Here is a 57,671-nt window from a genome sequence, read left to right on the forward strand (position 1 = left end):
CGGTTCGGAATACCCTAAGGATCCTTTGAGCCATATTCCCTGATGTCCAGGCCCACCAGCACCCGTTGCCGTTCCGACAGGTCCCCCACCACCCGGCGGATGGGGGGCGGCAGTTTGCGGATCACCACCGGGGTGGCAAGGATGCGCTCGTCCTCCGCCAGTTGCGGGCGTTCCATGATGTCCACCACCTGGATCTCCACCCGTTCACCCTGTTGCCCCAGTTCCAGGGCCAGGGCTTCCAGGTTCTCGATGGCGCGTTTCGCCGCCGGGGTCATGCCGGCGATGTAGAGCCTGAGCTGGTAATGGCCGGTGGTCATCGGCGGCTCCTGGTGATGGCGGAGCGTGCCCGCTGGATGTTGGCCAGGCGACGCTCGATCTCGGTAATCTCCCGTTCGATGTTCACCGCCCGGGCATCCCGCTCCGCCTGCGCCAGCCGCTCCGAGGCGGCATTAATCTCATCCAGCTCCCGGCGCCTTTGCCTGGCCCGGGACAATTCCGCATGCAACTGCTCGACGGCCTGTTCATCCTCGGACTGGCGTGCCTCGCGGGCCGTGCCGTAGGCAATGCCGCTTTCACCAACGTAAGGGTCTTCAATCACTAATCCCTTGTCGCTGAAACGGAATTCCTTCACCTGGCTGGAGATGGGCAGACCCCGGGCCTTGACCGCGGTGACCAGACGGTTCATCTCGCCGTTGCTTTCGTGGCGGCGCAGCTTGATCCAGACGTCGATCATGGATGACACATCCAGATGACTCACGCCCAGGCTGTCATCGGCGAGTAACTCCGTCGCCACGGCGGTGATGCCCGCCTCCTTGATGAGGTGGATCAGGCGCAGCAGCATGTCCTTGGTGCTGTCCCCGGTGCGCCGGTTGGCCAGACTGCTGATGGGGTCCAGCACCACCAGGGCGGGCTGGTGCCGACGGATGGAACGCATGATGCGCATCAGGTGTTCTTCCAGGCCCATCTCCACGGCGCGGATCGGTTGCAGGATCAGGCGCCGGTCGGCCTCATGACCTTCGGTGTGTCGGCGCAGATCGGCGCCGATGCTCTGCTGGTTGCGTACCAGCTCATCCACGCTTTCTTCGAAGCTGATATAGAGCACCTTCTCGCCCCGCTCGCAGGCACTATGGGTCATGGCTGTGGCCATGCTGGTCTTGCCGGTGCCGGCCTGCCCCGAGAACAGCAGGGTGGAACCTCGGTAGGGGCCCTGGCCGCCCAGCATGGCGTCCAGACCCGGGATGCCGGTGGAGATGCGTTCATTGGAGACCTTGGCGGAGAGTACGGAGCCGGTGACCGGGATCATGAATATGCCGTCGCTGTCCAGCAGGAACGGCGTCTCACTGGTGCCGTGGGCGCCGCCGCGGCGCTTGACGACGCGCAGCAGCCGGGTCATGACCCGGTGATCCAGATCCTGCTTGAGGGCGATCACGCAGTCCGCCACGTAGTCCTCCAGGCCATAACGCGTGCTGAACTCTTCCTGTTCGCCGATGGTGATCAGAGTCGTGGTCCGGCGTTCCCGGAGCCAGTCGAACACCCGGGCCAGCTCGCTGCGCAGGGAGATCTCGGTGGAAAATGCGCCTTCCAGCACATCCAGGGCATCCACCACCAGGCGCCGAGCCCCGGTCTTTTGCAGGGCGTGATCCATGCGCGCCATGATGGCGGTGAGTTCCACGTACTCTCCGGCAACTTCACTGCGATCGGGGCGCATGTCCAGAATCCGCAAGCGCCCTTCCTCAATGAAACGGTCGGCGGCAAAGCCGAATCCGGCTGCGTGGCGGATCAGGGCCTCGGGGGACTCGTCGAAGGTGACCAGCACGCCGTTTTCCCCCTGCTGGATGCCGTGGCAAAGAAACGTAAGGGAAATAACGGTCTTGCCCGTCCCCGGTCCGCCACGAAGCAGGGAAGGACGGTCCCTTGGCAGACCGCCCTGCAGAAGGAAGTCCAGTCCCTGAATGCCGGTAGCGGCGGTATCGGGTGGTGGCGTGGTCACGGGTGAGGATCTCCGGAGCTTGAGTTTCAGAAAAAGTTTCTCGCCGTCGCTTGACTGGATTCCTGCCTGCGCGGGAATGACCCGTCCGGCACCGTCACTCCCGCGTAGGTGGGAGTCCAGGGTTTTCGGCCTGCGACCGGATCCCCGCTCTCGCGGGAATGACTTACTCAGAAACATCACTTGAGTAGGGTCTTTATAGCCTGGGATACTGACCCCATGGGCTTCATGATTCAAGAGCCGCTATCCTCAAATGCATGAGCGAAAAGCGCGAAGTGGTCTTCCAGGCCCGAGGTGTCACCAAGACCTACCTGATGGGCGAGGTCCGTATCCACGCCCTGCGGGGCGTGGACCTGGAACTTCATGCCGGCGAGCTGGTGGTGATGCTGGGGGCTTCCGGTTCGGGCAAGTCCACCCTGCTCAACATCCTGGGCGGCCTGGATCATGCCGACGGCGGTGAGGTGCGCTACCGGGATCAGGACCTGGTCCATGCCGGTGACCGGGCACTGACCGCCTACCGTCGGCATCATGTGGGGTTCGTGTTCCAGTTCTACAACCTCATCTCCAGCCTCACCGCGCGGGAAAACGTGGCCATCGTCACCGAGATCGCCCGCGATCCCATGTCCCCCGAAGAGGCCCTGGCCCTGGTCGGGTTGGAGGACCGCATGGACCACTTCCCCGCCCAGCTCTCCGGCGGTGAACAGCAGCGGGTGGCGATTGCCCGCGCCGTGGCCAAGCGCCCGGACGTGCTGCTCTGCGACGAGCCCACCGGGGCGCTGGATTCCCGTACCGGCACCCGGGTCCTGCAGGTGATACAGGACATCAACCAGGAACTGGGCACCACCACGGCGGTGATCACCCATAATGCGGTGATCGGGGAGATGGCGGACCGGGTGGTCCGGCTGGCGGATGGCCGTGTGCAGTCCGTCGAAGAGAATGCCTCGCGCAAATCCCCCGATCAGCTGGTGTGGTGATGAAGGCCCTCCACCGCAAGCTGCTGCGTGATCTGGCCCGGCTCAAGGGGCAGGTGGCCGCCATTGCCGTGGTGATCGCCGCCGGCGTCATGGTGCTGATCCTTTCGGTCACCACCCTGGATGCCCTCACCCTCTCCAAGGATCGTTTCTACGACAACCATCACTTTGCCGATATCTTTGCCGATCTCAAGCGGGGGCCGGAAGGGTTGGCACCGCGCCTGGAGGCCATCCCCGGCGTCAACCGGGTGCAGACCCGGATCAAGGCGCCGGTGCGGCTGGAGGTGCCGGGGTTCCATGAACCGGTGCGGGGCATGATCCTGTCGGTGCCCGACGGCCGTCAGCCCGAGCTCAACCGGCTTTATCTGCGTCGGGGCGGCCTGCCCGAGGCCGGTCGGGCGGATCAGGTGGTCATCAGCGAGCCCTTTGCCCAAGCCCATGACCTGCATCCCGGCGACCGACTCACCGCCATCATCAACGGCCGCCTGGAACGGCTCACCATCAGCGGGGTGGTCCTGTCGCCGGAGTTCATCTATCAGGTGGGACCGACGGATCTGTTGCCTGACTACCAGCGCTACGGGGTCCTGTGGATGAACCGCCGGGGGCTGGCCCAGGCCATGGATCTGGACGGCGCCTTCAACAGTGTGCTGATCTCCCTCCAGGCCGGTGCGGTCGAGGCAGCGGTGATCGAGGCCCTGGACTTGCGGCTGGCGGCCTATGGGGGCATCGGCGCGGTGGGGCGGGAAGATCAGGTCTCCCACCGCTTCCTGTCCGATGAGCTGGATCAGTTGCGGGTGATGGCGGTGATCCTGCCCACCATCTTCCTGGGGGTGGCCGCCTTTCTGCTCAACATACTCATGGGGCGCATCATCCGCACCCAGCGTCAGCAGGTGGCCATCCTCAAGGCCTTCGGCTATCACGACGGGGACATTGCTCTGCATTTCGGTCTGCTCACCGGGCTGATCGTGCTGGTGGGCGCCATGTCGGGCATCCTGCTGGGGGCCTGGTCGGCACAGGCCATGGCCGGGGTCTATGCCGAGTATTACCGGTTTCCGGAGATGAGTTTCCGGTTGCAGCCACGGATCATCCTGCTGGCCCTGGCGGTGGCCGCCGGGGCGGCCCTGTTGGGGACCTGGCGGGCGGTGAGGCAGGCCGTCACTCTGCCCCCCGCCCAGGCCATGCGGCCGCCGGCCCCGGAACGGTTCCGGTCCTCCCGGCTGGAGCGGTCGGCCCTGGGGCGCCGGTTGTCCCAGCCCAGCCGCATCATCGTGCGCAACCTATCCCGCCACCGTTTCAAGGCCTTCATGTCCATGCTGGGGATCGGACTGTCCGGCGGGTTGCTGCTGCTGGGCAGCTACCAGTTCAATGCGGTGGACCATCTGCTGGACATCCAGTACCGGCTGGTGATGAAGATGGATCTGCACCTGAGCTTCACCGATCCCGCCCCGGAGCGGGCTCTGGCCGAACTGCGAACCCTGCCGGGGGTGCAGTACGCGGAAGGCTATCGCACCGTCCCGGTGCGCCTGGTCCACGGGCGTCGGGACTATCGAACCGCCATCCAGGGCATGGAGGCACAGCCCCGGTTGCGTGGGTTGCTGGATGCCGATCACCGGCCCATCTCCCTGCCGCCGGAGGGCCTGTTGCTCACCGGCTATCTGGCGGCATATCTGGGGGTGCGACCCGGTGAACATGTCACGGTGGAAGTGCTGGAGGGGCATCGCCGCACCCTCCAGGTGCCCTTGGCCGGTATCGTGGACGAGCCCATCGGCGTCAGTGCCTACATGGAGCGGCGGGTCCTGAACCGCTTGATGAGGGAGGGTCCGGCCCTTTCCGGGGCCTGGCTCATGGTGGCGGACCATGAGCAGGCCCGGCTGTTTGAGCGCCTGTGGGAGATGCCCCGGGTGGCAGGGATCGGCATGATCGATGATGCGGAACGTCAGTTCCGGGACTATATCGAGGACACGGTGCTGATCATGATGGGTATCCTGTTGCTGATGGCCGGTTCCATCACCTTTGCCGTGGTCTACAACAATGCCCGCATTGCCTTTGCCGAGCGGGAGCGGGAACTGGCCACCCTGCGGGTGCTGGGGCTGAGTCGCGGCGAGGTCAACTGGGTCCTGATCGGCGAGATGGCCCTGCTGACCCTGCTGGCCATCCCCCTGGGATGGGTCGTGGGGACGGTCTTTGCCTGGCTGCTGAACCAGGCCCTGAGCATGGACCTGTTCCGCATACCGTTTGTCATCACCCCGGCCACCTACGCCTTTTCCGCTGCCGGGGTGCTGCTGGCGGCGGCGCTGTCGGTGCTGTTGATCGCACGCCGGCTGGCGCGGCTGGATATGGTGACTGCGCTCAAGAGCAACGAATGATGCCGTCGACCCGACAACCGACAACCCGGTCCGAACCATGCCGCTGTTCAAGAAGATCCTGATCGCCCTCATGGGTCTGGCCATCCTGGTGCTGCTGGGGTTGGCCCTGCGGCCCGCGCCCATCCCGGTCAGTGCCACCGAGGTGATCCGGGGACCCTTCGCGGAATATGTGGAGGACGAGGGCCGTACCCGCCTGCGTCATGCCTACACCGTCACCGCCCCCATCGACGGCTACCTGCGCCGGGTGACCCTGGAGCCGGGGGACTCGGTGGACATCGACGATGTCCTGTTCCTGCTGGAGCCGGCCCCGGCCCCGGGACTGGACCTGCGCAGCCGGGAACAGGCTCGGGAGGCCGTCCGAGCCGCGGCTGCCCGGCAGGAGGCCGCTCGGGCCGAGTTGGAGGTCCGCCAGGCTGAAAGCCGTCTGGCGCGACAGGAGCATGAACGCAGCGAACGCTTGTTCCGGCAATCCCAGATCGCCGCCGAGGAACGGGATCGTCGCCTGGCCGTGCGGGATGCGGCCCAGGCGGCGGAGCGGGCGGCCAGGCACGGGGTGGATGTGGCGGGATTCGATCTGGCCGCCGCTCGCCTGGTGCTGGATGTGGCCGATGGTCGCCGCACCGGGGAGGAGATCCCGGCCGTGGCCGTCCGCGCCCCGGTCGCGGGGCTGGTGACCCAGCGGCACCGGTACGACGAAGGCCCGATTCAGGCCGGGGAGGCGGTGTTGGCGCTGGGCAACCTGGATGACCTGGAGGTCAAGGTGGACCTGCTGTCCATGGAGGCGGTGCGCCTGCGTCCCGGCATGCGGGTCATCCTGGAACGCTGGGGTGGCGGCGACGCTTTGGAAGGCAGGGTGCGGCGGGTGGAGCCGGCGGGGTTTGAAAAGGTGTCCGCTCTGGGGGTGGAGGAGCAGCGGGTGTACGTCTGGTCCACCCTGGCGTCACCGCGGGAACAGTGGCGCCACCTGGGGGACGGCTACCGGGTGGAAGCCCGTTTCGTGCTCTGGGAAGGGGAGGATGTGCTCCAGATTCCCACCAGCGCCCTGTTCCGGCACGACGATGCCTGGGCCGTGTTCATGATCCGGGACGGGCGTGCCCGCCTGCAGCGGGTGGAGATCGGCCGTCGCAGTGGATTGTGGACCCAACTCCTGGAGGGTCTGAATCCCGGGGAGCCCATCATCACCCACCCGGGAGACCGGGTGCAGGAAAACAGTCGTGTCCGGGCCGAATTCCATCAGAACCCGTTCAGATGATCGTCCCCGTTCCCATGCAGGCTGTACTGTCCCTGGCGGGGGATTCTCCTGATGCTGTCACTGCAGTCTCGCAGGGCCTTGGCCATCTGGGCACCGTTCTGGTAACGCAGGTCGGGATTTTTCTGCAGTGCTTTTTTCACCATCACCTGGATCACCGGCCCCAGTTCCGGACGCAATGAGAGGATGTCGCGGGGCGGTGACTGGGCGATCCGGGATACCAGCTCGGTCAGAGTGTCGGCCTTGAAGGGCAGTTCTCCCGTCAGTAGCTGGTACAGGCAGACCCCCAGGGAAAACAGGTCGGCGCGGGCGTCCACCGTCTGGCCCGTGACCAGCTCCGGCGACATGAAGGCGGGGGTGCCCTGGCGCGGGCCGCTGTCGGTACGCTCGTGCCCGATGATGCCGGCGATGCCGAAGTCGGTGATCTTCACCGTCCGCCGCTCCCGGTCGTAGATGATGTTGGCCGGCTTGACATCCCGGTGCAGGACGCCCTGTTCATGGGCATAGGCCAGTCCCTCGGCCACCTGGGCGCACGCCTCCAGTACCTCGGGGATGGGCAGCAGGGTGTCCGGACGGGTAAAGACCTCCAGCGGCTCGCCTTCCAGGTAATCCATGGCGATGAAGGCCAGGTCGTGCTCCTCGCCCACATCGTAGACCGTCACGATATGACGGTGGTCAAGACGCCCGGAGGCCTCTGCCTCGCGGAAGAATCGCTGTTTTGCCTCCTCCCGGACCTCCGGTTCGAAGGTCCGGTCCAGGGCCAGGGTCTTGATCGCCACCCGGCGATTGATATGGGGATCCACCCCCAGGTAGACGATACCCATGGCGCCTTTGCCCAGCTGTCTTTCCACCCGGTAACGGCCGATCATGGGCTGGTCGGTGCCGTCATCGGACAGCAGCAGCTCCTTGCCGCCGCCGAGGTGTTTCATGTCCCCCAGACGGGGCTGTCTGGAGCCGGCGAAGGGCTTGAGACGGGCCAGTCGTTGCTCGGTATCCTGGAATGCGGGATTCCGATCCTGCAGATACTGAAAGACCTCCACCGCACGGCCGTACTGACGTCTGCGTTCAAAGTCGCGGCCCAGTCGGTACAGTTCGCCGAACAGCGGCTCCAGGGGGGGATGACAGCGTTGCAGGGCCGCAAACGACGGCTCCAGGTGTCCCTGTTCCCGTAACTGTGTCCCCAGTTGCAGTCGGGCCTCGGCGGCATCAAGCCGGTCCCGCGCCAGGCGTCGCGTGAGTCGGGCCTGGATCACCAGTAGCCCGTGCCCCAGGCCGATGAGCAGGGCAGGGAGGACGAGCGGCAGCCACCAGCCCGTTGCCGGCAGCGCGGTCAGCGTCAACAGCAGCAGGCCAAGGACCAGGGCGCCGCTGCCGAGGACGGTGCGACGCGAGTCCGGCCCGCGGCTTGCCGGCCAGAGCAGGTAGAGGGCCGCCGCCACCAGCAGCCATCGCTCCAGGGCGTGAAATCCGCTGCCGACACGAACACGGTGACCTTCATGGACGGCCCCCGCGGCCCAGGCGGTCCATACGGCGGGGGGCAGGCTCAGGCCCCCATGGGTGATGAAGGGGGTCTGATGCGGTTGATTCAGGCCGATGACCACGGCCCGGTCCTGGATCGCACTCGCCGGTATCCGTTCCATCAACAGGTCGTCCAGTGTCCAGGTGTCCAGCGCCCGTCCCCGGGGGTCTTGTCGCGGCGGGAAGGTATGAAGCGACAGATCCGGGCCAAGGCTCAGAAAATCATTGCCCATTCGAACACCCCGGCCGGGCGTCACCACCAGGTCACCGGGCGCATGTCCCGCCAGGACGGCCGCCAGCCCCAGGGCCATGCCCGGCAGGTGACCGCCGCGCACCGGCAGCAGAGCCGGGTCCGGTGGTTGCGGACGATCCGCGGAGGGTGTCACGGCCACGGTGGCGGCCTCGAACAGGTGCGGGACCGGCACCCGCAGGTGACTGTCCGTCCCGGGCAGGACGGCCGGGCGCGCCAGCAGGCGCAGGACCGGCCATTGCGGCCAGGCCGGGGAGGTGCTGTCCAGCCGTCCTTCCGGCAGAGAGGCCGGACCGCTGCCCCGATGCAGGGGGGCGGCCACAAGGGCATTGCCATGCCCGGCTAGAGCCCGGGCCAGCATCCTGTCGGTATCCTGATCAGGGCGGGGCGCAAGGATGGGCGTTTCAGGATAGTCCAGATCCAGATGCAGGCCGATGCCGGCCGCCCCCATGGCATGGAGCCTGTCCACGGCCTGGGCCAGCGTGGCCCGGGAGAAGGGGACGTGTCGGCGGATATCCTCGTCTCGGATCTCGATCAGGACCATGCGTGGGAGCCGGTCCGGGCGGGGCAGCAACTGGGTGGCCGTCTGATAGGCGGTCTGTTCCAGGGAGCGCAGGGGCACGGTATAACTGCCCAGCAGCAAGATCAGCAGCAGGGCGACGGTCAGTATCAGCGCCCATTTATCGGGGCGTGCCGGTGAGTGGGACAAGAGGCCGCGGACTCCGCGCAGGGGTTCCCCGTCAGTTATAGACTGCCGAGGCCGGCAAGTCATCCTGTGCCGGCAGCGGGTCCGGCGGTGCCTGAACGAACCCGGTCGACCCGGGTCAGACCTGAGAGCATCCAATCCTCAATCCGTACCACCCCCATTTACAGGAGACATCATGAGCCTGCTGATCAAGGGCCAGCTGCGCAGCGACTGGCTGGCCGAGGAAACCGAGGACGGTGAATTCATTCGCAAGGATTCCTTGTTTCGTCACTGGATCACCCCGGACGGCGCACCCGGACCCACCGGTGAGGGCGGCTTCCCCGCGGAGCCCGGCCGTTATCACCTCTACGTCTGCCTGGCCTGTCCCTGGGCCCACCGCACCCTGATCTTCCGCGCCCTGAAGGGGTTGGAAGAGGTTATCGGCGTCTCGGTGGTGAACCCGTTCATGCTGGAACAGGGCTGGAGCTTTCATCCCTGGCCGGGTGCGACGGAGGATCACGTCAACGGCTTTGAATACCTGCATCAGGCCTACACCCTGGCGGACCCGGAGTACACCGGCATCGTCACCGTGCCCACCCTCTGGGACCGACATCGCCGGACCATCGTCAACAACGAGTCCTCCGAGATCATCCGCATGTTCAACAGCGCCTTCGAGGCGTACACCGATCAGCACGCAGATTTCTATCCCGAGGCCCTGCGGGGGCAGGTCGATGCCGTCAACCAAAGGATCTATGACACGTTGAACAATGGCGTGTACCGGGCCGGGTTCGCCACCGAACAGGCCGCCTATGAACGGGCCTTCGACCGCCTGTTCGAGACCCTCGACTGGCTGGAGGAGCGACTGTCCCGGCAACGGTACCTGGTGGGTGACCGGATCACCGAGGCGGACTGGCGCCTGTTCACCACCCTGGTACGCTTTGATGCCGTGTACTACAGCCATTTCAAGTGCAATCGGCAGCGCCTGGTGGACTACCCGAACCTGTGGGCGTACACCCGGGAGCTGTATCAGGTGCAGGGGGTGGCGGCAACCGTGAACATGGATCACATCAAGACCCATTACTACGGCAGTCATGAGCATCTGAATCCCGGTGGTATCATTCCCCGCGGCCCGGTGCTGGATTTCATGGCGCCCCACGACCGTGACCGTGTTGACCCCCTCACCCCAACCCCTCTCCCCAAGGGATAGGGGTATTGATTGCCCCCTTCCGCCCTTGGCGGAAGGATTCGATTTTGCCGAGGACTGAACGTGACTGGAAAGAAACTGATCGCCCCGGGCATCCTGACCCTGGCCATCCTCGCGGGGGCGGCCTATGTGATGCTGGCGGATCACTCTGCGCCGCCACCGTCCGCCCGGGGGGCCCAGGGGCCGGTCCCGGTGGTGGTGGCCCCCGTTGCCCAGCGTTATTTCGAGACCAGCCTGGAATCCCTCGGCACCGCCGGCGCCAACGAATCGGTGGAAATCACCGCCCGCATCACCTCGCCAGTGGAGAGCATCGAGTTCCGCGATGGCCAGCAGGTGACCCGGGGCCAGGTGCTGGTGCGCCTGGCGGCCGCCGAGGAGATGGCCGAGGCCCGCGAGCGGCAGGTCGGCGTGGAGGAACAGCGTCGGGAGCTGGAGCGCATCCGCGGCCTGGTGGCCGACCGCAACCTGCCCCGGCAGCGCCTGGATGAGCAGCAGTCCCGCCTGAGCGAGGCCCAGGCCCGGCTGGAAGCGGCCCAGGTGCGGGTGGCCGATCGGGTGATCCGTGCCCCCTTTGATGGCGTCGTGGGTTTTCGTCGCGTCAGCCTCGGCGCCCTGGTCACGCCGGGTACTGTCATCACCACCCTGGACGACATCAGCATCATCAAGCTGGATTTCAGCGTGCCGGAAACCTTTCTCCCCGGTGTCGCCGCCGGTCAGCGCATCGAGGCCCGCAGCGCCGCCTACCGGGATCGCACCTTCCAGGGCGAGGTCACCAGCGTGGATACCCGTGTCGATCCCGGCACCCGCGCCGCCATGGTGCGGGCCGCTATCCCCAATCCCGAGGGCGCCTTGCGCCCCGGCATGCTGATGACGCTCACCCTGGTCAAGGATGAAACCGAGTCCCTGTCCGTGCCCGAATCGGCCCTCATGCAGGTGCGGGATCAGCACTATGTCTTCGTGGTCACCGACGAGAACCAGGTGCGTCGACAGGACGTGCAGGCCGGTCGCCGGGTCCCCGGCTACGTGGAAATCCTGTCAGGTCTGGAAGCGGGCACCCGGGTGGTCCAGGAAGGCACGGTCCGCATCCGTCCCGGCAGCGCCGTGGAAGTGGTGCGGGAATACCAACCCGACGGTGAACGCTCATGATCCTTTCCGACGTTGCCAATCGCCGGCCGGTCCTGGCCGTGGTGATCAGCCTGCTGTTGGTCACCTTCGGGGTGCTGTCCTTTGATCGTCTGCCGCTGCGGGAATACCCGGACATCAACCCGCCGGTGGTGACGGTGCAGACCGATTATCGGGGCGCCAACGCCGCCATCGTCGAGACCAAGATCACCCAGCTTATCGAGGACCGGGTCAGCGGTATCGAGGGGATCAAGTGGATTTCCTCGGAGAGCATCGACGGCCAGTCCCGCCTCACCATCGAATTCCAGATCAACCGGGACATCGACGCCGCCGCCAACGACGTGCGCGAGGCGGTGGCCCGGGTATTGCGGCAGCTGCCGGACGAGGCGGACCCGCCCCAGGTGTTCAAGGCGGATACCAATGCCGACCCCATCATGTGGCTCAACCTGGCCAGCGAGCACATGGACGGCCTGCAGCTCACCGACTATGCCGAGCGGTATCTGGTGGACCGCCTGTCCACCGTGGACGGGGTGGCCCTGATCCGGATCGGCGGCGCCAAGCGCTATGCCATGCGCATCTGGCTGGACCGGGAGGCCCTGGCCGCCCGGGCGCTGACCGTGGATGACGTGGAGTCGGCCCTGCGCCGGGAGAACGTGGAACTCCCCGCCGGACGGGTGGAGTCGGTTGAGCGTGAATTCAATGTGCGCCTGGCCCGAGGCTATCAGAGCGCCGATGACTTTGCCCGTCTGGTGATCCGGCGCGGCGATGACGGCCATCTGGTGCGCCTGGGGGAGGTGGCCCGGGTGGCCGTGGGGCCGGAAAACGACCGCACCGAACTACGCGGCAACGGCGAGGACATGGTGGGCCTGGGGATCATCCAGCAATCCACCGCCAACACCCTGGCGGTGTCCCAGGCGGTGCGGGCGGAGGTGGACCTCATCAACCCCACCCTGCCCGAGGGCACCCGCATCGCCATGAGCTATGACACCTCGGTGTTCATCGACGGCGCCATCAAGGAGGTATTCACCACCCTGTTCATCGCCATGATGGTGGTGATCCTGGTGATCTATCTGTTCCTGGGCAGCATGCGGGCCATGCTGGTGCCGGCGGTGACGGTACCCGTCTCCCTCACGGCCGCCTTCATTGCCCTCTATGCCCTGGGCTTTTCCGTCAATCTGCTCACCCTGCTGGCGCTGGTGCTGGCCATCGGCCTGGTGGTGGACGATGCCATCGTGGTGCTGGAGAATATTCACCGCCGCATCGAGGCCGGGGAACCGCCCCAGTTGGCAGCCTACCGGGGGGCGCGGCAGGTGGGCTTTGCGGTGGTGGCCACCACCTTGGTGCTCATCTCCGTGTTCGTGCCCCTGGCCTTTCTGGAAGGCAATATCGGACGCCTGTTCACCGAGTTCGCCCTGGCCATGGCGGCGGCGGTGGCCTTTTCCAGCATCGTGGCCCTGACCCTGTCGCCGGTGATGTGTGCCCGCCTGATCCGCAAGGACACCGGCAAGACCGGCCTGAATCACGTCATGGCGCTGACCTTTGATCGCCTGTCGGGGTTCTACGGCAAGGCCCTGCGGGGTTCTCTCAAGGTGCCCGTGGTGACCGGCGTGGTCATGGTGGTTATGCTGGTGGCCATCATCGCCCTGGTCGAACGCATCCCCGATGAGTATGCCCCGCCGGAAGACCGGGGGGCCTTCTTCGTCCTGGTGGATGGCCCGGAAGGGGCGGGTTACGAACACATGCAGTCCCAGATGCGGCAGGTGGAGGCGCGCCTCATGCCCCTGATCGAATCCGGCGAGGCCATCCGGGTGCTGGCCCGGACCCCGCGGGGCTTCGGTGGCGCAGAGGCGGTGAATAACGGCTTCGGCATCGTGGTATTGGCCCACTGGAATGACCGTGAACGCTCCGCCTGGGAGATCATGAACGCCCTGTCGGCGGAGCTGGCCGAGATCCCGGATGTGCGGGCCATCAGCGTCATGCGCCAGGGGTTGGGCGGGCGTCGGGTGGGCCAGCCGGTCCAGTTTGTCATCGGTGGTCCCAGCTATGATGAACTGGTGGAGTGGCGGGACCTGATCATCGAGCGGGCTTCGGAAAACCCCAACCTGAGAAACCTGGATTCCGATTTCAAGGAGACCCGACCCCAGCTCATGGTGACCATCGACAAGGACCGGGCGGCGGATCTGGGGGTGTCGTTCGAGAGCATCGGCCGGACCCTGGAAACGGTCCTGGGTTCTCGGCGGGTGACCACCTACATCGATCGGGGCGAGGAGTATGACGTGATCCTGGAAGGGGTTCCGGATCAGCGCCGGACCCCCGACGACATCCGCAACATCTACGTGCGTTCCGCCACCACGGGGGCCTTGATCCCCCTGTCCAACGTGGTGAGTTTCGTCGAACAGGCGGATGCGGCCACTCTGAGCCGCTACAACCGCATGCGTGCCATCACCATCACTGCGGGTCTGGCCCCTGGATATACCCTGGGGGAGGCCCTGGAGTACCTGGAGCGCATCGCCGGGGAGGAGCTGCCGGCGGAGGCACGCATCGACTACAAGGGTGAGTCCCTGGAGTTCAAGGAGGCGGGTGGTGCCATCCTGTTCATCTTCGTGCTGGCCCTGGTGGTGGTGTTTTTGGTGCTGGCGGCCCAGTTCGAGAGCTTCGTCCAGCCGGCGGTGATCCTCACCACCGTACCGCTGGCGGTGGTGGGGGCGTTGGTGGGACTGCTGCTGACCGGCCAGACTCTCAACATCTACAGCCAGATCGGGATCGTCATGCTCATCGGCCTGGCGGCCAAGAACGGCATCCTGATCGTGGAGTTCACTAACCAGTTGCGGGACACGGGGCGGGAGTTCGGGGAGGCCCTGGTGGAGGCGGCGCAGATCCGGCTGCGGCCCGTGCTGATGACGGCCTTCACCACGGTGATGGGCACCCTGCCGCTGATCCTGGCCAGCGGTCCGGGGGCGGAGAGCCGGTTTGTGATCGGTACGGTGGTATTTTCCGGGGTATTGTTCGCCACCTTGTTCACCCTGTTCGTGGTGCCGGTGGCCTATCAGACCCTGGCCCGCAACACCACCTCGCCGGGCGAGACCGGGCGGCGCATCGACGAGCTGGACCGGCAACATGGGGAAGCCGGGGTGTAGGTGCCGAGGGATGAGGGGCGGGCGCCGGGGCGCGATGGGCGTTACTCGTCTTGCTCGCTGCTCCCATGAAACCGCAACGCCGCCGAGTTGATGCAGTAGCGCAGCCCGGTCGGCGGCGGGCCGTCCTCGAACACATGCCCCAGATGGGCATCGCAGCGGGCACAGCGCACCTCCACCCGGCTCATGAACAGTCCGCGATCCACATGCCGCGCCAGGGCCGACTCGCTCACCGGCTGCCAGTAGCTGGGCCAGCCGCTGCCCGAGTCGTACTTGTGCTCACTGCTGAACAGCGGGGCATCACAGCAGATGCAGTGATACACCCCCGGGGCCTTGTGGTCATGGAAACAGCCGGTGAAGGCCCGTTCCGTGCCCGCCTCCCGGGTGACGTGATACTGCTCCGGCGTCAGTTCGGCTCGCCACCGGCCCTCGGACTTGCTCACCTTCTCGTTCATGCTGGAGGAACCTCGTTGTTTTTGCCCCTCGCCGGGGATCGGTTATGATCATATCGCCACGCTTCCCTCCCTCCGTAGCAGAGAGGGCGGCTCCCCCCCCCTCTCCCCGTGGGGGAGAAGAGGCGGAAGGGAAGGCGCAGTAAGTGTTCATCACACTACATTGGGACAATGCCGGATGGGAAACGATTCCCTGCAGAGGTGTCTGCCATGACATGCCAAGATTGCCAGGTCATCGAGCGCTGCACCCCGGGACCGGGACGGCTTTATCTGGCGCCGTTTCTTTCCCATACCCTCAAGGCGCTCCATAGTCACTTGCAGACTCGGGGCTATCCGGTCCACAACGGCACCCCGGGGGTACTGGAAGTCCGTCTGGACGACGGCGATCTGCAGCCGCTGGCCCATCTGCTTCGGGACCTCATGAGCGAGGCCGAGATCCGGGACTGTCAGGCCGCCCTGCTGCCCCGGGATCAGTCCTTCGGCATCGTCCATCTGCCGCGAACCCAAACCCTGCATACCCTCCTGGCACGGACCTGCAGCGACTGGCTGATAGACCTCATTGAGGCGGAAAGCCTGGTGTTCCATTTTCAACCGATCGTCCACACCCTGCGTCCGGATCAGGTCTTTGCCTATGAGTCCCTCATGCGCGGGCAACTCCCCGGAAAGAACTCGTTGATCTATCCGGACCGGCTACTGGAGCAGGCCCGGGCCGCCCGCCTCATGTTCCAGCTCGACCGCGTTGCCCGCATCAACGCCATCCGTCAGGCGACGGGGCACGACATCCGCTGCAACATCTTCATCAACTTCAACCCCACCACCATCTACGACCCGGCCTACTGTCTCCAGACCACCCTGCAGGAAGTCCGGCGACTGGGTGCCGATCCGGATCGTTTCGTGTTCGAAGTGGTGGAGACCGAGGCCGTGTCCGATACCGCTCACCTGCGCCGGATCGTGGATTTCTATCGCGGTGCCGGCTTTCGCGTGGCCCTGGATGATCTCGGGGCCGGTTATGCCTCACTCAACCTGCTGGCGGAACTGCGGCCGGATTTCGTCAAGTTCGATCGTGCTATGGTGAAAGGGATCGACCAGGACCCCTTTCGTCAGAAAGTGCTGGCCAAGCTGATCGAGATGGCCGGCGAGTTGGGCATCGCCACCATCGCCGAAGGCGTGGAAACCCGCGCTGAATGGGACTGGCTGCGTGGGCAGCAGGTGAACTACGTGCAGGGCTACCTGTTTGCCCGTCCGGCGACACCGCCGCCGGCCCCCGAGGTACCCAAAGACTGACCCGAGGTATTCAAAGACCGATATGACGAGGGAGACCCCCGCTTGACCGACCCCATCAGCTCCGCCTACCGCCTTCTGGAGGCCTCCCAGGTACATTATCAGGGCCGGGTGGTCGGAACCATCGCCAGTCTCGATGCCCAGGCGCCGGCCGACAACTACGCCGACTGCTTTGTCCGGGACTTCGTCCCTTCCGGCCTGGTCTTCCTGCTGGACGGGCACCACGGGATCGTTCGCGATTTCCTGGCCCTGGTGCTCAAGCTGCGGGACCAGCAGGAAGAGGTGGAGGGTCATCGGGCGGTGGCCAAGGTGATGCCCGCCAGTTTTCGGGTGCTGTGCAACGAGGCCGGTGTAGAGGAGATCCATACCGATTTCGGCGACCGGGCCATCGGCCGGGTGGCGCCGGTGGATTCCATGATGTGGTGGCTGATCCTGCTGGTGGCCTACGAACGGGTCAGCGGTGATACCGCCTTCACCCGTTCCCCCGAGTGCCGCCGGGGCGTGCGCATGATCCTCAATATCTGCCTGCAGGACCGTTTCGAGATCTTCCCGACCTTGCTGGTGCCCGACGGCTCATTCATGATCGACCGGCGCATGGGGGTCTACGGTCACCCCCTGGAGATCCAATCCCTGTTCTTCGGCGCCCTGCGGGCGGCCCTGGAACTGCTGGACCCGGACGACCCGGAAAATCAGGCCATCCATCTGCAGTCACGCAAGCGCCTGGACCAGCTCACCGAGTACGTGCGCCACTATTACTGGCTGGACGAGGACCGGCTCAACCGGATCCATCGCTACCGTACCGAGATCTTCGGCCATGATTCGGAAAATGCCCTGAACATTCACCCGGAGAGCATCCCCGACTGGGTCAGCGACTGGCTGCCCCCGCAGACCGGCTATCTGGTGGGCAACCTGGGGCCGGGACGGATGGATTTCCGCTTCTTCTCCCTGGGCAACCTGCTGGCGGTGCTGTTCGGTCTGGCGGACCCGGAGCAGGGGAAGCGCGTCATGGCCCTGTTCGACCAGCGCTGGAGTGATCTGGCGGGGATGATGCCGGTGAAGATCTGCTTCCCGGCCATGGAAGGGGACGAATGGCGGCTCATGACCGGCTCCGATCCCAAGAACATCCCCTGGTCCTATCACAACGGCGGCAACTGGCCGGCCCTGCTGTGGGCCTTCGTCGCCGCCGCCCTCCATGCCGGTCGGGAAGACCTGGCCCGCCGTGCCCATGACACCGCCGCCCCCCGTCTCTACGCCAACGGCTGGCCGGAATATTACGATGGGCGCAACGGCCGTCTCATCGGCCGGCGTTCGAACTTCAACCAGACCTGGTCGGCCGCCGCGCTGATCCTGGCACACAAGTTCATCGAGGACCCGTCCACCCTGGACGTCTTGAGCCTCAAGGGATACGAGACACCATCATGAAAAAGACACAAAGCAAGGCCCGTCAGGGCGAGGGCCTGTATATCGTTCTGATCAGTATCCACGGCCTGGTCCGTGGGGATGAACTGGAACTGGGGCGCGATGCCGATACCGGCGGCCAGATCAAGTACGTGGTGGAACTGGCCCGGGCCCTGGGCGCCCATCCGGAAGTCGGCCGTGTGGACCTGCTCACCCGCCGGGTGGTGGACAATCGGGTCGCCGACGACTACGCCCAGCCGGAAGAGGACCTGGGCAACGGGGTGCGCATCATCCGCCTGGACTGCGGCCCGCGCCGCTATCTGCGCAAGGAAAAGCTCTGGCCCTATCTGGACTGCTTTGCCGACAATGCCATCAAGCATGTGCGCCAGGTGGGCCTGATGCCGGACGTGGTGCACGGCCACTATGCCGATGCCGGGCATGTGGCCGTGCGGGTGGCCGGCCTGATGGGGGTGCCGCTGGTGCAGACCGGCCATTCCCTGGGCAGGATCAAGCGGGAACGTCTGCTGGAGAAGGGGGCCTCGTCGGATGATATCGAGCGTCGCTACCATATCAGCCGTCGCATCGAAGCCGAGGAAGAGGTTTTGGGCAATGCCTACATGGTCATCGCCAGTACCCGGCAGGAGGTGGATGAACAGTACGCCCTCTATGACCATTACCGGCCGGAACGCATGGTGGTGATCCCACCGGGCACGGACCTGAGCCGTTTTCATCCCCCCAGGGCCCGCGCCCCCCGGCCGACCATTTATCAGACCCTGCGACGCTTTCTCAAGGACCCGGACAAGCCCATGGTCATGGCCCTGTCCCGCCCCGACGAGCGCAAGAACATCCCCACCCTGGTCAAGGCCTACGCGGAGCACCCGGAGTTGCGCAAGACTGCCAACCTGGTCATTGTCGCCGGCAACCGGGACAGCATCCGCGAGATGGACCGGGGGGCTCGCGACGTCCTCACCGAAGTGATGATGCTCATCGATGACCATGACCTCTACGGCTCCGTGGCCTTTCCCAAGCACCACAGTGCCGACGATGTGCCCGATCTTTACCGTCTGGTGACCCGCACCCGGGGCGTCTTCGTCAATCCCGCCCTGACCGAACCCTTCGGCCTGACCCTGATCGAGGCCTGCGCCAGCGGCGCCCCCATCGTGGCCACGGAAGACGGGGGACCCCGGGACATCATGGCGCACTGCAACAGCGGTGAACTGGTACACCCCCTGGACAGCCGGTCCATGGCGGAGGCCATCCACGGCATCATCAGTGACCCGGCGCGCTGGAAGCGTCTCTCGGACAACGGGCTCAAGGGCGTGCGCAAGCACTATGCCTGGGAAGGCCATGCGGACAACTACATCAAGCGGCTCAAGGGGTTGCGTCGGGAGGCCAGCCGTCATCGCCGTGGTCAGCAGCGCCTCTCCGGCAAACTGTCCCAGGCGGATCGCGCCCTGATCTCCGACATCGACAACACCCTGCTGGGTGACCGGGCCGCCCTGCGGGTCATGTTGCAAAGGCTCAAGGAACAGGGCAGGGGCGTGGCCTTCGGCATCGCCACCGGCCGGCGTCTGGATTCGGCCATCCAGGTGCTCAAGGAATGGGGGGTGCCCACGCCGGATGTGATGATCACCTCCGTGGGTGCCGAGATCCATTACGGCCCGGAGATGACCGAGGACCAGGGCTGGTCCCGGCACATCGACCACCGCTGGTCACCGGAGGCCCTGCGCCGTCTGCTGCTGGACCTGCCGGGCATCACCTCGCAGCCGGCGGTGGATCAGCGGCGTCACAAGCTCAGCTTCTTCGTGGACCCGACCAAGGCCCCCGGGATGAAGGACATCGAGCGGCTGCTGCACCAGGAAGACCTGCACGCCAACATCATCTATTCCCATGACCATTTTCTGGACCTGCTGCCGGTGCGGGCTTCCAAGGGCTTTGCCGTGCGCTACTTTGCCGACAAGTGGGGCATCCCCCTGGACCACACCCTGGTGGCCGGGGACTCGGGCAACGACGAGGACATGCTGCGGGGCAGTACCCTGGGGGTGGTGGTCGGTAATCACCAGCCCGAGCTGGAACATCTCTACGGCTTCAAACGGGTCTACTTCGCCGATGCCACCCATGCGGGCGGCATCGGCGAAGCCTTTGATCACTACGACTTTTTCGGCCGGTGCGGGGTGCCCGGGGATGACGACGAAGAGTGACCGTTTTTTATGACCCTGCCGGATGATCCGACCCCCGTCGCCACCCTGAATCTCATCACCGGCTTTCTGGGCGCTGGCAAGACCACCACGGTGTTGCACCTGCTCCGTCAGCGGCCGGCCCACGAGCGCTGGGCGGTGCTGGTGAACGAATTCGGCGAGGTGGGCATTGATGGCGCCGTGATTGCGTCGGCAGGCACGGACGCGGTGCCGGTCAGGGAAGTGGCCGGCGGCTGCATCTGCTGTACCGGAGCCATGAGCCTGCGGGTGGCCCTCACACGGCTGTTGCGGGACATCCGTCCCGACCGCCTGCTGCTGGAACCCACGGGTCTTGGGCATCCCGCCGGCATCATCGACACCCTGCGGGATCCCTGGCTGGCCCGGGCGGTCACCCCGGGCAACAGCCTGTGCGTGGTTGATCCCGGCGGCTTTTCCGCGGATCGTCTCTCCCGTTCCGCCATCTACCGGGACCAGATCAGCCTGGCGGACGTGGTGATCATCAACAAGACGGACGTCTCCACCCCGGAGCAGATTCAGGCCCTGGACGATCACCTCAAGGGCCTTTATCCGCCCAAGCGGGCGATCATTCATGCCCGGCGGGGCGAGGTGGATGCGGCCATGCTGGACCTGCCGGCCGTGGGTGCCCCCGGACCGATCCTGCGTCCGCTGGACCGAGGCGCCCAGGCCCCGGCGGCGGATACCGCCCGGGGCTGGCACTTTGACCATGGGCAGTGCTTTGACCTATCGCGGGTGCAGGCCCTGTTCACGGCCTCGCCCTGGCGGGACCTGCTCCGGGCCAAGGGGGTACTGCGGACCGGCCGTGAATGGCAGCGTTTCGACTGGGCGGAAGGGCGATTCAGCACCGAACCCATGGTCTGGCGCCGTGATAGCCGGGTGGAGTGCATCGCGCCGCGGGCCGCCATGGATTGGGCGGCCATCGAAGCCGGATTCAGGGGGGCGATCGCCGTCGCTTCCCCCCGCCCCGGCACGGGGGAGATTCGGCCACCCGGCCTCCCCGGGCCGCCCATTCCTCCGGTGTCAGGGTATGCAGCGCCAGGGCATGAACGCCCCCGGACAGCTCCTCCGCCAACAGGCCATAGACCTGCCGATGCCGTGCCGGCAGGCGTAGGCCTTCGAACCGGGGCGAAGCGACGGTGATCTTGAAATGGGATTCTGAACCCGGCGGTACGTTGTGCTTGCTGCTCTCATTGAGCACGTCCAGATGAACCGGGTCCAGCCCCTCGAGCAGTTTCTGCTCGATCCGTGCCTGTGTGCTCATGGTATATCCTGGTGCAGTGGTCGGGTATGGGGCTATGATCGTTAAGGACTGTCCGTTTGGCAAGCTTGGACGCCCCCCATCCCGAAACGCTATAGTGCACCATGGAAGTCAGGCACACGCTCAACCCGGTTGTTCGCACAAGATGATGAAAGAGACCGTTCCCGCCGCCATCCATCTCAAGGATTACGCACCGCCGCGGTGGCGTATCCTCTCGGTGGACCTGTGCTTTGTGCTGGACCCGGAGGATACCCGGGTCAGATCCCGCCTGACCCTGGTGCGCAACGGTCAGGGGGAGGCCCCCCTGCAGCTCAACGGCCAGGATCTGGTGCTCCACGACATCCGTCTCGATGACCGTCCCCTGCAGTCGGGTGACTATCATCTGGAAGGCGAGACCCTGACCCTGCACGATCTGCCCGAGCACTGTGAACTCAGCCTGGAGACGGGCATCGCCCCGGCGGCCAACACGGCGCTGGAGGGCCTCTATGTGTCCGGCGGTAACTTCTGCACCCAGTGCGAGGCGGAAGGGTTCCGGCGCATCACCTGGTTCCTGGACCGACCCGACGTGATGGCCGTCTACACGGTGCGCATCGAGGCCGACAAGGCCCGCTACCCCGTGCTGCTCTCCAACGGCAACCTCACCGACAGCGGCGACCTGCCCGAGGGCCGCCACTTCGCCGTCTGGCACGACCCCTTCCCCAAGCCCAGCTATCTGTTTGCCCTGGTGGCGGGGGATCTGGTCTGCCGGCAGGACTTCTTCACCACCCGCTCCGGACGCGAGGTGGATCTGCGCATCTACGTGCAGCGTCACAACCTGGACAAGTGCGACCACGCCATGCGCTCCCTGCAGGCATCCATGGGCTGGGACGAGGACACCTTCGGCCGGGAATACGATCTGGACATCTACATGATCGTCGCGGTGGACGACTTCAACATGGGGGCCATGGAGAACAAGGGGCTCAACGTCTTCAATTCCAAGTACGTGCTGGCCCGCCCCGATACCGCCACCGATGACGACTTCGTGGCCATCGAGAGCGTCATCGCCCATGAATATTTTCACAACTGGTCCGGCAATCGGGTCACCTGCCGCGACTGGTTCCAGCTCTCCCTCAAGGAGGGGCTGACCGTCTTTCGCGACCAGGAGTTCACCGCCGACCAGAGCCTGCGTGCCGTCAAGCGCATCGGTGACGTACAACGCCTGCGCACCCTGCAGTTCCCCGAGGACGCCGGTCCCATGGCCCACCCGGTGCGCCCCCAGTCTTACATCGAGATCAATAACTTCTACACCATGACGGTGTATGAAAAGGGTGCCGAAGTGGTGCGCATGATCCAGACCCTGGTGGGCCGGGAGGGGTTCCGCCGCGGGCTGGACCTGTACTTCGACCGTCATGATGGTCAGGCGGTGACCACGGACGACTTCGTCAAGGCCATGGAAGATGCCAATGCCCGTGATCTTTCCCGGTTCCGCCGCTGGTATGACCAGGCCGGAACGCCGTTGCTGGAGGTGAACGGGGAGCATGACCCGCGGACCGCCACCTACCGGCTCACGGTGCGCCAGTCCTGCCCGCCCACCAAGAGCCAGCCGGAAAAGCTGCCCCTGCACATTCCCCTGGTCATGGCCCTGCTGGATGCCCGGGGGCAGGAGATCCCCCTGCGCCTGGAGGGGGAGGGCAGTGCCGTTGCCGGTGAGCGCACCCTGGAGCTGACCGCACCCACCCATGTCTTTGTATTCCAGGATGTGCCGGAGCCGCCGGTCCCCTCGCTGCTGCGGGGATTCTCGGCCCCGGTGAATCTGCGGTTTCCCTACACCGATGCGCAGCTGGCCTTCCTCATGGCCCATGACACGGATGACTTCAATCGCTGGGAGGCGGGCCAGCAGTTTGCCCTGAAGGTGTTGCAGGGACTGATCCAGGCCATCCAGGCGGGGCGGCCCCTTGAGCTGGATGCCCGCTTTGAGCAGGCCTTTGGCCAGGTGCTGGCCAATCGGGAACTGGATGCCGCCCTGGTGGCCGAGGCCCTGACCCTGCCGGGAGAGGGCTATCTGGCGGAGCAGATGGCGGTGGTGGACGTGGATGCGATCCATCAGGCCCGACAGTTCCTGCGCCAGGCCCTGGGCGCCACCCTGAGGGATCGGTTCCGTGCCGTCTATGAGGCCATGGCGGGTGCCGAGGGCATGGATGCGACGGCCATGGGGCGCCGTCGCCTGTGCAATCTGTGTCTGGCCTATCTATGTGCCACCGGCACGGTCGAGGCGGTGGCGCTGGCCCGGACCCATTACGATGTCGCCGACAACATGACCGATGCCATGGGTGCCCTGCGGGCCTTGCTGGACTGCCCCGGTGATGAACGGGATCAGGCCCTGGCCCATTTCGAGACCCGCTGGCGGGACGAGCCCCTGGTACTGGACAAGTGGTTCGGGCTGCAGGCGATGGATGCGGCGCCGGGGGCATTGGCGCGGGTGGAGAAATTGCTGGCCCACCCCGGCTTCAGCATCCGCAATCCCAATCGGGTGAGGGCGGTGCTGGGTACCTTTGCCATGGCCAATCCGGTACATTTCCATGCCCTGGATGGGTCCGGTTACACGCTGATCACCGACAACGTCCTGGCTCTGGATGCGCTCAACCCGCAGATCGCGGCCCGGCTGGTGAGCAGCCTGAGCCGCTGGCGGCGTTTTGATGAGGCGCGTCAGGGCTCGATGCGGCGCTGTCTGGAGCGGATCGTGGCCCATCCGGGACTGTCCCGGGACGTGTACGAGATCGCCTCGCGGAGTCTTGATTGAAGATTTTCCCTACCGTGTCGCCCCTCACCCCAACCCTCTCCCCGGCGGGGAGAGGGGGATGGGAAGGCACTGCCCAGCTTCATTGGCGCAAAGGGTAGGGGAGTATTCTCCCTTCTCCTCTTGGGGGAGAAGGGCCGGGGATGAGGGGGGAGCATGCAGAGGATGAACGGTTTTGGGTGGCCAGTACCCTATCAGGGAGATTGCAAGAATCAATTTCAATAATCATTCTCATTTAGCTATTCTCTCAATCAAGGACACATCTGATTCGGGAGACGCCGCCATGACCAAGACCGCCACCTTCGCCGTTGTTCACTTCACCGTCGCTTTTGGCGTGGTTTACGCCTTGACCGGCAGCCTCGTGATCGGGGGGCTCGCCGCCCTGATCGAACCGATGATCAACACCGTGGCCTATCACTTCCATGAAAAGGTCTGGGATCGCATCCGTGCCCGTCGCGCCGCCCGCGACCAGGCTGCCGGCATCTCCCGGGTCGCCATCTGAGGGAACCGATGGACGATCACCCCCAGGACATTCTCCGCAGTACCTTCGGCTACGATCAGTTCCGCTCCCCTCAGGATGAGGTCATCCGGACCCTGCTGCAGGGCATGGACGCCCTGGTGCTCATGCCCACCGGCGGCGGCAAGTCCCTGTGCTATCAGATCCCGGCCATGGCGATGCCCGGCACCGGGATTGTGGTTTCTCCCCTCATTGCCCTCATGCAGGACCAGGTGGTTGCTCTGCGGCAGGCCGGGGTGCGCGCCGCTTATCTCAACTCCACCCTCACACCGGATGAAACCAGGGCCGTGGAAACCCAACTGCTGGATGGGCGGCTGGACCTGCTTTACGTCGCCCCGGAGCGCCTCCTCACCGACCGCACGCTGAGCCTTCTGGACCGGGTTCGCATCAACCTATTTGCCATCGACGAGGCCCATTGCGTCTCCCAGTGGGGTCATGACTTTCGCCCCGAATACATCAAGCTCTCCCTGCTGGCCGAACGCTGGCCCCGAGTGCCGCGCATCGCCCTCACCGCCACCGCCGATGCCCGTACCCGCGAAGAAATCCGCAGCCGCTTGTGCCTGGATCAGGCCCGGGTGTTCATCAGCGGTTTTGATCGTCCCAACATTCGTTATCGCATCAACCAGTCCCCCGGCAATGCCCGGCGAGAGTTGCTGCGCTTCATCCGCGACACCCACCCGGATGAGGCCGGCATCGTCTATTGCCTGTCCCGCAAACGGGTGGAAGAAGTGGCCGACTGGCTCACCGGGCAGGGGCTTACCGCCTTGCCCTACCATGCCGGCCTGCCCGCCGGGGTCCGCGAGTCTCATCAGCGGCGTTTTCTCAATGAAGAAGGCATCATCATCGTCGCCACCATCGCCTTCGGCATGGGCATCGACAAACCCAATGTCCGTTTTGTGGCCCACCTGAACCTGCCCAAGAGTATCGAGGCCTACTATCAGGAGACCGGCCGTGCCGGGCGTGACGGTCTGGCGGCGGACGCCTGGATGAGCTACGGCCTGCAGGATGTGATCACCCTGCGACAGATGGTGGATGCCTCCGATGCCGATGAATCCCACAAGCGGGTCGAGCGCCACAAGCTGGATGCCATGCTCGGTCTGTGCGAGACCGTCACCTGCCGTCGTCAGACCCTGCTCCCCTATTTCGGCGAACCGCGCGCCGAACCCTGCGGCAACTGCGATAACTGCCTTGAACCGCCGCAAACCTGGGACGCGACGGTACCGGCCCAGATGGCCCTGTCCTGCGTCCATCGCACGGGACAGCGCTTCGGTGTGAACTATCTGGTGGACGTGCTCAGGGGCAAGGAGGATGAGCGCATCAGGGGCTTTGGCCATGAACGGCTCAGTGTCTTCGGTATCGGCCGTGATCTGGCCGTGAATGAATGGCGGGGGATCTTTCGCCAGCTGATTGCCCGCGGTCTGCTCACGGTGGACCTGGAAGGCCATGGGGGACTCCACCTGAACCCATCCTGCCGCCCCGTATTGCGGGGGGAGGCCCCCCTGATGTTGCGCAAGGAAACCCGGCCGCCCAGGGTCAGCCGGGAACCGCGTCGTTCAAGGGCGATGGAGCTGGACAGTCCCGAGGATCAGCGTCTATTCGAGGCGCTGCGCGGCTGTCGCCGCCGGCTGGCGGACGAGCAAGGGGTGCCGCCCTATATGGTGTTCAACGACGCCACCTTGCAGGCGATGGCCCAGGTGCGTCCCCATAGCCTGGCGGCCATGGCGGACATCTCGGGGGTGGGAGAGAAAAAGCTGGAGTCCTACGGGCTGGAGTTCCTGGCGGTGATCCGGGAGGCGGAAGCGTAACAGGCAGGTCGCCGGCGCCCGTTACCGGGCGTTGAACACCACGATGGTCTTGCCATGGGCCGTGATCAGCCCCTTTTCTTCCAATTCCTTGAGCACCCGACCGGCCATCTCCCGCGAGCATCCCACGATCTTGGCCAGCTCCTGTCGGGTGATGCGGATCTGCATCCCCTCGGGGTGGGTCAGGGCATCGGGTTGCTGGGCCAGCTCCATCAGGGTGCGGGCGATGCGTCCGGTGACATCCAGGAAGGCCAGGTCGATCACCTTGCGGCTGGTTTCGCGCAACCTGGCCGCCAGTTGGGTCGCCAGCAGGAACATGATCTGGGGGTCCTGCATGGCCAGATCAAGAAATTTGGGGTAGTGGATCTCGGCGGTTTCGGTAGCGGCTCGGGTCATCACTCCGGCGCTGCGGGCCTGGGCGGCAAAAATGCCCATTTCACCAAAAAACTGCCCCGGGTTGAGATAGGCCAGCACGATTTCATGGCCGTGCTCATCCTCTATGGTCACGCTGACCGAACCCTGGATGATATAGTACAGCGTTTCCGGTCGATCCCCGGCGTGAATGATGGTGGACCGGGCGGGATATTGTCGCCGATGACAATGAGATAGCAGTTTTTCCAGCGCCGGGTCAGGCATCTGCTTTTGCCTTGGCAACATGCTCATCGTCCACCTCATAGAGAAGGACCGGTGGGGTGCCGTCGTATTGTGACGGGTTGAATCGTTGGGGATCGTTGTTCTTTTTACCCCGCCACAGTTTATGGTAAAGCCCCCACCTTGTCGAATCAGAGGGTTTCAGCCCTCGTCAAAGAGGAACTCAGAAAGATGAAATCAAGGGTGAAGTGGGTGGACCACATGACTTTCGTGGCCGAGTCCGGTAGCGGTCATGCCGTGGTCATGGACGGGCCGCCGGAGTTTGGTGGACGGAATCTGGGTCCGCGCCCCATGGAGATGCTGCTGATGGGTATGGGGGGGTGTTCCGCCTTCGACGTGGTTCAAATCCTGCAGAAATCCCGTCAGGCCATCAGTGACTGCGAGGTCCTGCTGGAGGCCGAGCGTGCGGACACGGACCCCAAGGTCTTCACCCGCATCCATGCCCATTACGTCGTCACCGGTCGAAATCTTTCCGAGAAGCACGTGGCCCGGGCGGTCGAGCTTTCCGCGGAAAAATACTGCTCCGCCTCGATCATGCTGGGCAGGACCGCCGAGATCACCCATGACTTCGAGATCCGCGAGCCCGACTGATCCGTCTACCGGGAGGGAAGGGCACGGTGATAAACTGCCCCGGGGGCTGCACATCCACCAGGCAATACACGCGATGTGTCAGGAAGAATATTCCCGGGCATGCCGGTCCTGGTCTGTTGATTTGTGACGCAGCTCTCATTTATGCTCCTTTCGCGGGGCATTTTATTGATTGAGTCGGTTGCATTCCAGGCTGGTCTGGGGAGCAGGCAAGGGCCTTGGAGACCTGGGGTCGTGAAAAGGAGGAGCACGTGAACAAGCGTTGTCTGTCAGGCTTTGTGAGTCTTCTCGTTGTTTCGTTGCTGATCCTGGTGCTGAGCGGTTGCGCCACGAGGCACCCGCCACTGGAAACCGTGGAGTTTGCCGGCAGTCCCGATTACATCATCGGCCCGGGCGATAACGTCAATATCTTTATCTGGCGCCAGCCGGAGTTGTCCATGTCGGTGCCGGTCCGGCCCGACGGCAAGATCACTACCCCCCTCATCGAAGATGTTCCCGCCGCCAACAAGACCCCGACCCAACTGGCCCGGGACATGGAAGAAGTCCTGTCCGTCTATGTGCGTGACCCGGTGGTCACCGTGATCGTCACGGGATTCCGCGGACCCTTCGATCAGCAGATCCGGGTGGTGGGGCAGGCGGCCAATCCCCAGGCCATCCCCTATAACGAGAACATGACCCTGCTGGATGTCATGATCGCCGTGGGCGGGGTGACGGAATTTGCTGCCGGCAACCGTGCCTCCATCGTGCGCAACATCAACGGGGAGGCTCAGCAATTCAGGGTCCGTATCAATGACCTGATCAACAGGGGGGATATCCAGGCCAATGTGGCCGTGCTGCCCGGCGATATCCTCATCATTCCCGAGTCCTGGTTCTAAATAAATACACGATCTGTCCCGCAGGTGGGGGTAGCGCGGCGTCATCCCCGGCTTTCAGGTCGAGCCGGACTTACAGGGTGACGCCGTCCTGAGCCAATCTGCACGCTTCAGTAATACGCATGCCGGATCAGTGTTGTGCGGTATGCGAAGGCGAGGAGACCGCCATGCAGGAAATCATCTCTCAGATTCTGGGCTACTTGCGTGATATCTGGCGTTATCGCTGGGTGGTCCTGGTGGTCGCCTGGGTGGTGAGCTTGGCCGGCTGGCTCCATGTCTCCCAGATTCCGGATCAGTATCGCTCATCCGCCCAGGTGCATGTGGATACGGATTCCATGCTGCGTCCCCTGCTTCGGGGGCTGGCGGTGGACACCAACGTCTCCCAGCGGGTGGCCTTCATGACCCGCACCATGCTCACCGGCCCCAATCTGGAAGAGGTGGCCCGAGCCACGGATCTGCACCTCCAAGCCCATACCGATGCCGACATGCAGCGGATCGTCGGGCGGCTGCGCAGCGGCATCAGCATCTCTGCCGGGCGTCAGGACAACGTCTATACCATCGCCTACACCCACGGTAATCCACAGCATGCCTATGACGTGGTCCAGGCGTTGCTGAACCGTTTTGTGGAAGGGGCGTTGGGGGATTCCCGGACGGATACCGATGTGGCACGGCGTTTTCTGGATCAGCAAATCCGGGAATATGAGGAACGACTGATTGCCGCGGAGCGGCGCCTGGCGGACTTTCGTCGTGACAACGCAGGCATGATGCCCGGAGATCAGGGAGGATACTATTCTCGCCTGCAGCAAGCCCGCAATCTCCTTCAGGAAACCCAGCTGCGCCTGAGGGAAGCGGAGAACCGTCGTGACGAGATTCGCCGCCAGCTGGTAGGTGAGGAGCCCACCTTCGGCATCATGGGCGGTACCCGCACCACTCAGGCCACCGCCGCCATCGACGGTCGCATCCAGACTCTTCAGGCGCGCCTGGATGAGTTGTTGCTGACCTTCACGGAGCGACATCCGGACATTCAGAGTATCCGCCGCACCATCGAAGACCTGCAGGCCCAAAGGGAGGAGGAGATCCGCCTGGCCCGCCAGAGTGGCCCCAGCATGGAGCAACTGGACACCAACCCGGTATATCAGCAGATGCGCATGACCCTGTCCAACGCGGACGTGGAGATCGCCAGCCTGCGGGTACGCCTGCAGCAGCACCAGGGCGCAGTGGAGGAACTGCAGCGTCTGGTGGACATCATCCCCGATATCGAGGCGGAGATGACGCGGCTGGACCGGGACTACAACGTCAACCGTGAACAGTATGAGCAACTCCTGCGCCGCCGGGAGTCGGCCGCCCTGAGCCGCAGCGTTGAAGAGCGGGGCGAGCAGGTGCAGTTCCGGGTCATCGAACCGGCCCGGGTCCCGAGATCGCCCTCCGCCCCCAACCGTCCCGCCATGTTCTCCATGGCCCTGCTGGCGGGCCTGGGCCTCGGCGGTGGGCTGGCCTTTCTCATCGGCCAGCTCAGGCCGGTCTTCGACAACCGCCGCTCCCTCAACAAGGTCACGGGCTTCCCGGTGCTGGGCATGGTGAGTCTGCTCGCCAGCCCGAAGCGGCGCCTGCGCGAACGGATCGAACTCATATCCTTCGCCGGCGTAGGGGGGCTGCTGGTGGCGGCGTACTTCGCCGTGGTGGCGGCCGGCGGTATTCACCTGTCCATCGTTGAGAGGCTGCTGGGATGAGCGACAAACAGACCGATCTGAGCCTCATCGAAAAAGCAGTGCGTCGACTGGAGGCCAGGGACGACCCCAAGGACCGGCCCCACGGGGAAAACGATGTGCAAGCACGCCGACCGGCGGACCCCGGCGAGGCCATCCATAGGGATCAGGATAGTGACCGGGGCTCTGCGCGCGCGGTCACAATGCCGCCCTTTGAGCCCTTGCCGGACATTCCCCCTCCGCCGCCGGACGTGGATCTCACCTCGGACCGGTATGTGGAGCTGGATCTGGCCCACCTGCGCGAGCAGGGCTTCATCACCGCGAACTCCGAACGCAATCATGCTTCGGAAGAATTTCGCATGATCAAGCGCCCGTTGCTGGCTAATGCCTTCGGGCGCGGCGCCGAACTGGTCAAACACGGCAATCTGATCATGGTGACCAGTGCCAAATCGGGCGAAGGTAAGACCTTCACCGCCATCAACCTGGCCATGAGCATCGCCATGGAAATGGACAAGACGGTGCTGCTGGTGGATGCGGACGTGGGTCGGGCCAGAGTCCACCAGGTCCTGGGTACCCCCCAGGGGCCTGGGCTGATCGACCTGCTGCTGGACAAGGACCTGGACGTGGGTGACGTCATCATCAAGACCAACATCCCCAAGCTGCGGGTCATCCCCATGGGGCGTTACCACCCCCACTCCAATGAGCTGCTGGCCAGCGAAGAGATGCTCCGCCTCACCCGGGAGCTGGCGGACCGTTATCCGGACCGCGTGGTGATCTTCGATTCCCCACCGCTGCTCATGACCAGTGAGTCGGTGGTGGTGGCAGGCCTGGTGGGCCAGATCGTGTTCGTGGTCGAATCCAGCCGCACCTTGCAAAGCTCGGTCAAGGATGCCTTGGCCATGCTGGATAGCTCCAAGCCCATCGGGCTGGTACTGAACAAGGTCCGCCGCACCCTGGGCAACTACGGGTATGGGTATGGGTACGGCTATGGTTACCACGGCAAGTCCGATACCGCCAAGGAAACCCCGGCATGAAGATCACCCCGTTCGGCACCCTGTTAGGATCTCTGGCGCTGGTGCATGCCGGCGCCGTTCAGGCCGGGAGCTGGGACTTCACGCCCCGTGTCTCCGTGTCCCAGACCTATACGGACAACGTGAATCTGGCCGCTCGCGGGGAAGACAAGGAAAGTGATTCGGTCTCCCAACTCAATACCGGCTTTTCATTGCAGCGCGCCGGCGGACGTACCGACCTCTCCCTGGGCTACAACCTGCAGAGCCTGGCCTATTGGGATGATGACAGCCGCAATAACGTCTATCACCAGCTTGCAGGCACCAGCACCTCCACCCTGATCCGTGAAACCCTGTTTCTGGACGCCTCGGCCACCTACGGGCAGCAGCTGCTGGATGCCCGGGATGGATTTGCCGGTGACAACATCTCCACCGGTGCACGCTCCGATGTGGCCCGTTATTCACTGTCCCCCTACTGGCGCCAGGGGTTTGGCCGTTTCGCCGCGGGGGAGCTGCGCTACACCTGGGACCAGGTGGACTATCAGTCTGGAGGCATCACCGGCAATAACAGTGAGAACCAGCGGATTCAGGCCTCGCTGAACAGTGGTCCTCAGTTCACTACGGTGGCCTGGACCCTGTCCTATAGTTGGGACGAGTCCACCTATGACGACGGCACCGATGTCACTCTGGAATCCCTGGAGGCCCTGGTTCGATTGAACATCAGCCCTCAGTTCAGTGTCTATGCGGCGGGCGGTGAAGAACGTAACGAGTACAACCGGGCCGCCGGAACGGTGGATCCGGACGATAACTTCTGGCGCGCGGGATTCACCTGGTTGCCGGGACCTCGCACCAGCCTGGACGCCTTTTACGGTGAACGCTTCTTCGGTGATACCTACGGCCTGAGCTTCAGCCATCGCTTCCGCCATGCCACCTGGCAGGTGAATTACTCCGAGTCCATCACGTCCCTGAGCCGCATCGAGTTCGTGCCCATCGGCTTCATCGTGGTGGACGACGAGCTCCTGCTGATAGTTGATCCCCAGCTGGTACCCGATGCCTATATCTCCAAGCGCCTGGACGTCTCGGTGGCGGGACAGCGTTCCAAGCTTTCCTGGGGGCTTGCGGCCGCCCTGGAAGAGCGTCTCTACCAGACGGACCGGGGCGATCAGGAAATCAACAGCGTCAGCGCCAACCTGGGTTGGCGGGTCGCCCCGCGTACCCAGGCTACCCTGTCATCCCAGTGGCAGCGATCCGATTACGACCTGGACAGCCGCAAGGACGACCTGTGGAACGTGAGTCTGGGCGTCAGCCGCACCCTGGGGCCTTCCACATCGGCTACGCTGCAATACCGCTACCAGGAGCGTGACTCCAACCAGGAAGGTTTCGAGTACCAGGAGAACCGTATCACCGCCACCCTGAGCAGGACCTTCTAGGGCCCCCCATGTACGAAGCCTACTTCAACCTAGACCGCAAGCCCTTCCAGCTCAGCCCCGATCCCCAGTTCTTTTTCGGCAGTCGCATCCATAAGCGGGCCCTGGCCTATCTGCGATACGGTCTGAGCCAGGGAGAGGGGTTCATTGCCATCACCGGGGACGTGGGGACGGGCAAGACCACCCTGGTACGCATGCTGTTCAACGACATCTCCGAACGGGACTATTTCGCTGCTCAGATCGTGACCACTCAGCTCCACGCCGATGACCTGCTGCGCATGGTGGCCATGGCTTTCGGCATGCAGGTGGGCAGTGACAGCAAGGCCAACCTGCTCACCCGCATCGAGCGCTTCCTGGTGGACAAGTCCCGGGAAGGCAAGCGGGTTCTGTTGGTGATCGACGAGGCCCAGAACCTGCCGCCCCATGCCCTGGAAGAACTGCGCATGTTGTCCAACTTCCAGCTTGCCGGTCGGCCGCTGTTGCAGAGCTTTTTGCTGGGACAGAACCAGTTCCGGCGTACCCTGCAGATGGCCGAACTGGAACAGTTTCGCCAGCGCTTCATCGCCGCCTGCCATCTCACGCCGCTGTCACAGGAAGAGACCGAGGAATACATCCGTTACCGGCTGGAACATGCAGGCTGGAAGAACGACCCGGCCTTCGAGGCGGAGGCCTTTGCCGAGGTCTACCGGCAGACCCAGGGCATCCCCCGACGCATCAACAGTCTGGCGGATCGGCTGTTGCTGTATGCCTTTCTGGAGGAGCGCCACGAGATCAGTGCCGAGGTGGTGCAGACGGTGGCCAGGGAGCTGGGCGAAGAGATCAGCGCCATCTCGGAAGAGGTGGGCGTCGGGCCGGTGGAAGACAGCATGAACCGGGGCATCTATGACGGCCAGGGTCTGCCTGCCCACTATTCCTGGGGCAACATCGAGTTACGGGTATCCGCCCTGGAAAGCCGGATCCAGTCCCTGGAGAAGTCCTTTTACCGGGAGATCTCTTTGTTGCGGCGGGCAGTGAAGCATTTGATGAAGGAGTGATCTTCTTGCAGACAATCAGGGGAGGCAGTACCTCATGAACACAGCCGGACGCGCCCCCACCCACGGCATCCGCAACGCGATGACCGTGGACGTGGAAGACTACTTCCACGTCTCCGCCTTTGAAAACCACATCTGCCGTGGTACCTGGGACGAGCTCCCCTGCCGGGTGGACCGCAACGTGGACCGCATCCTCCAGCTCTTTGCGGACCACGACACCAAGGCCACCTTCTTCTACTTGGGCTGGGTGGCAAAACGCTATCCCGAACTGGTCCGGCGCACCCAGGCCGAAGGCCACGAGATCGCCAGCCATGGCTGGTCCCACATCCGAGCCACGGAACAGACCCCCGAGGCCTTCCGCCAGGACGTGAGCCGTACCCGGGCCTTGCTGGAAGACACCGTGGGCGCCCCGGTGCTGGGCTATCGGGCCGCCAGCTACTCGATCGGCCGCGACAACCTATGGACCCTGGACACCCTGCAGGAGACCGGTTACCGCTACAGCTCCAGCATCTATCCCGTTCACCACGACCTCTACGGGATGCCCGAGGCCCCCCGTTTCTCCTTCCGGCCGGGGCAGGGGGATCTGGTGGAGGTCCCCGTTACCACTGTGGAGATCCTGGGCAAGAAGCTCCCCTGCGGCGGCGGCGGTTATTTCCGCCTGCTGCCCTATGAAATCTCCCGCTGGGCCATCCAGCAGGTCAACCAGCGGGACCGGCAGGCTGCCGTGTTCTATTTTCATCCCTGGGAGATCGACCCCGAGCAACCCCGTCAGACCGGGCTCGGGCTCAAGACCCGGGTGCGTCATTACCTCAACCTGTCCCGCACCGAAGGCCGGCTCAAGCGGTTGCTGTCGGATTTTCAGTGGGGACGCATGGACCGGATTTTTCTTGAGCAGGCAGTGAATCCCGCATGAATGCAGTCATGGAGACCAAGGGCAGTGACGCCCGGACGGCACTGAACATCCGTCAACTCGAGGATGTTGACGAGGCCCGCTGGGATGCCTATGTCATGGCATGCCCGGAGGCCACTTTCTTCCACCGCAGCGGCTGGCGCCGGGTACTCCGGGAGGCCTTCGGGCACCCCAGCCATTTTCTGTATGCGGAACAGGACGGCCGGATTCGAGGCATCCTGCCCCTGGGGCATGTGAAGACCCTGCTGTTCGGCAATGCCCTCATCTCCATGCCCTTTTGCGTCTACGGCGGCGTGGCCGCCGACGACGAGGCCACGGCCGATACCCTGATCGAGGCGGCCCGGATGCTGGCGGAGGAACTGCAGGTGGATTATCTGGAGTTGCGCCATCTCCAGCGCCGCTGTCCCCAGTGGCCCTGCAAGGACGATCTCTACGTCACCTTCCGTAAACCCATCGAGCCGGAGGAAGAAGCCAACCTGCTGGCGATCCCGCGCAAGCAGCGGGCCATGGTGCGTAAAGGCATCAAGCACGGGCTCGTGTCCGGGTTCGAGGATGACGTATCCACGTTCTTTACCATCTACGCCGACAGCGTGCGTCGCCTGGGCACCCCCGTGTTCTCCCGCCGCTATTTCCAGTGCCTGCTGGACACCTTCGGTCAGGATGCCCGGATCCTCACCGTCACCCATCAGGACCAGCCGGTGAGCAGCGTGCTCAGCTTCTGCTTCCGCGACGAGGTGCTGCCCTATTACGGTGGCGGCATGCCCGCGGCCCGGGAACTGGCCGGATTCGATTTTCTCTATTGGGAAGTCATGCGCCACGCCTGCGCCACCGGTTATCGGTGCTTCGACTACGGTCGCAGCAAGCGGGGCACCGGCTCCTTCAGCTTCAAGAAGAACTGGGGCTTCCAGCCCCGGCCGCTCTACTACGAGTACCATCTGGTGAAGGCGGACGCCATCCCCGAGATCAACCCCCTGAATCCCAAGTACCGCCTCTTCATCGAGGCCTGGAAACGCCTGCCCACACCGGTGGCCAACCTCATCGGTCCCCGTCTCTCCCGAGGCCTGGGATGAACGGCACCACACGCCCGGCGCTGCTCTATCTGGTCCACCGGATCCCGTACCCGCCCAACAAGGGGGACAAGATCCGGTCATTCAACCTACTCAAGCATCTGGCGGGCCGCTACCGCATCCACTTGGGTGCTTTCGTGGACGATCCCCACGACTGGCGCTACCAAGAAGACGTCACCCGCCTGTGCGAGAGCACTTGCCTGCTGCCGTTGCGGCCGCCGCTGGCCAAGCTCGCGAGCCTGCGGGGGTTCATGGACGGACGCCCCCTGTCGGAGCCTTACTACGACAGCCGGCCCATGCGGCAATGGGTGCGCCGGATCCTGGATCAGGGCGTGGGACGGGTCCTGGTCTTCTCGTCCGCCATGGCCCAGTACCTGCGGCCGGAGGACCATGCCGGTCGCCGGGTGGTGGTGGATTTCGTCGATGTGGACTCCGATAAGTGGCGCCAGTACGCCGCTTCCCACCGTTTTCCCATGAACCGGATCTACGCCCGGGAATCTCGGTATCTACTGGACTTCGAGCGGCGCGTTGCGTCCCTGGCGGATGCAGGTGCCTTCGTCAGTGAGCAGGAAGCCGCCCTGTTCAGGACACTGGCCCCGGAATCGGCCGGTCGCATCCATGCCATCGACAACGGGGTAGATGTGGACTATTTCAGCCCGGCGCGTGAGTATCCCCGCCCGTACGGCGTGGGTGAGCAGCATCTGGTCTTCACCGGCGCCATGGACTACTGGGCCAACGTGGATGCGGTGTGCTGGTTTGCCCGGGAGGTCTTCCCCCTGGTGCGGCTGGAACATGGCGATGCCCGTTTCACCATTGTCGGCGCGAGGCCGGCCAGGGAAGTCAAGCAACTGGAGCAGATCGACGGCATCCAGGTCACGGGCGCGGTCAAGGATGTCCGTCCCTACCTGGCCCATGCGGAGGCGGCGGTGGCACCGCTGCGGATTGCCCGCGGGATCCAGAACAAGGTGCTGGAGGCCATGGCCATGGGCAAGCCCGTGCTGGTGACCCCTCAGGCCCTGGATGGACTGCGCGCCTGCCAGGGGCTGGAGTGGCCGGTGAGCGAGGACCCGGTCACCCTGGCCAGGATGGCCTGCGATGTCCTGTCCGGCGCCCTGTCCCCGGAACCGGGGCGGCTGGGGCGGGCCTGTGTCTGTGAACATTACAGCTGGGCCGAGCACATGGAGCGGTTCGTGACCTTGTTGGAGTCGCCATGACCACCAGTATCTCAACATCGGCTGAAAACACATCAGCAGCATCAGCGGCATCGGCAGCCCCCCGGACTCCGGACCTGTCATGGCCCCTGGCCCTGGGGCTCCTGGTCGCAGGCATGGGAGCCATGGTGCTCCTCTACTGGCCCAGCGTGCAGAAGTTGGTGCATATCTGGCTCAACTCGGATACCTATGCCCACGGCATGGTCATCCTGCCCATCAGCCTGTTCCTGGCCTGGCGCATGCGCCACCAACTGGCCGCGCTGACCCCGCGCCCCAGCTACCTGGGCATCCTGCTCATCGCCGCCCTGGGGCTGGGCTGGACCTTGGCTCGAGCCGCCGATGTCACCGTGGTCCAGACCTTCGTCGTGGTCGCCATGGTGCCCACCCTGGTCATCACCGTTCTGGGACTGGGCATCTCCCGGGCGCTGACGTTTCCCCTGGCCTATATCTTTTTCGCCTGGCCGGTGGGGAGCTTCCTGGTCCCCATCCTGCAGGACTACACCGCCTGGTTCACCGTGCTCATGCTGCGTCTGACGGGGCTGCCGGTCTACGCGGAAGGTTATTACATCAGCATTCCCGCCGGGGATTTCGTGGTGGCCGAGGTCTGCAGCGGCATCCGCTATCTCATCGCCTCGGTCGCCCTCGGGCTGGTCTATGCCTATCTGATCTACCGCAGCCTCTGGCGGCGGCTGGTGTTCACGGCCTTTGCCATCGTCATTCCCATCGTGGCCAATGGCCTGCGGGCCTACGGCATCATCATGATCGCTCACTGGACCGACATGGAGCACGCCGTGGGAGTGGACCACCTGATCTACGGGTGGCTGTTCTTCGGCGTGGTGATGTTCCTGCTGTTCTGGGTGGGCAGCCTGTTCCGGGAAGATGATCTCCCGCAGCCTGAGGACCAGCGCCGGGCAATGATGAAGGATGAGATGTCACCCTCCAAGGCAGCCGCCTCTCCCGTGTTCCTGCCCCTGACCCTGGCGGCCGTGGTGCTGGTCATGGCGCCCCTGGCCGAACTGGGGATCAACCAGCGCATGGCGGCCTTGGCCGGTGACCGTTATCCGGCGGCGCCCCAGGTCATGGGCTGGACCGCGCCCCGGCAGGATGAGACGCCCGCCTGGCAGCCCCGGTTTGCCGAGCCGGATTATCAATCCCAGCATGCCTACAGGTCTGAAAACGGGCATGAGCTGGCCCTGCATGTCCTGCACTATCACCATGATCAACCGGGTACGGATCTGATCACCCACGGCAACCGGATTTACGATGGTCAGACCTGGCGCCGGGTTTCCAACTCGGGGCGCACCGTGACCCTGCCCGGCGGCGAGCAACACGGGGTCCGTGAAACGATCCTGCGTGGTCCCGGAGATCGCGGGCGCATCGTCTGGCACTGGTACCAGGTGGCAGATCGTCCCACCGCCCGCCCCATTGAGGTGAAGCTCTTGGAGGCCTGGGCCCGGCTCAGTGGCCATCGGGACGGCTCGCTGTTGGTGGCTGTGACCACGGAGTTCCAGCTCACTCCCGACGAGGGGCGTGTCGTATTGCAGGAATTTCTCATCCGCATGCCCGGACTGATTGACGTGGAATACCGGCCGGAGTCAGGCTCATGACCGACGGCCCGCGGGGGGCACCGCCGCTGGTAGCCCACATCATTCATCGTCTGGACGTGGGCGGCATGGAGAACGGTCTGGTCAACCTGATCAACCACATGCCGGCGGATCGCTACCGTCATGCCATCGTGTGCATGACGGACTACACCGATTTCAGTCGCCGCATTCGCCGCGACGACGTGACGCTGCATGCCCTGCACAAGCAGGAGGGTAAGGACCTCAAGGTCCATGGCCGGCTCTGGCGGTTCCTGCGCCGACAGCGGCCGGACATTGTCCATACCCGCAACATGGCCACCCTGGAGACCCAGGCCATTGCCGCCCTGGCGGGGGTGGGGCGGCGTGTCCATGGCGAACATGGCTGGGACATCGGTGACCTGGACGGCTCCAGGGCCAAAACCCGGCACCTGCGTCGTCTGTTCCGGCCCCTGGTGGGCCAGTACATCGCCCTGTCCCGGCACCAGCTGGGTTATCTGTCGCAAGAGATCGGCGTGGCGCCGGCCCGTTTGAACCACATCTGCAACGGGGTGGATGTCACCCGTTTTTCCCCCCGGGACAAGACCCAGGCCCGATCCGTTCTGCCGGAGGGATTCGCGCCCCCGGAGGCCGTCGTCATCGGTGCGGTCATGCGGATGCAAGCGGTCAAGTCCCCGGACATTCTGGTGGCGGCCGTGCTTGCCCTGCTGAGGCGGGATGAAGGGCTGAAGCGCAGGCTGCGTCTGGTGATGATCGGAGACGGTCCTCTGCGGGAAGGGCTGCAGGCCCGTCTGCGGGAAGCCGGTGTTGCCGACCTGGCCTGGCTGCCCGGCAACCGTGATGACATTCCCGACCTGATGGCGGCGATGGACCTTTGTGTGGTGCCTTCCCTGGCGGAAGGTATCTGTAACACCATATTGGAGGCCATGGCCACCGGCCTGCCGGTGATCGGCACGGCGGTGGGGGGCAATCCCGATCTGATCGAGCCGGGGCAGACCGGGACCCTGGTCCCCGCCGGCGATCCCGAGGCCCTGGCCGACGCCCTGGGTGGCTATCTGGACGACCTGGCCCTGGCCCGACGCCACGGCAGCATCGCCAGGGAGCGGGCGCAGCAGCGCTACAGCCTGGAAGCCATGGTGCAGGGCTACCTAGACGTCTATGACAAGTTCACTATGCCCTCAAGTCAGGGGGCATGAGGGGGCACAAGCCATACTCGACTCGCGAGGGTGACCCTTGGCCGCGAACAGGGATGGTGAAGACATATTCCTGCCAGGGACGCCCTGAATCGGTCATTCCCGCGAATGCGGGAATCCAAATACCACGTCATTCCCGCGAACGCGGGAATCCAGCGTCATGGCCGGTACGGGTTCGCAGCAATACCACGTTATTCCCGCGAATGCGGGAATCCAGTCGGGGGCGGAGAACCTGGGCTCCCGCTTTCGCGGGAGTGACGAGGGGAAGGGGCGGGAATGACGAGGTGATGGGGCGGGAGTGACGAGGGGGCGGGAGTGGTGAAGGGCAGGAGGAGTGACGGAACAGGGGTATGCGCCTGACTTGTGGGAGCGGCCCTTGGCCGCGAACAGGGGCGATGGTGAAGGCAGTCTCCTGTAGGGTTTATTTCATCGTGAACAAGAGACAAAAACATGTGCGGCATCACCGGGATCTTCGACACCCAAGGCCAGGCCTCCATCAACCGGGCTCTGCTGGAACGTATGAACCAGACCCAGTTCCACCGAGGCCCCGATGAAGGCGGCGTCCACCTGGAACCCGGGGTCGGGCTGGCCCACCGCCGACTGTCCATCATCGACCTCTCCAGCGGCCAGCAGCCCCTGTTCAACGAAGACCATACCGTGGCCGTCACCTACAACGGTGAGATATACAACTTCCCGGCACTGACCCAAACCCTCAAGGCCGCCGGACACACCTTCCGCACCCATTGCGACACCGAAGTCATCGTCCACGCCTGGGAAGAATGGGGCGAAGACTGCGTGCGTCACTTTCGCGGCATGTTCGCCTTCGCCGTCTGGGACCGCAACCGCCAAAGCCTGTTCCTGGCCCGGGACCGCCTGGGCATCAAACCCGTCTACTACGCCCATCTGCCCAATGGGCAGTGCATTTTCGCCTCCGAACTCAAAGCCCTGATGGCCCACCCGGATCTGCCCCGGTCGCTGGACCCCCGGGCGGTGGACGAATATTTCGCCTATGGCTACGTGCCCGAGCCACGCACCATCTACCAGGGCGTACACAAGCTGCCCCCCGGCCACACCCTGCTGCTGCAGCGGGGTCGCACACCGGGGGAGCCGCGGGAATACTGGGATGTGCCGTTCCAGCCCCATGCCCCCATGGGTGAGGCCCAGGCGATGGAGGAACTGGTGGAACGCCTGCGCGAAGCGGTACGTATCCGCCTGGTGGCCGAGGTACCCCTGGGGGCCTTCCTGTCCGGCGGCGTGGACTCCAGCGCCGTGGTGGCCATGATGGCGGGCCTGATGGACGACCCGGTCAAGACCTGCTCCATCGGCTTCAGCGACCCCCGCTACGACGAGTCCGCCCATGCCGCCCAGGTGGCCGAGCGCTACCATACCAGCCACCGGCAGCGGCAGGTGGACCCGGACGACTTCAGCCTGTTGGACCGGCTGGCGGATCTCTACGACGAACCCTTTGCCGACAGCTCGGCCCTGCCCACTTACCGGGTCTGCGAACTGGCCCGGCAGGACGTCACCGTGGCCCTGTCGGGGGATGGCGGGGATGAGACCCTGGCCGGATACCGGCGTTACCGATTCCATCTACAGGAGGAACGGGTGCGCAACCATCTGCCCCTGGGGTTGCGGCGTCCCCTGTTCGGCACCCTGGGACGGATATATCCCAAGCTGGACCAGGCCCCGCGGATGTTCCGCGCCCGCGCCACCTTTCAGGCCCTGGCCCGAGACGCGGTGGAGGGGTATTTCAACAACATCGCCGTCATTCGTGACGAGCAGCGCCTGAAGCTTTACAGCCCCGCCTTCCGGCGGCAACTGGAGGGACACACGGCGGTGGACGTGCTGCGCCGCCACGCCGCCCGTGCCCCGGTGGAAGACCCCCTGTCCCTGGTTCAGTACCTGGACATGAAGACCTATTTGCCCGGCGACATCCTTACCAAGGTGGACCGAGCCAGCATGGCCCATGCTCTGGAGGTACGGGTGCCCATCCTGGATCATCCCCTGGTGGAATGGATCTCGGGCCTGCCGCCGTCGCTCAAGCTCCGGGGCGGGGAAGGGAAGTACCTGCTGAAGAAGGCGATGGAGCCGCACCTGCCCAGCGATATCCTGTACCGGCGCAAGCAGGGCTTTGCCGTGCCCCTGGACCAGTGGTTCCGCGGTCCCCTGAAACAGCGCCTGCAGGACACCATCCTCGGCGACCGGTTGCAGGATGCCGGCCTTTTTGAGATGAGCACCCTCCGGCATCTGGTGGATGCCCATGTGAGCGGGTGCCGGGATTACAGTGCCCCCCTGTGGTCCCTGTTCATGTTCGAGGCGTTTTTGCGGCGCAACGAGGGCTGAGCGTCACCGTCCCCTTCCGTCATTCCCGCCCTTTTCCGTCACTCCCGCCTTCCTCCGTCACTCCCGCGAACGCGGGAGTCCATGCCCCCCCCATCCTTGACTGGATTCCCGCGTTCGCGGGAATGACGGGGGCCGTGAATGGGTTCCCGCTTTCGTGGGAATGACGGGGGCCGTGAATGGATTCCCGCGTTCGCGGGAATGACGAGACTGGCCCATTGCCGTCACTCCCGCCCTTTCTTCCGTCACTCCCTCTCTTTCCTTCCGTCACTCCCGCGAAAGCGGGAGTCCAGGCTTTTTAAGCCGAGATACGATCGTCGATCAGCTCCCGCAGCATCTGCGCGCCGTTGCGGATCATCTCTTCCGTGGTCACCCAGTTCACACAGGCGTCGGTGATGGAACAGCCGTAGCGCAGCCGGGTGCGATCCGCGGTCAGCGGTTGATTGCCCGCCTCCAAGAAGCTTTCGACCATCAGCCCCACGATGGAACGGTTACCCTCCCGAATCTGGTGCAACACGTCCTTCATTACCAGAGGCTGCAGTTCCGGGTTCTTGGAGGAATTGGCGTGGGAGCAGTCCACCACGATATTCCGGGGGATTCCCGCCTTTTCCAGGGCCTGCTCAGCCAGGGCCACGGAGACGGTGTCATAGTTGGGTTGCCCGTTGCCGCCGCGCAGCACCAGATGCCCGTAACGGTTGCCCCGGGTGCGCAGAATCACCGACTGCCCGTCATTGCCGATGCCCAGGAAACTGTGGGGACTGCCGGCTGACAGTATGGCGTTGATCGCCACGCTCAGGTCCCCGTCGGTGCCGTTCTTGAAGCCCACGGGGGTGGACAGGCCCGAGGACATCTCCCGGTGGGTCTGGGATTCCGCCGTGCGTGCGCCGATGGCCGTCCAGGCGATCAGATCGCCGTAGTACTGGGGCGCAATGGGGTCCAGGGCCTCGGTGGCCGCCGGCAGGCCCAGCTCATTGATGTCCATCAGGAAGCGCCGTGCCTTGGCCATCCCCTCATCGATCCGGAAGGTGTCATCCAGGTAGGGATCGTTGATGAATCCCTTCCAGCCCACGGCGGTGCGGGGCTTTTCGAAATAGACCCGCATCACCAGCAGCATGACATCCGATACCTCGTCCGCCAGCGCCTTCAGGCGCCGCGCATAGTCCATGCCAGCCTCGGGATCGTGGATGGAGCAGGGACCCACCACCACGAACAGGCGCGGGTCCCGGTGATCCAGGATATCGCACAGGGTCTTGCGCCCGGTGAGGACGGTGCGGGCCGCGGCATCGGACAGGGGGAACTGTGTCTTGATCTCCCGGGGGGAGGGCATGTAGTCCATGGCGGCGATGTTGAGGTTTTCGGTCTGAGCTGTGGTCATGCGGATAATCCGGCGTAAAAGGGTGACAATCTTGACAGTCTAACGCGAAAATGCATTGCATTGTGCAATGCGGTTCCAAGCCTCAAACTATCAGCCCGCCCAGAATTTTCCCGAAGATTTCATGCCCCGCCCAAAATTCGAAGAACAATGGCGTCAGCGCTTCATTCAGCGCGGTACGGTCTGTCAGGATGACGCCGACATCGCCGGCTGGACGCGGTCCGGGCTGGAGGCCCGGCTGAGAAACTTTCAGCGCCTCTGGCCGGGGGATGTGCCGGGCGCCCTGTGGCTGGATGTGGGCTGCGGGGCCGGCAGTTATACTCGCTATCTGGCGGAGCAGGGCGTCAGTCCCATCGGCATGGACTACTCCCTGCCCTCGGTAGGGAAGGCCCGGGCACGCAGTCCGGCGGCGGTGACCTGGGCCGTGGGGGATGTGACTCAGCTGGCGATCCGCCCCGCCTCCCTGGACGGTGTCCTGTGCTTTGGTGTGATGCAGGCCCTGTCGCGGCCGGAGCAGGCGGTAGCAGAACTGGTGGGAAGTGTTAGAGATGGTGGCGAGGTGTGGGTCGATGCCCTCAATCGTGACTGCCTGTTCACGCGGATCAAGCAGGTCGTTGCCCGATTGCGCCGGCGCCCCTTGGGCTTGCGTTATGACACCCCTGGCGAACTGTCATCCTGGATGAGGCGCCACGGCGCCAGGGAGGTAGAGATCCACTGGATCCCGATTCTTCCCGCACGTCTGCAAGGGCTCCAGCCCTGGGTGGAGAGCGGGTCGTTTCGGGCCCTTCTGTCCCGCTTGCCCGTGTTGGGTTCTCTGCTGAGCCATGCCGTACTCATTCGGGCGCGAGTGTAACCCGGCTCCGGCTGCTTGCATTGGGGCGCTGTGGTCTGAGGTGTCACCGGATTGCCTGTCGGAACTGTTTACAGCTTATCAAACGCTCGGATTCGGTCTGTTGGTGCGGTCTGCCCCCCGTCCGTCCGGCGAAGATTTCAGTGGTTATCGGCTTCTGAAGGAAGCAGATGCTTGAGATGGGTGTAGGCTTTTTTTACAGGTGGCCTCAGAACTTAAGTCTGAGTAGCACGTTGGTGCCTTGGTTTATTTGAAGTGCATCACATTTTTTGTTTTGGCGCATTTTTTGCCTTGGCTTTGTGTCTTCTTCATCTCCATCCAAGGAACACTATCATGCGCCCCAAAAAACGCGCCCTTCAGGCAATCCTACTGGCATCAGTCATGTTGTGCTCGGCGGCTGTTTCCGCTGCACCAGTGCTTCTGGGGGCTCTGGAAAAGGATTATGGCATGGGCGCGGGTAAGGTGGCTGCCGCCAGCATGGGCGCGGGAAGCTGCGATGGCCGTGGCGGCAATTCCATCACCATACGCAATTCTTCCGGGTGTCAGCGCTTCTACGACGCGTTCGATTTTTCCGGTTTCTCCTTTGGCGAGATCGATCATCTGGCGCTGACGATCAGCTACAGCAATACCAATGCTTCTTTTTTCTTCGTGCCGACGGAGTTCTGGAATGTACGCCCGGCCGCATCCCCTGTTCTGGCCAGTGACTCGCTGTATTCAATGACTCGGGTGGGTGGCGGGGGTACCAGCAGCACCTTCGTGTTCGACGGCACGCTGGACATCTTCGACGAGATCGTTGCCAGCCAGAGCCTCTTCCTATGGTTCGCTCATACGGGGGCGGGTTCGCAGAACTTCAATCTCTTTTCCGCCCATTTGGAAGTGTGGGGGACGGCCCCCCTTCAGGAGCAGCCTTCCGCCGTCCCGGAACCGAAAGTCATCGGGCTGCTGTTGATGGGGTTGTTGGCAATGGCAGCGGGGCTGCGCCGGAGTGCCCGTAGGGCCGGCCATGGTGTCATCGGCCGGCAGCCCTTTCTGGGGCAGGGTAGGGCGCTTCGCGGTTGAAAGATGAAGCCTGCCGGCGGCATGGAACTCGCCGGCAGGCTCTAAAGGGGTGAATGTCGGCGTCCGGCCAGCCACAATTCCAGCACCATCAGCACCCACACCAGCTCTCCGTAATAGGCGGCGTGCTTGTCCCGGTGCAGGCGGATCAGCTCATCGATGAACTCGGGCCGGATGATGTCCCGCCCCTTGAGGCGGGTCAATGCATCCAGGGCCAGATCCCGCAGGGGCGGATGGTCCCGCAGCCAGATGCCGAAAGGCAGGCCGAAACCATGCTTCTTCTTGTGAATGATGGCCTCCGGCAGAAAATCCCGGCAGGCCTGCTTGTAGAACCACCGCAACTGGTTGCCCTTGAGCTTCTGCGCCGACGGAATCCGGTTGGAGAGCATCATCAGGTCTTCGGCCAGCATCGGATAGGCCACCTCCACCCCGGCCAGCCGGCAGGCGGTATTCACCTTCACCAGATCATTGTCGTGCAGGGTGAAATGCCAGTCCAGATACAGCATGCGGTTGAGCAGGGAAGCGCCTTCCGGCGCCGCAAACAGGCCCCGCTTCAGATCCCTGGGGGCGTGCAGGTCCACCGTGTCGATGAACCCCGCCGCGAAGACCTCCCGAGGATCGTGACGCTCCAGAAAGGCATAGGTGTCCATCCGGTCCGGCAGCGGAATGCGTGCTTGGCTGACATAGCTGTGGGCCTTGCGCAGCAGCGGCAGAGGCGCCAGCGGGGCCGTGCCCGCGATCAGCGTCTGTCTGGCCCAGCTGGGTAGGCGGTTGAAATGCTCGAACACCCCCTGCTTGGCATAGCGTTCGTTGCCGGCAAACAGCTCATCCCCGCCGTCACCGGCCAGCAGCAGGTCCACCCCTTCCTCGCGAGCCTTGCGGGCGCACAGGAACGCCGGCAGGACGGAAGAATTGCCGAATGGCTCATCGCAGGCGGCCGCCACGTGAGGCAGCCAAGTGGTGATGTCGTCCGGCGTGACGTAATACTCATGCCCGACGGCCCCGAAATGGCCACGGGCAAGCCGGGCATATTCCATCTCGTCGTAACCGGGCACATCAAAACCGATGGAATAGGCATGGGCCTCGTCGCTCACCCTGGCCAGCATCCCGGTGACGGTGGAGCTGTCCAGGCCGCCGCTCAAAAATGCGGCAGTGCGCGGCGCCTCCGGCGCTGCGGCGGCATCACGCACCGCCTGCTCGATGATCGCCAGCATCTCACGTCCCGACCCGGCCACATCCACGGGAGTTTCCTCAAAGCGGGGCAGCCAGTAGGGGTGCACCCGATGCGTCCCGCGCTCCCACTCCAGCACGTGCCCGCCGGGCAGCTTGCGGATGCCCTGGTAGATGCTGCGGGGGCTGGGGATGAAATGACAGTACACATAGTCGTGGATCGCCTGGGCATCCAGATCGCCGCCCAGCCCCGCCTCCACCAGTGGGGCCAGGGCGGTGCAGAAGCTCAGCCCGGTGCCGTCCTGGGCGTAATAGAGCTGCCGGATGCCGATCTTGTCCACTGCCAGCAGGCCGCGCCCGTGTTCCGGTTCCAGGATCGCCAGCGCGAACGCTCCCTTGAGCGAGGTCAGGGCCGCCGTGCCCTGCCGGCGGTAATCCCGGGCCAGCGCTTGCAGGACGGCATCCACGCTGGTAGCGTCGCCATGATGCACCCGGCCTGTCAGGGCCAGGATCAGCCCATCGGTTTGCAGCACTCCCCCTCCGGTACCGGCACAAAAGGCCGGACCCTGACTGGCAAGGGCGCCGCCCTCCAGTCCCCGGGGCAGTGCGGAACGGATCACGGCGTCGATGTCGGCAGTCGTGGTCAGCGCCCCTGCAATGCCCTGGGCTGGATGCACGTCGTGCAGGTTGGGGGAGTCGGTCATGGCGGGTGCATAATGGGGCATGAGCAATCATGGTAATCCGAACCACCGGGATGGACCAGCATGAGAATCGCGATCTTTGGGATGGGGTACGTGGGGGCGGTCTCGGCCGCGTGTCTGGCAAGGGATGGCCATGAGGTCGTCGGGGTCGACATCGACCCGCACAAGCTGGATCTGTTGCGCCGGGGGCATTCTCCCATCGTGGAGGAAGGCATCCAGGAACTGACCGCCCAGGTGGTACAGGCGGGCCGCCTGACGGTCACCGATGATGTGAGCGAAGCCATCCGCCGCTCCGAGGTGTCCTTCATCTGCGTCGGCACCCCCTCCAGCCGCAACGGCAGCCAGGATCTTGCCGCCGTGCGCAACGTGGCCCGGCAGATCGGCGAGGCCCTGGCCTTGACGGACCACTATCACACCGTGGTGCTGCGCTCCACCGTCAAGCCCGGCACCACCCTGGAACTGGTGGGGCCGACGCTGGAATCCGCATCCGGCAAGCGGGTGGGGGAGGGCTTCGGCCTGGCCTTCCAGCCGGAGTTCCTGCGGGAAGGCTCCTCCATCAAGGACTACGACCATCCTCCCTTCACCGTGGTGGGCACCGACTCCGAGCGGACCCTGGACCAGGTGAAGCCCATCTTCGAACACCTGCCCTGCGAGTTCGTGGGCACCGGGATCGGCACGGCGGAAATGGTCAAGTACGCCTGCAATGCCTTCCACGCCCTCAAGATCGTCTTCGCCAACGAGGTGGGCCGCCTGTCCCAGTCCCTGGGGCTGGACTCCCGCGAGGTGATGGAACTGGTCACCCGGGATCGTCAGCTCAACATCTCCCCGGCTTACCTGCGCCCCGGCTTCGCCTTCGGCGGTTCGTGCCTGCCCAAGGATTTGCGGGCTGTCCTCTACATGGCCAAGGAGCAGGACACCGAACTGCCCATGCTCGGCAGCCTCATTCCCAGCAACCAGCAGCAGATCGACCATGCGGTGGATTTTGTCCTCGACAGCGGCAAGCGGCGGATCGGCCTGATCGGTCTGAGCTTCAAGAGCGGCACCGACGACATGCGGGAAAGCCCCCTGGTGGAACTGGCGGAGCGTCTGATCGGCAAGGGCATGGATCTGAAGATCCACGACCCCAACGTGCAGCTGTCCCGGGTCATCGGCGCCAACCGGCGCTACATCGAGGAGACACTGCCCCATATCGCCTCCCTGCTGCTGGAAGACTGCCGTGCCCTCATCGAGCACTCGGAAGTGATTGTCCTGGGGCTGAGTGATGCCCCGCTGGTGGCAGAGCTGCTGGCCCACGCCGGTCCGGAGCAGCAGGTGCTGGATCTGGTGGGGCTCAAGGACCGCGGCGCCCTCAAGGCCGCCTATCAGGGGATCTGCTGGTGAGCAAGCGCCCGTCCCTGGTCTTTGTGTCACCCCGGTTTCTGTTTCCCACCGACGAAGGCGGCAAGATCCGCACCACCCAGATCCTCCGGGGCATGAAGGGCGGGCGGTTTCACATCACCCTCATGTCGCCGGCCACGCCCGAGCAGACGGCCCGACATCGGGAAGAGATAGAAGCGGTCTGCGACCGCTTCATCGCCTGGCCGGCCCGCACCGGTGGGCCGTTGCACAAGATCACCCGGCTGCGCCATTTGCTGTCTTTCAAGCCCTTCTCGGTAGCCGCCGGCGTGAATCCCGTCGCCCGGCGTCGGGTCCGTGAACAGCTTCAGCAGGGCGCCCAGATTGCCGTATTCGATTTCATCCACGCCGCCACCCTGGCCCCCATCCACAGCCTGTGCCCCACCGTGATGTTCACCCACAACGTGGAGGCGGAGATTTTTCGCCGTCATGCCGAGGTGGCCGGCCATCCCTTGAAACGCTACGTCTGGCGGGGCCAGCATCGCAAGATGGCTCGTTTCGAAGCCCGGGAACTGCCCCGTTTCGATACCGTGGTGGCAGTCTCGGAACGGGATGCCGAGGCATTCCGGGCCATGCCCCGGAACCGTCGGGTGGCGGCCATCCCCACCGGTGTGGATCTGGACTTCTTTGCCTATCTGCCGCCCGGTGACGGGGACCACCTGATCTTCACCGGCGCCATGGACTGGCAGGCCAACATCGACGGCATCCGCTTTTTCATGGACGAGGTCTGGCCCTTGCTGGTGCAGCGTCGTCCCGGCGTGCGCATGACCGTGGTGGGGCGCAGGCCCCACCCGGAACTGGTAGAACAGGCGGCCCGGCGCAACCTGCCCTGGACCTTCACCGGCTTTGTGGATGACATCCGTCCCCATGTGTACGGCGGTGCGGCCTATGTGATCCCCCTGCGGGTGGGGGGCGGCACCCGCATCAAGGCCTACGAGGCCATGGCCATGGGCCTGCCGGTGGTTTCCACCGGGCTGGGGGTGGAAGGCCTGCCGCTCACCGACGGCGAGCAGTTTTTGCAGGCGGATACCCCGGAGGCCATGGCCCAGGCCCTGGACCGGCTCCTGTCGGATTCGGCCCTGCGGTTGCGGCTGTCACAGGCCGCCCGCCGCCACGTGGAAGATCACTGCTCCTCCCTGGCGGTGGCCAGGTGTTTTGAGGATATCTGCCTCAGGACCATGAACGGGCAAGGGTAGGGGGTGTTTCATGCATGAAGGGTTCGTTCGCTCGGTGGTGTTCCCCCTCCATGAACGCCTTCGGGGACGCAGCACTGCCGCCTGTTATGCCTCGCTGAGGGGCAGTGAGCGCCTGTCTCCGGACGCCCTCAAGGCCCTGCAGGACCGCAAGCTGCAAAGGCTCATGACCCATTGCTGGCATCATGTTCCCTTTTACCGTCGGCGCTTCGAGGCGCTGGGGGTGTCCCATCCGGAAGAACTGGGCCGGGAGGTTCTGACCCGGCTGCCCCTGCTGGAGAGGGCCGATGTGCGCGAATACCTGGACGATCTGACGGCCGATGACCACCGGGATCGGCTGATTCGTCATGCCACCAGTGGCTCCACTGGTCAGCCCCTGGTGTTCTACACCGATCCCCTCAAGGAGTCCTGGCATAATGCCGCCAAGTTACGGGGTCGGGCCTGGTTCGAAATCGAACCCGGGTGCCGTCAGGTGGATTTTTGGGGCTCACCGGTGGAACTGAGCAAGCAGGACGCCTTGCGTCGCTTCAAGGACCGCTGGTTTCTCAATCAGGTGGTGATCTCCGGTCTGGATCTGCGTGACGAGGCCCTGGCCCATGGGGCTGACCTGTTGCGGCGATTCCGCCCTCGATTGATCTACGGCTACCCCACCGTGCTCTACCATGTGGCCCTTTACATGGAGCGCCACCCGCAGGCCTTCGGCGGCTGGCGGCCCGAACTGGTGACCTGCACCTCCGAAGTCCTCTACCCGAACCAGCGGGACAAGATGCTGGAGATCTTCCAGTGCCCGGTGGGCAACGAATACGGCTCCCGTGACGGCGGACACCTGGCCCACGAATGCCCCGCCGGACACCTGCACATCGCCGCCGAGCATGTGCTGTTGGAAACGGATGAACCCGACGCCCAGGGCGTGGGCGACTTGGTGGTGACCAATCTGGACGGCTACGGCATGCCCCTTCTGCGCTATCGGCTTGGCGACCAAGTGGCATTGGAGCGGGAGCCCTGCTCCTGTGGGCTCACACTGCCCACTCTGAGACATATCATGGGGCGCATGACGGACTTCATCGTGGGTCGGGACGGCAACCTGATTCATCGCACTGCCTTGGTCGGCATCCTGAGGGATGTGCCGGATCTCAAACAGTTCCGTATCATCCAACGTCGGGATCTGTCCATCGAGATCCTGCTGGTGCGCGATGCCCCGTTCCCCCAGACCCTGCTGGATGACGTGCGCCGCAAGATGCAGGGCATGATGGGCACGGATCTTCCCATCACGTTCTCGTTCCCCGACCACATCCCGGCGGAGAAGTCCGGCAAGTATGCCACCCTGGTTTCGGAGGCCTATGCCGCGAGGCAGTGAGTGACGGTGAGACGCAGTCAGATCATGCCTGGCCCTGTTTATACAGGGGCCGTAACGGTTCATTGGAGACGGTTTTGACATCTGATTCCCGCCCCAACCTGGTGGTTTACACTCGCGTGTATCCCAACGCCTTGCAGCCCAACTTCGGGTTGTTTGTGCGAGAGCGCATGCGGCGGGTGGCAAAGGAACTGAACGTAACGGTGGTGGCGCCCGCGCCCTGGTTCCCGTTCCAGAAACTCCTGGGTCGGTTTCGTCCCCATGCCCGGCCGCCCATCCCCTACCGGGAAGAACAGGACGGGATCACGGTCTATCATCCCAGGTTCTTCTGCATTCCGGCGGTGTTCAAATGGACCGATGGCTGGTTTCAGGCCTTGGGTTCCTACAGACTCATGCGGAGGCTGCGGCGGGAAGGGGCATGCGACATCATCGACTCGCACTTCATCTATCCCGATGGCGTGGCTGCGCGCCTGCTGGCCGGATGGCTGGGTTGCCCCTATACCATTACCCTGCGGGGCAGTCTCAACCGATTCCATCCCAGTCGTCCGCACCGGCACCAGATCTCCCGTGCCTTGACCGATGCCACGCGAGTGTTTTCGGTGGCGGATTCCCTGCGGCAAGAGGCAATTACCTGGGGGCAGCATCCCGACCATGTGCAGGTAATGGCCAATGGCGTGGATCTGGAAAAGTTCAGGCCGGAAGACCGCGCAGAATCAAGACGACGTTTCGGTCTGCCCCAGGAGGGACGTATCCTGATTTCCGTCGGTGGGTTGATGGAACGCAAGGGTTTCCATCATGTGATTGCCGTTTTACCGGCGCTGATGAAGGCTTGGCCGGACCTGCACTTCGTGATCGCGGGCGGCCCCAACCCGGAGGGCAACAACGAACAGAGCCTGCGTGACCAAGTCCGGCGCCTGTCCCTGGAAGACCGGGTGCATCTGCTGGGGCCGGTGTCTCCGGATCAGCTGAGGTACGTCTATTCCGCGGGGGACGTGTTCGTGCTGGCCACCCGTTTTGAAGGTTGGGCCAACGTATTGCTGGAGGCCTCGGCCTGTGGTCTGCCGATTGTGACCACGGATGTGGGCGGCAATGCAGAAGTGGTCAATTCAGACGCAGTGGGCATCATCGTGCCCTATGGAGACAACGACGCCCTCCTGACCGGTTTGCACGAGGGCCTGTCCAGAGCCTGGGATCGGTCCGCGATACTTGAGCATGCACGGCGCAATGCCTGGCAGACCCGTATTCCGCTGCTGGTCGACGCCTTTCTGGAGATTCATGTAGCCCGGGGAGGGGTTGATCCGCTGGCCATCGAGGAGGGGAGTGACTGATGCCGGATATGTCTCTGCTGACCCGTCCTGTCCTGAACCGACTGTCCCCCGCCGGACCCCGCAGCCGTTTGTCCATCCTGATCTTTCACCGTGTGCTGCCCGAGGCTGATCCGTTATTGCCGGGTGACCCGGATGCCCGGCGGTTTCAATGGGTGGTGGCGCTACTGGCCCGTCATTTCACGGTCCTGCCCCTGGACGAGGCCGTGGATCGCCTGCGTCAGGGCTCGCTGCCTGCCCGCGCCGCCTGCATCACTTTTGACGATGGCTATGCGGATAACGCCCAGATAGCCCTGCCCATCCTGCAGGCTGCCGGTTTGCCTGCCACGTTTTTTGTTGCCACGGGTTTTCTTGGCGGTGGGCGGATGTTCAATGACACCGTGATCGAGACTTTCCGTAGGCTGGATGACGGCCTTCATGATTTCACCGGACTGGGGCTGGGCCAGTACCCCATTCACGATCCGCAAAGCCGCATCCAGGGTTACACGGATGTCATCCGGCGCATCAAGCATCTGCCTCAGTCGGAGCGGGATGCCATTGCGGGTAAGCTATCCGAACATGCCGTGGGGGCATTGCCCGATGACCTGATGATGTCCGAGGAGCAGGTGCGGGCACTGCGGGCGGCCGGGATGCTGGTGGGTGGGCATACCGTCACCCACCCCATCCTGTGCCGTCTGGACGATGCCGAGGCGCAGAGGGAGATCCACCAAGGGCGTGCCGAGTTGGAGGACATCTTGGGAGAGCCTGTTGGTCTGTTTGCCTACCCTAACGGCCGGCCCGGTGAAGACTACGAGGCACGGCATGTGGAAATGGTCAGGCGTGCCGGTTTCCGGGCCGCCGTGAGTACCGCGCATGGTGTATCCGGGAGGGGCTCGGACCTATACCAGCTGGCTCGCTTCACCCCCTGGGACGAGACACCGCTGCGCTATCTGGTGCGGTTGGGGCGCAATCTTCTCTCGCCGCCGCCGGTGCAATGCAAGGCGTAAGCACAGGCGTCCCACCATATATCCGACCGGGGCATGTAGCATTCAGAATGGATATGACCCCTGCGGTATACTGCGTTTTCACCGACTACCTGATACTTCATTCTTGAGAAAAATACATGTCGAGTTCCACCATTGATCAGATTAAAAACCTGCTGGACAGCCTGCTGGGGCTGAACGGGCGCGCCGCCTCATTTGATGAATCCACCGCCTTGCTGGGGAATGTGCCTGAACTCGACTCCATGGCCGTGGTGACCATCATCACCTCTCTGGAAGAACAATTCGGCATCATGGTGGATGATGACGAAATCAGCGCGGAAACCTTTGAGACGCTGGGTTCTCTTACCGAGTTCGTGGATCGTAAACTGGCCGAGGCCTGAGCCCTCTGAGCATGCAAGCCACCCAACTGGATGTGGACTTTTTCGCCGGCACGCTTGGGCGATTGTTCCGCGTGACTCACACCCCCGCCCAGGGTGTCGCGCGGGGGAAGGTGCTTTACTGTCAGGCTCTTTTTGAAGAGCAGAACAAATCGCGCCGCATGGTGGCACTGCAGGCCCGCCAACTGGCATCCCGGGGATGGGTTGTGGTGCAACCGGATCTCCATGGCTGCGGGGATAGCGAAGGCGATTTCGAGCAGGCCCGTTGGTCCGCATGGGTCGATGACCTGAAGTGTTGCGTGGATGATCTGGAGATGCGTTACCCCGGACCTCTGGTGCTGTGGGGGCTGAGAGCCGGATGCCTTCTGCTGTCTGACCTGACCCATATCCACGGACTCAATCCCGCGCTCAACATCCTTTGGCAGCCGGTCAGCAATGGTGATCAATACCTGAATCAGTTGCTGCGTTTGCGGGTGGCCGCGGCGATGATGGGGCAGGGCAGGGAATCCACCAAGGATCTGCGGGCGCAACTGGATTCGGGTCATTCCCTGGAAGTGGCGGGTTACACCCTGCACCCCGAGTGGGCGCGTGCCCTTGCCCAAACGGACCTGCGACCTCCTCAGGGTGAAGCCATCAGCTGGTTCGACGTGTCGGCCAATGACCTGCAGCCCCTTCCTCCCGTTAGTGACCGTCTGATCCAGGCATGGCGGCAATCCCAGGTAAACGTGGATGTCCTGCGAGTGAACGGTGAGGCTTTCTGGAGTACCCAGGAGATTTACGAGCTGCCGGAATTGCTGGAACGAACCACCGAACGAGTGGCGGAGATCACGGGACCATGACCGCCGAGGCCTTTATCTTTCACGTGGGTGATACCCCCTTGGTGGGCGTCATGCACCCGGGCAAGCCTGAGGCCCGGCAGGGTGTGCTCATCGTGGTCGGCGGCCCTCAATACCGGGTGGGCAGCCACCGTCAGTTCCTGCTCTTGGCGCGTCACCTTGCCGAGGCCGGCATACCGGTGATGCGATTCGACTATCGGGGAATGGGGGATTCCGGCGGTGCCCAGCGCAGCTACGAGGACATATCCCAGGACCTTCTTGCTGCGACAGATACCTTCATAAATCGTAACCCCGGCCTGGAAAGCGTGGTCATCTGGGGGCTGTGCGATGCGGCCTCCGCCGCCCTGCTCAATGCCTGGCGAGACCCGCGCATTACCGGGCTGGTTCTCCTCAACCCCTGGGTACGTACAGAGGCGGGACTGGCCCGAGCCTATCTCAAACAGTACTACCTCAGGCGCCTGATGAGCCGGGAGTTCTGGTCCGGACTGATGGGCGGGCGTATCAACCCTCTGACATCCGCGCGTTCCCTGGTGGGCATGACCCGCCGCGCCCTGCGCCGGCAACAATCCGGAGGCACTCCTGTGGGCATACCCAATGCCCAGCGGGAAATTGACCCGGGAAAGCCGCTGCCTGAACGCATGGCGGAAGGTTGGCGGCGCTTCTCCGGCCCCATTTTGCTCATCCTGAGCGGTGATGATCTGACGGCGGAGGAATTCCGGGGCTGCGCCCGGCAATCGGCCGTCTGGCGGGAACTACTTGACGAGAGACGGGTAACCGTGAGGGAATTGTGTGACGCAAATCACACTTTTTCCCGATTGGAATGGCGGGATCAAGTAGAAAAATGGACCCTGGAGTGGCTTGGGCAGTGATTCATAGTGTGCCATTTCCTTGGCCTTCACTTTTGATTCGTGATTTTTATGATCAGTCGGCTTTGGATGGAAAAGAGTCCTCCAGTTGTGAGCGTAGGTACCATTTTGGATCGGGGCTAGTACGGAATCCATCTGATGTGGTGCGATCACCATGATTCGTGTCGTAGGAAACCTGATGTCCACGCTGAAGCACATGGGCAGGGGAAATGGGGTGCTGTACCTGATGTCCCGGGCGTTATGGCTGTCTAGTCGTGGCTGGATACGGATTGTCAAATACTATTTTATTGCTCAGCCTATCGCTAATGGATCCACTCACTGTCACGGAAAAAAAAGTGCAATCGAGATCAGGGAGCTCCGATCTGGTGATCCATTACTGAGTCAAGTGCGGCATCTTGGCGAGATTGTCACACAGCGATTTCGACAAGGTGCGACGTGTCTCGCGGCCATCAGGGAAGACGAATTGGTTGGTTTTTTATGGTGGGTGCCCGGGCCATATGAAGAAGATGAAGTGCGTTGTCTTTTCATTCCTTGCCCGGTGGGTTTGGCGGTTTGGGACTTCGATGTGTATGTCCATCCTGAATATAGGTTGGGCACAACGTTCAGCCGCTTATGGCATGAAGCCAGTAAACGACTTTACGAGAACGGGTTTCGTTTTACCTGCAGTCGCATCTCGGCTTTTAACCCCAGTTCCCTGGCGGCACATCGAAGGCTTGGCGCTAAAATTGTAGGTTCCAGGACATTTGTATGCCTGGGGCCCCTGCAACTGAGTTGGTCAGGCCAAGGCCCTTGGCTCCATTGCTCAATATCCTCTCGCAGCCGGCCGACAGTCAGAGTATCACCTTGAGATCTTTTGATAAATTTAAATTATCGAACCATTTGGCGCAGCTTTCGTATAGTACGCTGGACGAGGCTAGTGAACAGCCGAACGAGGGCAACTAAGGAAGGTAATGGGTCTGTTCTGTCCCAGTAGGCAAACCGCGGGCGCCAAGTGTCATGTGTCGGTTTGACATTTCGATTCAGGTGAAGTCTCAGATAACTGAGTGGGCTACGCTCGGTGTCAAACCATATGGTTCCGGACGTCTGGGAGCAGGCTGGAACGGGCGCCTTTTTTTGTGAGAGAAACTCTATCAGTGGCAGGTTGACACCATTGGCAACGCATACATCCAACCAATAGTCTGTTCTTCCCAGCGTGGGTTCGATGATCCAGAAACGGCCTTCATGGTCGATCTTTGCTTCAAGGGAAACGGGTCCGGATAAGTGCAACGGTGCAAAAAATCGCTCAGCCAATTTATGCATTCTAGGGTCCGGGACAGACTCCGCAACGGTGGTTTGTCCCATGGCAGGTGGATGTGAGGCGAGTTTTCTTCCATCAAAGCTGGCTAAAATCCGTCCGTTATCCAGATACAGCGCTGTAAAGAAAATATGATCATCGCCACCAGGAACCCACTGTTGTACGAGAAAAGGTAGCGCTGTTGGGTAATCATCTACTAGGGACTGGAGTTGATCCTTGGAATTGATCCTGCGCACTTTGAAGCCCGAAAGCGGCTGTGTGGGTTTGGCAATGAGGGGGGTGTCAAAGGCATCAGCAGGGATTTGGTCCAGTTGCTCCCGCCGCTGCAGCATCCAGTTCTTCGGATAGGGAAGGTTATGGGTGGAGCAATGTGCTTCCAGCGCCCCTTTGTCAAGAAGCCGGAGCACATTTTCCCGACAATCCGACCAGCTCAGATGATAAAGTCCACGCAGCAATGGCCAATGTGCTCCGACAATCCGGACCATGTTGTCGTTTGTAAGGAAAAGTACGGGCGTTTCCTGGCTGGGCAGTTTTTTGCGAAGTTGGACCAAGGCCTCCAATAAGCCGGGGCCATTGATGTCCGGGACGAGATGAACAGGGGCCAGACGAGTGTGGGCGCCTGGCAATCGTGGATCGGCTTCCAGCGCAGTCACGGACACTTTGGCACTGGCAAGTGCCCTGACAACCGCAAGCCCATGGGCGCAAAGGCCTACGACAACGGCAGAAGGCGCACCGGTGGGGCTAGGAGCGCTCACGCTGAGCGTCTTTCATTGATCATTGCTCTCATCCGCCGATGATACGCCTTTGTGGCTGGTAGGGTAAAGTTTGAAGTGCGCGATCTGTGACGGGAGGCAAGCGCATGATGTGAATTTTCCCTTGAGCCCTGGGAACTTCTTGGTAGTCTGGTAGCCTACCGACGAGTAATCTGTGGTAGAGAGAGGTTGGCCTGTACGGGTAGAATCAGCCCAGTGCATCAGGTAACTACGCGCTTTCTGCCGGAGTGACTGGTAAGTCGCAAAAATTGGCAATCCAGGCTCCTGGCTCTCATTCCCGTTTTGTATACCATCACCATGTCCCATGTTCTCTAAAGCCCGGATAACGCCCTTATCATGTTGCAAAGCATTGTCAAA

The 57,671-nt window shown here is 63.7% G+C and carries 44 protein-coding genes and 1 pseudogene (1 of these 45 running past the window's edge); 36 read left to right on the forward strand and 9 right to left on the reverse strand.

Going from position 1 to position 57,671, the window contains the following annotated elements; genetic code table 11:
- Positions 1-14: 14 nt before the first annotated feature.
- On the reverse strand, positions 15-317 hold the full coding sequence (locus LQ956_RS08525; protein ID WP_238623085.1) for a circadian clock KaiB family protein: 303 nt from the start codon (positions 315-317) through the stop codon (positions 15-17).
- On the reverse strand, positions 314-1,990 hold the full coding sequence (gene kaiC, locus LQ956_RS08530; protein WP_238629797.1) for a circadian clock protein KaiC: 1,677 nt from the start codon (positions 1,988-1,990) through the stop codon (positions 314-316). The genes LQ956_RS08525 and kaiC overlap by 4 nt, the downstream gene beginning before the upstream one ends.
- Positions 1,991-2,244: 254 nt before the next feature.
- Here kaiC and LQ956_RS08535 point away from each other — a divergent pair, with 254 nt between their 5' ends.
- Genes LQ956_RS08535 through LQ956_RS08545 form a run of 3 tightly spaced genes read left to right on the forward strand, consistent with a single transcriptional unit; the run spans position 2,245 to position 6,576 of the window.
- Positions 2,245-2,961 carry an ABC transporter ATP-binding protein gene (locus tag LQ956_RS08535; protein ID WP_238629798.1) on the forward strand — a complete coding sequence of 239 codons (717 nt, stop codon included), beginning with the start codon at positions 2,245-2,247 and terminating at the stop codon, positions 2,959-2,961.
- Positions 2,961-5,324 (forward strand): ABC transporter permease, encoded by a 2,364-nt coding sequence (locus tag LQ956_RS08540; RefSeq protein ID WP_238629799.1) that lies wholly within the window; start codon positions 2,961-2,963, stop codon positions 5,322-5,324. Before LQ956_RS08535 ends, LQ956_RS08540 begins: the two co-directional genes overlap by 1 nt.
- A gap of 37 nt (positions 5,325-5,361) precedes the next feature.
- The gene (locus LQ956_RS08545; RefSeq protein ID WP_238623081.1) at positions 5,362-6,576 is read left to right on the forward strand and encodes an efflux RND transporter periplasmic adaptor subunit; all 1,215 of its coding nucleotides are present in this window, start codon (positions 5,362-5,364) and stop codon (positions 6,574-6,576) included.
- On the opposite strand, the gene LQ956_RS08550 is transcribed toward LQ956_RS08545, so the two are convergent.
- Complete coding sequence (locus tag LQ956_RS08550; RefSeq protein ID WP_238623080.1) at positions 6,558-9,050, reverse strand: protein kinase domain-containing protein; 2,493 nt, start codon at positions 9,048-9,050, stop codon at positions 6,558-6,560. The two genes, LQ956_RS08545 and LQ956_RS08550, sit on opposite strands and share 19 nt — an antisense overlap.
- Positions 9,051-9,222: 172 nt before the next feature.
- Here LQ956_RS08550 and LQ956_RS08555 point away from each other — a divergent pair, with 172 nt between their 5' ends.
- Genes LQ956_RS08555 through LQ956_RS08565 form a run of 3 tightly spaced genes read left to right on the forward strand, consistent with a single transcriptional unit; the run spans position 9,223 to position 14,489 of the window.
- Positions 9,223-10,233 (forward strand): glutathione S-transferase family protein, encoded by a 1,011-nt coding sequence (locus LQ956_RS08555; RefSeq protein WP_238623079.1) that lies wholly within the window; start codon positions 9,223-9,225, stop codon positions 10,231-10,233.
- A gap of 60 nt (positions 10,234-10,293) precedes the next feature.
- On the forward strand, positions 10,294-11,376 hold the full coding sequence (locus LQ956_RS08560) for an efflux RND transporter periplasmic adaptor subunit (RefSeq protein WP_238623078.1): 1,083 nt from the start codon (positions 10,294-10,296) through the stop codon (positions 11,374-11,376).
- Positions 11,373-14,489, forward strand: coding sequence for an efflux RND transporter permease subunit (locus tag LQ956_RS08565; protein ID WP_238623077.1), 3,117 nt, complete (start codon positions 11,373-11,375; stop codon positions 14,487-14,489). The genes LQ956_RS08560 and LQ956_RS08565 overlap by 4 nt, the downstream gene beginning before the upstream one ends.
- A gap of 41 nt (positions 14,490-14,530) precedes the next feature.
- Here LQ956_RS08565 and msrB read toward each other — a convergent pair whose 3' ends face one another.
- Entirely contained in the window at positions 14,531-14,941 is a 411-nt protein-coding gene (gene msrB, locus LQ956_RS08570; protein ID WP_238629800.1) for a peptide-methionine (R)-S-oxide reductase MsrB, read from the reverse strand.
- Positions 14,942-15,148: 207 nt separating this feature from the next.
- On the opposite strand from msrB, the gene LQ956_RS08575 reads away from it, so the two are divergent.
- The 4 genes and pseudogenes from LQ956_RS08575 to LQ956_RS08590 form a co-directional block, all read left to right on the forward strand.
- The gene (locus LQ956_RS08575) at positions 15,149-16,222 is read left to right on the forward strand and encodes an EAL domain-containing protein (protein ID WP_238629801.1); all 1,074 of its coding nucleotides are present in this window, start codon (positions 15,149-15,151) and stop codon (positions 16,220-16,222) included.
- A 42-nt stretch (positions 16,223-16,264) separates the two neighbouring features.
- Positions 16,265-17,641, forward strand: coding sequence for a glycoside hydrolase 100 family protein (locus LQ956_RS08580; RefSeq protein ID WP_238623303.1), 1,377 nt, complete (start codon positions 16,265-16,267; stop codon positions 17,639-17,641).
- Complete coding sequence (locus tag LQ956_RS08585) at positions 17,638-19,818, forward strand: HAD-IIB family hydrolase (protein WP_238629802.1); 2,181 nt, start codon at positions 17,638-17,640, stop codon at positions 19,816-19,818. The genes LQ956_RS08580 and LQ956_RS08585 overlap by 4 nt, the downstream gene beginning before the upstream one ends.
- 9 nt (positions 19,819-19,827) lie before the next feature.
- Positions 19,828-20,715: pseudogene (locus LQ956_RS08590) on the forward strand (CobW family GTP-binding protein); the annotation flags it as partial.
- Positions 20,716-20,764: 49 nt separating this feature from the next.
- Here LQ956_RS08590 and LQ956_RS08595 read toward each other — a convergent pair.
- Positions 20,765-21,094 (reverse strand): BolA family protein, encoded by a 330-nt coding sequence (locus tag LQ956_RS08595; RefSeq protein ID WP_238629803.1) that lies wholly within the window; start codon positions 21,092-21,094, stop codon positions 20,765-20,767.
- A gap of 145 nt (positions 21,095-21,239) precedes the next feature.
- On the opposite strand from LQ956_RS08595, the gene pepN reads away from it, so the two are divergent.
- The 3 genes from pepN (at position 21,240) to recQ (ending at position 26,189) form a co-directional block, all read left to right on the forward strand.
- Positions 21,240-23,870, forward strand: a complete 2,631-nt coding sequence (pepN, locus tag LQ956_RS08600; RefSeq protein ID WP_430733411.1) for an aminopeptidase N — start codon at positions 21,240-21,242, stop codon at positions 23,868-23,870.
- A 280-nt stretch (positions 23,871-24,150) separates the two neighbouring features.
- A complete protein-coding gene (locus LQ956_RS08605) occupies positions 24,151-24,369 on the forward strand; it encodes a DUF2061 domain-containing protein (protein WP_238629805.1) in 219 nt (72 codons plus the stop codon).
- Between the two features lie 8 nt (positions 24,370-24,377).
- A complete protein-coding gene (gene recQ / locus LQ956_RS08610) occupies positions 24,378-26,189 on the forward strand; it encodes a DNA helicase RecQ (protein ID WP_238623298.1) in 1,812 nt (603 codons plus the stop codon).
- A 21-nt stretch (positions 26,190-26,210) separates the two neighbouring features.
- On the opposite strand, the gene crp is transcribed toward recQ, so the two are convergent.
- The gene (gene crp / locus LQ956_RS08615) at positions 26,211-26,849 is read right to left on the reverse strand and encodes a cAMP-activated global transcriptional regulator CRP (RefSeq protein WP_238629806.1); all 639 of its coding nucleotides are present in this window, start codon (positions 26,847-26,849) and stop codon (positions 26,211-26,213) included.
- A gap of 159 nt (positions 26,850-27,008) precedes the next feature.
- Here crp and LQ956_RS08620 point away from each other — a divergent pair, with 159 nt between their 5' ends.
- The 12 genes from LQ956_RS08620 (at position 27,009) to LQ956_RS08675 (ending at position 41,772) form a co-directional block, all read left to right on the forward strand.
- Positions 27,009-27,428, forward strand: a complete 420-nt coding sequence (locus tag LQ956_RS08620; RefSeq protein ID WP_238629807.1) for an OsmC family protein — start codon at positions 27,009-27,011, stop codon at positions 27,426-27,428.
- Positions 27,429-27,676: 248 nt separating this feature from the next.
- Positions 27,677-28,300 (forward strand): XrtA/PEP-CTERM system exopolysaccharide export protein, encoded by a 624-nt coding sequence (locus tag LQ956_RS08625; RefSeq protein WP_238629808.1) that lies wholly within the window; start codon positions 27,677-27,679, stop codon positions 28,298-28,300.
- Positions 28,301-28,464: 164 nt separating this feature from the next.
- Entirely contained in the window at positions 28,465-30,027 is a 1,563-nt protein-coding gene (locus LQ956_RS08630) for an XrtA system polysaccharide chain length determinant (protein WP_238629809.1), read from the forward strand.
- Entirely contained in the window at positions 30,024-31,037 is a 1,014-nt protein-coding gene (locus LQ956_RS08635) for an XrtA-associated tyrosine autokinase (RefSeq protein ID WP_238622424.1), read from the forward strand. The genes LQ956_RS08630 and LQ956_RS08635 overlap by 4 nt, the downstream gene beginning before the upstream one ends.
- The gene (locus LQ956_RS08640; RefSeq protein ID WP_238629810.1) at positions 31,034-32,440 is read left to right on the forward strand and encodes a TIGR03016 family PEP-CTERM system-associated outer membrane protein; all 1,407 of its coding nucleotides are present in this window, start codon (positions 31,034-31,036) and stop codon (positions 32,438-32,440) included. Before LQ956_RS08635 ends, LQ956_RS08640 begins: the two co-directional genes overlap by 4 nt.
- 8 nt (positions 32,441-32,448) lie before the next feature.
- The gene (locus LQ956_RS08645; protein WP_238622426.1) at positions 32,449-33,471 is read left to right on the forward strand and encodes an XrtA/PEP-CTERM system-associated ATPase; all 1,023 of its coding nucleotides are present in this window, start codon (positions 32,449-32,451) and stop codon (positions 33,469-33,471) included.
- Between the two features lie 34 nt (positions 33,472-33,505).
- Positions 33,506-34,381, forward strand: a complete 876-nt coding sequence (locus tag LQ956_RS08650; protein ID WP_238629811.1) for an XrtA system polysaccharide deacetylase — start codon at positions 33,506-33,508, stop codon at positions 34,379-34,381.
- Complete coding sequence (locus tag LQ956_RS08655) at positions 34,378-35,448, forward strand: FemAB family XrtA/PEP-CTERM system-associated protein (RefSeq protein ID WP_238629812.1); 1,071 nt, start codon at positions 34,378-34,380, stop codon at positions 35,446-35,448. The genes LQ956_RS08650 and LQ956_RS08655 overlap by 4 nt, the downstream gene beginning before the upstream one ends.
- Positions 35,445-36,659, forward strand: a complete 1,215-nt coding sequence (locus tag LQ956_RS08660) for a TIGR03087 family PEP-CTERM/XrtA system glycosyltransferase (protein ID WP_238629813.1) — start codon at positions 35,445-35,447, stop codon at positions 36,657-36,659. The genes LQ956_RS08655 and LQ956_RS08660 overlap by 4 nt, the downstream gene beginning before the upstream one ends.
- The gene (xrtA, locus tag LQ956_RS08665; protein ID WP_238629814.1) at positions 36,656-38,263 is read left to right on the forward strand and encodes an exosortase A; all 1,608 of its coding nucleotides are present in this window, start codon (positions 36,656-36,658) and stop codon (positions 38,261-38,263) included. The genes LQ956_RS08660 and xrtA overlap by 4 nt, the downstream gene beginning before the upstream one ends.
- Positions 38,260-39,432 (forward strand): TIGR03088 family PEP-CTERM/XrtA system glycosyltransferase, encoded by a 1,173-nt coding sequence (locus tag LQ956_RS08670; protein ID WP_238629815.1) that lies wholly within the window; start codon positions 38,260-38,262, stop codon positions 39,430-39,432. Before xrtA ends, LQ956_RS08670 begins: the two co-directional genes overlap by 4 nt.
- A gap of 447 nt (positions 39,433-39,879) precedes the next feature.
- Positions 39,880-41,772 carry an XrtA/PEP-CTERM system amidotransferase gene (locus tag LQ956_RS08675; RefSeq protein WP_238629816.1) on the forward strand — a complete coding sequence of 631 codons (1,893 nt, stop codon included), beginning with the start codon at positions 39,880-39,882 and terminating at the stop codon, positions 41,770-41,772.
- Between the two features lie 295 nt (positions 41,773-42,067).
- Here the strand turns inward: LQ956_RS08675 and LQ956_RS08680 are convergent, their stop codons facing one another.
- A complete protein-coding gene (locus tag LQ956_RS08680; protein ID WP_238629817.1) occupies positions 42,068-43,144 on the reverse strand; it encodes a 3-deoxy-7-phosphoheptulonate synthase in 1,077 nt (358 codons plus the stop codon).
- Positions 43,145-43,265: 121 nt separating this feature from the next.
- Between LQ956_RS08680 and LQ956_RS08685 the strand changes: the two genes are divergently transcribed.
- Complete coding sequence (locus tag LQ956_RS08685; RefSeq protein WP_238629818.1) at positions 43,266-43,994, forward strand: class I SAM-dependent methyltransferase; 729 nt, start codon at positions 43,266-43,268, stop codon at positions 43,992-43,994.
- Positions 43,995-44,324: 330 nt separating this feature from the next.
- On the forward strand, positions 44,325-45,050 hold the full coding sequence (locus LQ956_RS08690; protein WP_238629819.1) for a hypothetical protein: 726 nt from the start codon (positions 44,325-44,327) through the stop codon (positions 45,048-45,050).
- A 41-nt stretch (positions 45,051-45,091) separates the two neighbouring features.
- Here the strand turns inward: LQ956_RS08690 and LQ956_RS08695 are convergent, their stop codons facing one another.
- A complete protein-coding gene (locus LQ956_RS08695) occupies positions 45,092-46,942 on the reverse strand; it encodes an asparagine synthetase B family protein (RefSeq protein ID WP_238629820.1) in 1,851 nt (616 codons plus the stop codon).
- Positions 46,943-46,981: 39 nt separating this feature from the next.
- On the opposite strand from LQ956_RS08695, the gene LQ956_RS08700 reads away from it, so the two are divergent.
- The 8 genes from LQ956_RS08700 to LQ956_RS08735 all read left to right on the forward strand — a co-directional run bounded on the left by LQ956_RS08700 (position 46,982) and on the right by LQ956_RS08735 (position 55,250).
- A complete protein-coding gene (locus LQ956_RS08700) occupies positions 46,982-48,298 on the forward strand; it encodes a nucleotide sugar dehydrogenase (RefSeq protein WP_238629821.1) in 1,317 nt (438 codons plus the stop codon).
- The gene (locus tag LQ956_RS08705; protein WP_238629822.1) at positions 48,295-49,509 is read left to right on the forward strand and encodes a glycosyltransferase; all 1,215 of its coding nucleotides are present in this window, start codon (positions 48,295-48,297) and stop codon (positions 49,507-49,509) included. The genes LQ956_RS08700 and LQ956_RS08705 overlap by 4 nt, the downstream gene beginning before the upstream one ends.
- A 10-nt stretch (positions 49,510-49,519) precedes the next feature.
- The gene (locus LQ956_RS08710) at positions 49,520-50,863 is read left to right on the forward strand and encodes a phenylacetate--CoA ligase family protein (protein WP_238629823.1); all 1,344 of its coding nucleotides are present in this window, start codon (positions 49,520-49,522) and stop codon (positions 50,861-50,863) included.
- 74 nt (positions 50,864-50,937) lie between these two features.
- Complete coding sequence (locus tag LQ956_RS08715) at positions 50,938-52,188, forward strand: glycosyltransferase (RefSeq protein ID WP_238629824.1); 1,251 nt, start codon at positions 50,938-50,940, stop codon at positions 52,186-52,188.
- Complete coding sequence (locus LQ956_RS08720; RefSeq protein ID WP_238629825.1) at positions 52,188-53,171, forward strand: polysaccharide deacetylase family protein; 984 nt, start codon at positions 52,188-52,190, stop codon at positions 53,169-53,171. Before LQ956_RS08715 ends, LQ956_RS08720 begins: the two co-directional genes overlap by 1 nt.
- 116 nt (positions 53,172-53,287) lie before the next feature.
- On the forward strand, positions 53,288-53,548 hold the full coding sequence (locus LQ956_RS08725; RefSeq protein ID WP_200173412.1) for an acyl carrier protein: 261 nt from the start codon (positions 53,288-53,290) through the stop codon (positions 53,546-53,548).
- 26 nt (positions 53,549-53,574) lie between these two features.
- Positions 53,575-54,384, forward strand: a complete 810-nt coding sequence (locus tag LQ956_RS08730; protein WP_430733412.1) for a hydrolase 2, exosortase A system-associated — start codon at positions 53,575-53,577, stop codon at positions 54,382-54,384.
- Complete coding sequence (locus tag LQ956_RS08735; RefSeq protein WP_238629827.1) at positions 54,381-55,250, forward strand: hydrolase 1, exosortase A system-associated; 870 nt, start codon at positions 54,381-54,383, stop codon at positions 55,248-55,250. Before LQ956_RS08730 ends, LQ956_RS08735 begins: the two co-directional genes overlap by 4 nt.
- Positions 55,251-56,114: 864 nt before the next feature.
- Here the strand turns inward: LQ956_RS08735 and LQ956_RS08740 are convergent.
- Positions 56,115-57,296: a carboxylate--amine ligase gene (locus LQ956_RS08740; protein WP_238629828.1), complete on the reverse strand. Its 1,182-nt coding sequence runs from the start codon at positions 57,294-57,296 to the stop codon at positions 56,115-56,117.
- A 354-nt stretch (positions 57,297-57,650) separates the two neighbouring features.
- On the opposite strand from LQ956_RS08740, the gene LQ956_RS08745 reads away from it, so the two are divergent.
- A protein-coding gene (locus tag LQ956_RS08745; protein WP_238629829.1) for an ABC transporter ATP-binding protein crosses the window boundary here: on the forward strand, positions 57,651-57,671 show its start. 1,785 nt of this gene lie beyond the right edge of the window; the window shows 21 of its 1,806 coding nt (coding positions 1-21); the start codon lies at positions 57,651-57,653; its stop codon lies off the right edge, out of view.

This window comes from Ectothiorhodospira lacustris, from assembly GCF_022227845.1.
Lineage (GTDB): Bacteria > Pseudomonadota > Gammaproteobacteria > Ectothiorhodospirales > Ectothiorhodospiraceae > Ectothiorhodospira > Ectothiorhodospira lacustris.

Coding starts and splice junctions, on each gene's coding strand:
- LQ956_RS08595 (WP_238629803.1), bottom strand. CDS start 21,094: ATGAGCACACAGGCACGGATCGAGCAGAAACTGCTCGAGGGGCTGGAC.
- msrB (WP_238629800.1), bottom strand. CDS start 14,941: ATGAACGAGAAGGTGAGCAAGTCCGAGGGCCGGTGGCGAGCCGAACTG.
- LQ956_RS08690 (WP_238629819.1), top strand. CDS start 44,325: ATGCGCCCCAAAAAACGCGCCCTTCAGGCAATCCTACTGGCATCAGTC.
- xrtA (WP_238629814.1), top strand. CDS start 36,656: ATGACCACCAGTATCTCAACATCGGCTGAAAACACATCAGCAGCATCA.
- LQ956_RS08605 (WP_238629805.1), top strand. CDS start 24,151: ATGACCAAGACCGCCACCTTCGCCGTTGTTCACTTCACCGTCGCTTTT.
- LQ956_RS08565 (WP_238623077.1), top strand. CDS start 11,373: ATGATCCTTTCCGACGTTGCCAATCGCCGGCCGGTCCTGGCCGTGGTG.
- LQ956_RS08635 (WP_238622424.1), top strand. CDS start 30,024: ATGAGCGACAAACAGACCGATCTGAGCCTCATCGAAAAAGCAGTGCGT.
- LQ956_RS08575 (WP_238629801.1), top strand. CDS start 15,149: ATGACATGCCAAGATTGCCAGGTCATCGAGCGCTGCACCCCGGGACCG.
- LQ956_RS08675 (WP_238629816.1), top strand. CDS start 39,880: ATGTGCGGCATCACCGGGATCTTCGACACCCAAGGCCAGGCCTCCATC.
- LQ956_RS08720 (WP_238629825.1), top strand. CDS start 52,188: ATGCCGGATATGTCTCTGCTGACCCGTCCTGTCCTGAACCGACTGTCC.
- LQ956_RS08735 (WP_238629827.1), top strand. CDS start 54,381: ATGACCGCCGAGGCCTTTATCTTTCACGTGGGTGATACCCCCTTGGTG.
- pepN (WP_430733411.1), top strand. CDS start 21,240: ATGAAAGAGACCGTTCCCGCCGCCATCCATCTCAAGGATTACGCACCG.
- LQ956_RS08630 (WP_238629809.1), top strand. CDS start 28,465: ATGCAGGAAATCATCTCTCAGATTCTGGGCTACTTGCGTGATATCTGG.
- LQ956_RS08660 (WP_238629813.1), top strand. CDS start 35,445: ATGAACGGCACCACACGCCCGGCGCTGCTCTATCTGGTCCACCGGATC.
- recQ (WP_238623298.1), top strand. CDS start 24,378: ATGGACGATCACCCCCAGGACATTCTCCGCAGTACCTTCGGCTACGAT.
- LQ956_RS08525 (WP_238623085.1), bottom strand. CDS start 317: ATGACCACCGGCCATTACCAGCTCAGGCTCTACATCGCCGGCATGACC.
- LQ956_RS08640 (WP_238629810.1), top strand. CDS start 31,034: ATGAAGATCACCCCGTTCGGCACCCTGTTAGGATCTCTGGCGCTGGTG.
- LQ956_RS08645 (WP_238622426.1), top strand. CDS start 32,449: ATGTACGAAGCCTACTTCAACCTAGACCGCAAGCCCTTCCAGCTCAGC.
- LQ956_RS08650 (WP_238629811.1), top strand. CDS start 33,506: ATGAACACAGCCGGACGCGCCCCCACCCACGGCATCCGCAACGCGATG.
- LQ956_RS08700 (WP_238629821.1), top strand. CDS start 46,982: ATGAGAATCGCGATCTTTGGGATGGGGTACGTGGGGGCGGTCTCGGCC.
- LQ956_RS08655 (WP_238629812.1), top strand. CDS start 34,378: ATGAATGCAGTCATGGAGACCAAGGGCAGTGACGCCCGGACGGCACTG.
- LQ956_RS08680 (WP_238629817.1), bottom strand. CDS start 43,144: ATGACCACAGCTCAGACCGAAAACCTCAACATCGCCGCCATGGACTAC.
- LQ956_RS08685 (WP_238629818.1), top strand. CDS start 43,266: ATGCCCCGCCCAAAATTCGAAGAACAATGGCGTCAGCGCTTCATTCAG.
- LQ956_RS08670 (WP_238629815.1), top strand. CDS start 38,260: ATGACCGACGGCCCGCGGGGGGCACCGCCGCTGGTAGCCCACATCATT.
- LQ956_RS08620 (WP_238629807.1), top strand. CDS start 27,009: ATGAAATCAAGGGTGAAGTGGGTGGACCACATGACTTTCGTGGCCGAG.
- LQ956_RS08535 (WP_238629798.1), top strand. CDS start 2,245: ATGAGCGAAAAGCGCGAAGTGGTCTTCCAGGCCCGAGGTGTCACCAAG.
- LQ956_RS08555 (WP_238623079.1), top strand. CDS start 9,223: ATGAGCCTGCTGATCAAGGGCCAGCTGCGCAGCGACTGGCTGGCCGAG.
- LQ956_RS08545 (WP_238623081.1), top strand. CDS start 5,362: ATGCCGCTGTTCAAGAAGATCCTGATCGCCCTCATGGGTCTGGCCATC.
- LQ956_RS08710 (WP_238629823.1), top strand. CDS start 49,520: ATGCATGAAGGGTTCGTTCGCTCGGTGGTGTTCCCCCTCCATGAACGC.
- crp (WP_238629806.1), bottom strand. CDS start 26,849: ATGAGCATGTTGCCAAGGCAAAAGCAGATGCCTGACCCGGCGCTGGAA.
- LQ956_RS08695 (WP_238629820.1), bottom strand. CDS start 46,942: ATGCCCCATTATGCACCCGCCATGACCGACTCCCCCAACCTGCACGAC.
- LQ956_RS08725 (WP_200173412.1), top strand. CDS start 53,288: ATGTCGAGTTCCACCATTGATCAGATTAAAAACCTGCTGGACAGCCTG.
- LQ956_RS08585 (WP_238629802.1), top strand. CDS start 17,638: ATGAAAAAGACACAAAGCAAGGCCCGTCAGGGCGAGGGCCTGTATATC.
- LQ956_RS08540 (WP_238629799.1), top strand. CDS start 2,961: ATGAAGGCCCTCCACCGCAAGCTGCTGCGTGATCTGGCCCGGCTCAAG.